Annotated in this window: 58 protein-coding genes, 5 tRNA genes, 1 pseudogene, 1 riboswitch and 1 other annotated feature (2 of these 66 running past the window's edge); of the genes and pseudogenes, 28 read left to right on the top strand and 36 right to left on the bottom strand. The window is 48.3% G+C overall.

The features are described from left to right. From wecB to wzzB, 7 genes are all read left to right on the top strand, one after another. Positions 1-528, top strand: partial view of a non-hydrolyzing UDP-N-acetylglucosamine 2-epimerase gene (gene wecB, locus C7B16_RS04965; protein ID WP_107179424.1) — the end only. 558 nt of this gene lie to the left of the window's left edge; 528 of the gene's 1,086 nt are visible here — the last part of the coding sequence; the start codon falls outside the window, past its left edge; the stop codon is at positions 526-528. A gap of 52 nt (positions 529-580) precedes the next feature. Continuing rightward, positions 581-1,660 carry a glycosyltransferase family 4 protein gene (locus C7B16_RS04960; RefSeq protein WP_143192587.1) on the top strand — a complete coding sequence of 360 codons (1,080 nt, stop codon included), beginning with the start codon at positions 581-583 and terminating at the stop codon, positions 1,658-1,660. Between the two features lie 36 nt (positions 1,661-1,696). After that, positions 1,697-2,518, top strand: coding sequence for a glycosyltransferase family 2 protein (locus tag C7B16_RS04955; RefSeq protein ID WP_165394697.1), 822 nt, complete (start codon positions 1,697-1,699; stop codon positions 2,516-2,518). Between the two features lie 37 nt (positions 2,519-2,555). After that, positions 2,556-3,611, top strand: coding sequence for a DUF1972 domain-containing protein (locus C7B16_RS04950; protein WP_072795346.1), 1,056 nt, complete (start codon positions 2,556-2,558; stop codon positions 3,609-3,611). 139 nt (positions 3,612-3,750) lie between these two features. Beyond that, entirely contained in the window at positions 3,751-5,157 is a 1,407-nt protein-coding gene (gene gndA / locus C7B16_RS04945; protein WP_072795348.1) for an NADP-dependent phosphogluconate dehydrogenase, read from the top strand. 248 nt (positions 5,158-5,405) lie between these two features. Next, complete coding sequence (gene ugd / locus C7B16_RS04940) at positions 5,406-6,572, top strand: UDP-glucose 6-dehydrogenase (protein WP_000704841.1); 1,167 nt, start codon at positions 5,406-5,408, stop codon at positions 6,570-6,572. 145 nt (positions 6,573-6,717) lie between these two features. Then, the gene (wzzB, locus tag C7B16_RS04935; protein ID WP_061090531.1) at positions 6,718-7,695 is read left to right on the top strand and encodes an LPS O-antigen chain length determinant protein WzzB; all 978 of its coding nucleotides are present in this window, start codon (positions 6,718-6,720) and stop codon (positions 7,693-7,695) included. Between the two features lie 182 nt (positions 7,696-7,877). Here wzzB and hisIE read toward each other — a convergent pair whose 3' ends face one another. The 9 genes from hisIE to hisL form a co-directional block, all read right to left on the bottom strand. Further along, positions 7,878-8,489 (bottom strand): bifunctional phosphoribosyl-AMP cyclohydrolase/phosphoribosyl-ATP diphosphatase HisIE, encoded by a 612-nt coding sequence (gene hisIE, locus C7B16_RS04925; RefSeq protein WP_000954922.1) that lies wholly within the window; start codon positions 8,487-8,489, stop codon positions 7,878-7,880. After that, positions 8,483-9,259 carry an imidazole glycerol phosphate synthase subunit HisF gene (gene hisF, locus C7B16_RS04920; RefSeq protein WP_000880156.1) on the bottom strand — a complete coding sequence of 259 codons (777 nt, stop codon included), beginning with the start codon at positions 9,257-9,259 and terminating at the stop codon, positions 8,483-8,485. The genes hisIE and hisF overlap by 7 nt, the downstream gene beginning before the upstream one ends. Next, entirely contained in the window at positions 9,241-9,978 is a 738-nt protein-coding gene (gene hisA / locus C7B16_RS04915) for a 1-(5-phosphoribosyl)-5-[(5-phosphoribosylamino)methylideneamino]imidazole-4-carboxamide isomerase (protein WP_001516612.1), read from the bottom strand. Before hisA ends, hisF begins: the two co-directional genes overlap by 19 nt. After that, on the bottom strand, positions 9,978-10,568 hold the full coding sequence (hisH, locus tag C7B16_RS04910) for an imidazole glycerol phosphate synthase subunit HisH (RefSeq protein WP_001103550.1): 591 nt from the start codon (positions 10,566-10,568) through the stop codon (positions 9,978-9,980). The genes hisA and hisH overlap by 1 nt, the downstream gene beginning before the upstream one ends. After that, a complete protein-coding gene (gene hisB / locus C7B16_RS04905; RefSeq protein ID WP_001516610.1) occupies positions 10,568-11,635 on the bottom strand; it encodes a bifunctional histidinol-phosphatase/imidazoleglycerol-phosphate dehydratase HisB in 1,068 nt (355 codons plus the stop codon). Before hisB ends, hisH begins: the two co-directional genes overlap by 1 nt. Continuing rightward, the gene (gene hisC / locus C7B16_RS04900; protein ID WP_107179422.1) at positions 11,635-12,705 is read right to left on the bottom strand and encodes a histidinol-phosphate transaminase; all 1,071 of its coding nucleotides are present in this window, start codon (positions 12,703-12,705) and stop codon (positions 11,635-11,637) included. The genes hisB and hisC overlap by 1 nt, the downstream gene beginning before the upstream one ends. Beyond that, positions 12,702-14,006, bottom strand: a complete 1,305-nt coding sequence (gene hisD, locus C7B16_RS04895; RefSeq protein WP_000009579.1) for a histidinol dehydrogenase — start codon at positions 14,004-14,006, stop codon at positions 12,702-12,704. The genes hisC and hisD overlap by 4 nt, the downstream gene beginning before the upstream one ends. A 5-nt stretch (positions 14,007-14,011) precedes the next feature. After that, a complete protein-coding gene (hisG, locus tag C7B16_RS04890; protein WP_000131781.1) occupies positions 14,012-14,911 on the bottom strand; it encodes an ATP phosphoribosyltransferase in 900 nt (299 codons plus the stop codon). 46 nt (positions 14,912-14,957) lie between these two features. After that, positions 14,958-15,081: a sequence feature (His leader region), on the bottom strand. Next, positions 15,057-15,107 carry a his operon leader peptide gene (gene hisL, locus C7B16_RS04880; protein WP_001364200.1) on the bottom strand — a complete coding sequence of 17 codons (51 nt, stop codon included), beginning with the start codon at positions 15,105-15,107 and terminating at the stop codon, positions 15,057-15,059. It overlaps the preceding feature by 25 nt. Before the next feature lie 425 nt (positions 15,108-15,532). Between hisL and C7B16_RS04875 the strand changes: the two genes are divergently transcribed. The 4 genes from C7B16_RS04875 to plaP all read left to right on the top strand — a co-directional run bounded on the left by C7B16_RS04875 (position 15,533) and on the right by plaP (position 18,958). Continuing rightward, positions 15,533-16,357 carry an SDR family oxidoreductase gene (locus tag C7B16_RS04875; protein WP_107179421.1) on the top strand — a complete coding sequence of 275 codons (825 nt, stop codon included), beginning with the start codon at positions 15,533-15,535 and terminating at the stop codon, positions 16,355-16,357. Between the two features lie 46 nt (positions 16,358-16,403). Continuing rightward, entirely contained in the window at positions 16,404-17,333 is a 930-nt protein-coding gene (locus tag C7B16_RS04870) for a LysR substrate-binding domain-containing protein (RefSeq protein WP_107179420.1), read from the top strand. 214 nt (positions 17,334-17,547) lie between these two features. Then, positions 17,548-17,610 (top strand): membrane protein YoeI, encoded by a 63-nt coding sequence (yoeI, locus tag C7B16_RS04865; RefSeq protein WP_097433929.1) that lies wholly within the window; start codon positions 17,548-17,550, stop codon positions 17,608-17,610. Continuing rightward, positions 17,600-18,958: a putrescine/proton symporter PlaP gene (gene plaP, locus C7B16_RS04860; RefSeq protein ID WP_000019197.1), complete on the top strand. Its 1,359-nt coding sequence runs from the start codon at positions 17,600-17,602 to the stop codon at positions 18,956-18,958. Before yoeI ends, plaP begins: the two co-directional genes overlap by 11 nt. 74 nt (positions 18,959-19,032) lie before the next feature. On the opposite strand, the gene sbcB is transcribed toward plaP, so the two are convergent. Then, complete coding sequence (sbcB, locus tag C7B16_RS04855) at positions 19,033-20,460, bottom strand: exodeoxyribonuclease I (protein ID WP_001516606.1); 1,428 nt, start codon at positions 20,458-20,460, stop codon at positions 19,033-19,035. A 208-nt stretch (positions 20,461-20,668) separates the two neighbouring features. Here sbcB and dacD point away from each other — a divergent pair, with 208 nt between their 5' ends. The 4 genes from dacD (at position 20,669) to C7B16_RS04835 (ending at position 24,192) form a co-directional block, all read left to right on the top strand. Beyond that, a complete protein-coding gene (dacD, locus tag C7B16_RS04850) occupies positions 20,669-21,835 on the top strand; it encodes a serine-type D-Ala-D-Ala carboxypeptidase DacD (RefSeq protein WP_001516605.1) in 1,167 nt (388 codons plus the stop codon). 118 nt (positions 21,836-21,953) lie between these two features. Further along, the gene (gene sbmC / locus C7B16_RS04845; RefSeq protein WP_001105399.1) at positions 21,954-22,427 is read left to right on the top strand and encodes a DNA gyrase inhibitor SbmC; all 474 of its coding nucleotides are present in this window, start codon (positions 21,954-21,956) and stop codon (positions 22,425-22,427) included. 208 nt (positions 22,428-22,635) lie between these two features. After that, a complete protein-coding gene (locus tag C7B16_RS04840; protein WP_107179419.1) occupies positions 22,636-23,694 on the top strand; it encodes an FUSC family protein in 1,059 nt (352 codons plus the stop codon). A gap of 168 nt (positions 23,695-23,862) precedes the next feature. Beyond that, complete coding sequence (locus C7B16_RS04835) at positions 23,863-24,192, top strand: DUF496 family protein (protein WP_000450409.1); 330 nt, start codon at positions 23,863-23,865, stop codon at positions 24,190-24,192. A gap of 108 nt (positions 24,193-24,300) precedes the next feature. On the opposite strand, the gene C7B16_RS04830 is transcribed toward C7B16_RS04835, so the two are convergent. The 19 genes from C7B16_RS04830 to pduA are packed head-to-tail and all read right to left on the bottom strand — an operon-like array spanning position 24,301 to position 38,832. Next, the gene (locus tag C7B16_RS04830) at positions 24,301-24,744 is read right to left on the bottom strand and encodes a EutP/PduV family microcompartment system protein (protein WP_085449036.1); all 444 of its coding nucleotides are present in this window, start codon (positions 24,742-24,744) and stop codon (positions 24,301-24,303) included. A 4-nt stretch (positions 24,745-24,748) separates the two neighbouring features. Next, a complete protein-coding gene (gene pduU / locus C7B16_RS04825) occupies positions 24,749-25,099 on the bottom strand; it encodes a propanediol utilization microcompartment protein PduU (RefSeq protein ID WP_000107121.1) in 351 nt (116 codons plus the stop codon). Then, positions 25,099-25,653 carry a propanediol utilization microcompartment protein PduT gene (gene pduT / locus C7B16_RS04820; RefSeq protein ID WP_107179418.1) on the bottom strand — a complete coding sequence of 185 codons (555 nt, stop codon included), beginning with the start codon at positions 25,651-25,653 and terminating at the stop codon, positions 25,099-25,101. The genes pduU and pduT overlap by 1 nt, the downstream gene beginning before the upstream one ends. A 2-nt stretch (positions 25,654-25,655) precedes the next feature. Further along, positions 25,656-26,999 (bottom strand): 4Fe-4S dicluster domain-containing protein, encoded by a 1,344-nt coding sequence (locus C7B16_RS04815; protein ID WP_107179417.1) that lies wholly within the window; start codon positions 26,997-26,999, stop codon positions 25,656-25,658. Continuing rightward, positions 26,996-28,108 carry a 1-propanol dehydrogenase PduQ gene (locus C7B16_RS04810; protein WP_105224927.1) on the bottom strand — a complete coding sequence of 371 codons (1,113 nt, stop codon included), beginning with the start codon at positions 28,106-28,108 and terminating at the stop codon, positions 26,996-26,998. Before C7B16_RS04810 ends, C7B16_RS04815 begins: the two co-directional genes overlap by 4 nt. Before the next feature lie 10 nt (positions 28,109-28,118). Continuing rightward, a complete protein-coding gene (gene pduP / locus C7B16_RS04805) occupies positions 28,119-29,504 on the bottom strand; it encodes a CoA-acylating propionaldehyde dehydrogenase PduP (protein WP_107179416.1) in 1,386 nt (461 codons plus the stop codon). Next, positions 29,501-30,508 (bottom strand): two-domain cob(I)yrinic acid a,c-diamide adenosyltransferase PduO, encoded by a 1,008-nt coding sequence (gene pduO / locus C7B16_RS04800; RefSeq protein ID WP_107179415.1) that lies wholly within the window; start codon positions 30,506-30,508, stop codon positions 29,501-29,503. Before pduO ends, pduP begins: the two co-directional genes overlap by 4 nt. 11 nt (positions 30,509-30,519) lie before the next feature. Continuing rightward, positions 30,520-30,795 (bottom strand): EutN/CcmL family microcompartment protein, encoded by a 276-nt coding sequence (locus C7B16_RS04795; RefSeq protein ID WP_000549830.1) that lies wholly within the window; start codon positions 30,793-30,795, stop codon positions 30,520-30,522. 3 nt (positions 30,796-30,798) lie between these two features. After that, the gene (gene pduM, locus C7B16_RS04790; protein ID WP_016248860.1) at positions 30,799-31,290 is read right to left on the bottom strand and encodes a microcompartment protein PduM; all 492 of its coding nucleotides are present in this window, start codon (positions 31,288-31,290) and stop codon (positions 30,799-30,801) included. After that, positions 31,287-31,919: a phosphate propanoyltransferase gene (locus C7B16_RS04785; protein WP_000361033.1), complete on the bottom strand. Its 633-nt coding sequence runs from the start codon at positions 31,917-31,919 to the stop codon at positions 31,287-31,289. The genes pduM and C7B16_RS04785 overlap by 4 nt, the downstream gene beginning before the upstream one ends. A gap of 2 nt (positions 31,920-31,921) precedes the next feature. Continuing rightward, positions 31,922-32,344, bottom strand: coding sequence for a BMC domain-containing protein (locus tag C7B16_RS04780; RefSeq protein WP_016262093.1), 423 nt, complete (start codon positions 32,342-32,344; stop codon positions 31,922-31,924). A 23-nt stretch (positions 32,345-32,367) separates the two neighbouring features. Beyond that, the gene (pduJ, locus tag C7B16_RS04775) at positions 32,368-32,643 is read right to left on the bottom strand and encodes a propanediol utilization microcompartment protein PduJ (RefSeq protein ID WP_001057752.1); all 276 of its coding nucleotides are present in this window, start codon (positions 32,641-32,643) and stop codon (positions 32,368-32,370) included. A 19-nt stretch (positions 32,644-32,662) separates the two neighbouring features. Then, complete coding sequence (locus C7B16_RS04770; RefSeq protein ID WP_000444065.1) at positions 32,663-33,013, bottom strand: glycerol dehydratase reactivase beta/small subunit family protein; 351 nt, start codon at positions 33,011-33,013, stop codon at positions 32,663-32,665. After that, entirely contained in the window at positions 33,003-34,835 is a 1,833-nt protein-coding gene (locus tag C7B16_RS04765; RefSeq protein ID WP_016262092.1) for a diol dehydratase reactivase subunit alpha, read from the bottom strand. Before C7B16_RS04765 ends, C7B16_RS04770 begins: the two co-directional genes overlap by 11 nt. Positions 34,836-34,844: 9 nt before the next feature. Next, positions 34,845-35,363 (bottom strand): propanediol dehydratase small subunit PduE, encoded by a 519-nt coding sequence (gene pduE / locus C7B16_RS04760; RefSeq protein ID WP_001090590.1) that lies wholly within the window; start codon positions 35,361-35,363, stop codon positions 34,845-34,847. A 14-nt stretch (positions 35,364-35,377) separates the two neighbouring features. Continuing rightward, a complete protein-coding gene (locus C7B16_RS04755) occupies positions 35,378-36,046 on the bottom strand; it encodes a propanediol/glycerol family dehydratase medium subunit (RefSeq protein WP_000405038.1) in 669 nt (222 codons plus the stop codon). A gap of 9 nt (positions 36,047-36,055) precedes the next feature. Then, positions 36,056-37,720 (bottom strand): propanediol dehydratase large subunit PduC, encoded by a 1,665-nt coding sequence (gene pduC / locus C7B16_RS04750; protein WP_001256922.1) that lies wholly within the window; start codon positions 37,718-37,720, stop codon positions 36,056-36,058. 18 nt (positions 37,721-37,738) lie between these two features. Then, positions 37,739-38,551: a propanediol utilization microcompartment protein PduB gene (gene pduB / locus C7B16_RS04745; RefSeq protein ID WP_000097486.1), complete on the bottom strand. Its 813-nt coding sequence runs from the start codon at positions 38,549-38,551 to the stop codon at positions 37,739-37,741. Next, the gene (gene pduA, locus C7B16_RS04740; protein ID WP_001183614.1) at positions 38,548-38,832 is read right to left on the bottom strand and encodes a propanediol utilization microcompartment protein PduA; all 285 of its coding nucleotides are present in this window, start codon (positions 38,830-38,832) and stop codon (positions 38,548-38,550) included. Before pduA ends, pduB begins: the two co-directional genes overlap by 4 nt. A 512-nt stretch (positions 38,833-39,344) precedes the next feature. On the opposite strand from pduA, the gene pduF reads away from it, so the two are divergent. From pduF to ldtA, 7 genes and pseudogenes are all read left to right on the top strand, one after another. Further along, positions 39,345-40,154 carry a propanediol diffusion facilitator PduF gene (gene pduF / locus C7B16_RS04735; protein ID WP_001516591.1) on the top strand — a complete coding sequence of 270 codons (810 nt, stop codon included), beginning with the start codon at positions 39,345-39,347 and terminating at the stop codon, positions 40,152-40,154. 202 nt (positions 40,155-40,356) lie between these two features. Next, positions 40,357-41,271: pseudogene (gene pocR / locus C7B16_RS04730) on the top strand (transcriptional regulator PocR). Positions 41,272-41,359: 88 nt separating this feature from the next. Continuing rightward, a riboswitch (cobalamin riboswitch) is annotated at positions 41,360-41,535 on the top strand. Between the two features lie 217 nt (positions 41,536-41,752). Then, a complete protein-coding gene (locus tag C7B16_RS04725) occupies positions 41,753-42,187 on the top strand; it encodes a hypothetical protein (protein WP_000855623.1) in 435 nt (144 codons plus the stop codon). Between the two features lie 133 nt (positions 42,188-42,320). Beyond that, positions 42,321-42,866 carry a bifunctional adenosylcobinamide kinase/adenosylcobinamide-phosphate guanylyltransferase gene (cobU, locus tag C7B16_RS04720; RefSeq protein WP_000973182.1) on the top strand — a complete coding sequence of 182 codons (546 nt, stop codon included), beginning with the start codon at positions 42,321-42,323 and terminating at the stop codon, positions 42,864-42,866. Then, positions 42,863-43,606: an adenosylcobinamide-GDP ribazoletransferase gene (gene cobS, locus C7B16_RS04715; RefSeq protein ID WP_001516588.1), complete on the top strand. Its 744-nt coding sequence runs from the start codon at positions 42,863-42,865 to the stop codon at positions 43,604-43,606. The genes cobU and cobS overlap by 4 nt, the downstream gene beginning before the upstream one ends. A gap of 24 nt (positions 43,607-43,630) precedes the next feature. Continuing rightward, on the top strand, positions 43,631-44,710 hold the full coding sequence (gene cobT / locus C7B16_RS04710) for a nicotinate-nucleotide--dimethylbenzimidazole phosphoribosyltransferase (RefSeq protein WP_001194240.1): 1,080 nt from the start codon (positions 43,631-43,633) through the stop codon (positions 44,708-44,710). A 61-nt stretch (positions 44,711-44,771) separates the two neighbouring features. Continuing rightward, complete coding sequence (ldtA, locus tag C7B16_RS04705; RefSeq protein WP_000986354.1) at positions 44,772-45,707, top strand: L,D-transpeptidase; 936 nt, start codon at positions 44,772-44,774, stop codon at positions 45,705-45,707. 56 nt (positions 45,708-45,763) lie between these two features. Here the strand turns inward: ldtA and C7B16_RS04700 are convergent. Beyond that, positions 45,764-45,839: transfer RNA gene (locus C7B16_RS04700), tRNA-Asn, on the bottom strand. A gap of 323 nt (positions 45,840-46,162) precedes the next feature. Between C7B16_RS04700 and nac the strand changes: the two genes are divergently transcribed. After that, positions 46,163-47,080 carry a nitrogen assimilation transcriptional regulator NAC gene (nac, locus tag C7B16_RS04695; protein ID WP_107179414.1) on the top strand — a complete coding sequence of 306 codons (918 nt, stop codon included), beginning with the start codon at positions 46,163-46,165 and terminating at the stop codon, positions 47,078-47,080. A gap of 100 nt (positions 47,081-47,180) precedes the next feature. Beyond that, positions 47,181-48,131, top strand: coding sequence for an HTH-type transcriptional regulator Cbl (gene cbl, locus C7B16_RS04690; RefSeq protein ID WP_001010989.1), 951 nt, complete (start codon positions 47,181-47,183; stop codon positions 48,129-48,131). A 37-nt stretch (positions 48,132-48,168) separates the two neighbouring features. On the opposite strand, the gene C7B16_RS04685 is transcribed toward cbl, so the two are convergent. Beyond that, positions 48,169-48,244 (bottom strand) — tRNA-Asn (locus C7B16_RS04685). A 160-nt stretch (positions 48,245-48,404) separates the two neighbouring features. Here C7B16_RS04685 and yeeO point away from each other — a divergent pair. Both yeeO and C7B16_RS04670 read left to right on the top strand, forming a co-directional pair. After that, complete coding sequence (gene yeeO / locus C7B16_RS04675) at positions 48,405-49,880, top strand: toxic metabolite efflux MATE transporter YeeO (protein ID WP_077627720.1); 1,476 nt, start codon at positions 48,405-48,407, stop codon at positions 49,878-49,880. Positions 49,881-49,980: 100 nt separating this feature from the next. After that, a tRNA-Asn gene (locus C7B16_RS04670) sits at positions 49,981-50,056 on the top strand. A 92-nt stretch (positions 50,057-50,148) separates the two neighbouring features. Here the strand turns inward: C7B16_RS04670 and amn are convergent. The 3 genes from amn to C7B16_RS04655 all read right to left on the bottom strand — a co-directional run bounded on the left by amn (position 50,149) and on the right by C7B16_RS04655 (position 53,459). After that, positions 50,149-51,603: an AMP nucleosidase gene (gene amn / locus C7B16_RS04665; protein ID WP_001060212.1), complete on the bottom strand. Its 1,455-nt coding sequence runs from the start codon at positions 51,601-51,603 to the stop codon at positions 50,149-50,151. A 101-nt stretch (positions 51,604-51,704) separates the two neighbouring features. Further along, a complete protein-coding gene (shiA, locus tag C7B16_RS04660) occupies positions 51,705-53,021 on the bottom strand; it encodes a shikimate transporter (RefSeq protein ID WP_000378543.1) in 1,317 nt (438 codons plus the stop codon). Positions 53,022-53,369: 348 nt separating this feature from the next. Then, positions 53,370-53,459: transfer RNA gene (locus tag C7B16_RS04655), tRNA-Ser, on the bottom strand. A 93-nt stretch (positions 53,460-53,552) separates the two neighbouring features. Between C7B16_RS04655 and mtfA the strand changes: the two genes are divergently transcribed. Both mtfA and C7B16_RS04645 read left to right on the top strand, forming a co-directional pair. Beyond that, the gene (gene mtfA / locus C7B16_RS04650) at positions 53,553-54,350 is read left to right on the top strand and encodes a DgsA anti-repressor MtfA (RefSeq protein WP_001516583.1); all 798 of its coding nucleotides are present in this window, start codon (positions 53,553-53,555) and stop codon (positions 54,348-54,350) included. Positions 54,351-54,450: 100 nt separating this feature from the next. After that, positions 54,451-54,526: transfer RNA gene (locus tag C7B16_RS04645), tRNA-Asn, on the top strand. Positions 54,527-54,618: 92 nt separating this feature from the next. On the opposite strand, the gene C7B16_RS04640 is transcribed toward C7B16_RS04645, so the two are convergent. Further along, complete coding sequence (locus tag C7B16_RS04640; protein WP_107179413.1) at positions 54,619-55,677, bottom strand: glycosyltransferase family 9 protein; 1,059 nt, start codon at positions 55,675-55,677, stop codon at positions 54,619-54,621. 304 nt (positions 55,678-55,981) lie between these two features. Continuing rightward, positions 55,982-56,460 carry the 3' portion of a glyoxalase III HchA gene (gene hchA / locus C7B16_RS04635; RefSeq protein WP_000218188.1) on the bottom strand. 373 nt of this gene lie beyond the right edge of the window, so the window shows 479 of its 852 coding nt (coding positions 374-852); its start codon lies off the right edge, out of view — the gene reads right to left on this strand; the stop codon is at positions 55,982-55,984.

Raw genomic sequence — 56,460 nt, 5'->3', positions numbered from 1 at the left:
TACAAAAAATTTGCACAGAAACCAAGCAATTTAGACTTAGCTGATGATTTTATCCTGTGCACAATCCATCGAGCGGAAAATACTGATGTGTCAGAGCGTTTAGTATCAATTATTGATGCATTAACAGAGATCGCAATGACTAGGCAAGTTGTGTTACCTTTACATCCGCGAACGAAGAAAGTCATCTTAAGCCAAAACATTGATATTTCCAAACTGACTATTATTGAGCCTGTAGGATATCTCAATATGGTCTGGTTGATAAGCAATTGTGCTATTGTAATGACTGATAGCGGTGGACTTCAGAAGGAAGCTTTTTTCTTTTCTAAACCCTGTCTCACGTTACGTGATGAAACTGAATGGGTAGAACTTGTTGAAAATGGTTTTAATATTCTTGTTGGAGCTAATAAGCAGTCAATTCTTAATGCATATACAAACTGTGTAAATATTAATACTGATTACCTTGGGGGTGATTTGTATGGTAATGGCAAAGCTAGTAAGAAAATAGTTAATGAGCTGCTGAATATTTAGAAGCTTCTATGCTAATCTGTACTCGATATTTTATCGTTTGAATTATACAAATATGAAAATTGCATACTTAATTAGACACGATATTACTCGTAACGACGGAGTAACGAAAAAAATCCTAGGGCAAATTGATCATTGGAAAAATCTTGGACATGAAGTTCAAGTTTATGCGTATCTTCCTCGAATAGGTGATTCAATTTTACCAGCAAAACAATACGTTATGGGAGGTGTCATAAAAAGTAGAATCTTTCTGGATAAAAAATTATTGATGGATATTGATAGTTTTTGTCCAAATATGATCTATTTTCGTTATGATACGTGGAGTAGGAGTCTTTCTAAACTATTATCAAGTTATCCTTCAATAGTTGAACTTAATACTTTGGATTTGTCTGAGTTTTTTGAATTAATAAAACTTGAAAAAAATATCAAATCAATTTTAAGATATTGTGCATATCGCATGCTACGTAGTTTGGTACTGCGGAAAGTTGTGGGTATAGTCTCGGTAACAAATGAAATAAATAGAGACAAAAGTAATGCACAATATAATAAGCCTTCGATAGCTATACCTAACGGGATTGATTTAAGTACATATAATAGCATAAAACAAAACGCACGAGATAATTCTCGGATTGGCTTGTTTTTTATTGGAACTCCGGGACAGCCTTGGCATGGAGTTGATTATATTGAACAACTTGCTAGTAAAATGAAAGCATTAGATTTTCATATTGTCGGGATTGATGGTATCAATCATGAAAATGTATATTATCATGGTTATCTTGATGCTGATAAATATAAAAAAATATTAAAAAAATGTGATATATGCATCGGAAGTTTAGGCTTGCATCGTATCAACATGAAAGAGGCATGCCCATTGAAAGTCCGAGAATATCTAGCATATGGATATCCGATAATTCTTGGTTATCATGATACTGCTTTCGTCAATGAAAAAAATAATCCTAATTTTGCATATTATTTAAATACAAAAGATGGGATCTCACAGATAATGATTGACGGACTTCAGGATTTTATCATTAGGAACAAGGATGTCATTGTTACATCAAACGACGTTGCATATATTGATACCAAAGTTCTTGAAGCGAGAAGAATCTCTTTTTTCAAAAGAGTTATTAATTAGACACGCTGGGAATTAAAATTTATGGATAAGTGTCCTTTGATTGATATTTTACTGCCTGTATTTAATGGCAGTAAATATCTAAGGCAACAGTTGGATTCACTGCTAAATCAATCATATAAAAATATACGTGTAATAATCAGAGATGATCTTTCTTCTGATGATTCACGTAATCTTATAAAGAACTATGCGGAAAATACAGATGGTAAAATTGTCTATATTGATTCAGATAAAAACCTTGGTTCCTCACTGAGTTTTCATGAGCTCCTGAAGCAGTCTACAGCAGATTATGTCATGTTTTGCGATCAAGATGATGTTTGGCTACCTAATAAAGTTCATGATTCTTTCACTGCAATTACAAATGCTAATCTTTTTTGCAACAATATTCGCTGTGTTTTCACTGATCTTGTAATTGTTGATGAAGCATTAAATGAATTGCATAGATCTATGCGTGGTGCTCTTAAATTTAAGGCAGTCTCTGACGATTACAGAAACTATTTATGTCAGAGTCAGATTACAGGATGCACTATGATTTTGAATCGCCCTGCTGTTGAGTTACTTAAAAAATTCCCCCCACCAAATCGTCATATTATACATGATCATTGGTATTCGGTAATTGTCTCTATTTACGGAGAAGTTAGATATCTTGATAAGCCAACAATTCTATACCGACAGCATTTTAATAATCAAGTTGGTTTTAAAAATATAAATTTAAATTATTTTATACAAAAGATAAAGGCAATATTTAAAATATATCACTATGACATGGGGATTAATTATGCTTTACCAAAAGAATACCAGATTGGCACTATGCAATGGTTTATAAGGAAAGTCAGATTGAATTTAGAACGTATCAATTGAATACATGTGATTATAATAAATAAACGGATTGGTTAGAATGAAAAAAATTTCCGTGATAGGAATTGTTGGATTACCTGCGGCATATGGTGGGTTTGAAACTTTAGTTGAAAATTTGACCAAAAACGCATCTAGTGACATTCATTACGAGGTTTTTTGTTCATCAAGACAACATTCTTCAAAACTTAAAAAGTATAATGGTGCTGTATTGCGTTATGTTCCGTTGAAGGCAAATGGCATTCAAAGTATATTCTATGATATTTTTTCAGTTTTCCGATCCCTTACGAGTAAACCTGATGTTATATTAGTGCTTGGTGTTTCGGGGGCAGTTGTTTTACCCATTGTGAAACTTTTCTCTCGTGCAAAAATTATTACAAATATTGATGGGTTGGAATGGAAGCGGGACAAATGGAGAAAATTAGCAAGATGTTTTCTCAAGTTCTCAGAATTTCTGGCTGTGAAATATTCAGATGTGGTTATTACCGATAACCAAGCTATATCTGATTACGTGTTGGAAGAATATGGAAATACTAGCTCTGTGATTGCTTACGGTGGTGATCATTCGTTAATAACTTCTGCTGTTAATCTGCCGAAATATAGTGCTCCATTTTATTTGACCATTTGTAGAATTGAACCTGAGAATAATATACATATTATACTGGAAGCTTTTTCTCAGACAAACCATAACTTAAAGTTGATAGGTAATTGGCACTCAAGTATATACGGTAAAGAATTATTTGAAAAATACTCGCGATTTTCAAATATAGAATTGATTCATCCAATTTACGAGCTTGAGAAATTATATGTTTTACGGGAGACATGCTGTGGTTATATACATGGACACTCTGCTGGGGGAACTAACCCTTCACTTGTTGAGGCAATGCATTTTTCCAAACCAGTTTATGCTTATGATTGTATCTTTAATCGATTTACAACAGAAAATGGTGCATTTTATTTCTGTAATAGCCAACAACTTATCCGACTGCTAAATGATGATTCGTTGAATACATGTAAAAATGCACAGTTAATGAAGCAAATAGCGATGAGCAGGTACACATGGAAAACGATTACAAGTCAATATGAGGAACTGTATTAGCTTTAGTATTATGACGTTTTTATTTGAAATAAACTTACACTTCAAGAATCACACTTTCGTTATCAGTGATTGACCTATTTAGGTTAACATTTTCAGAAATAGCAGCCGCACACGCGGTAACCCCTGACAGGAGTAAACAATGTCAAAGCAACAGATCGGCGTAGTCGGTATGGCAGTGATGGGACGCAACCTTGCGCTCAACATCGAAAGCCGTGGTTATACCGTCTCTATTTTCAACCGTTCCCGTGAGAAAACGGAAGAAGTGATTGCCGAAAATCCAGGCAAGAAACTGGTTCCTTACTATACGGTGAAAGAGTTTGTTGAATCTCTGGAAACGCCTCGTCGCATCCTGTTAATGGTGAAAGCAGGTGCAGGCACGGATGCTGCTATTGATTCTCTCAAGCCATACCTCGATAAAGGTGACATCATCATTGATGGTGGTAATACCTTCTTCCAGGACACCATTCGTCGTAACCGTGAGCTTTCTGCCGAAGGTTTTAACTTCATCGGTACCGGTGTTTCCGGCGGTGAAGAGGGGGCGCTGAAAGGGCCTTCCATCATGCCTGGTGGGCAGAAAGAAGCCTATGAACTGGTTGCGCCGATCCTGACCAAAATCGCCGCCGTTGCTGAAGATGGCGAACCGTGCGTTACATATATTGGTGCCGATGGCGCGGGTCACTATGTGAAGATGGTTCACAACGGTATTGAATACGGTGATATGCAACTGATTGCTGAAGCCTATTCTCTCCTTAAAGGCGGCCTGAATCTCTCTAACGAAGAACTGGCACAGACCTTTACCGAGTGGAATAACGGTGAACTGAGCAGCTACCTGATCGACATCACCAAAGACATCTTCACTAAAAAAGATGAAGACGGTAACTACCTGGTTGATGTGATTTTGGATGAAGCAGCTAACAAAGGTACCGGTAAATGGACCAGCCAGAGCGCGCTGGATCTCGGCGAACCGCTGTCGCTGATTACCGAGTCTGTGTTTGCACGTTATATCTCTTCTCTGAAAGAGCAGCGTGTTGCCGCATCTAAAGTTCTCTCTGGCCCGCAAGCGCAGCCAGCTGGCGACAAAGGTCAGTTCATCGAGAAAGTTCGTCGTGCGCTGTATCTGGGTAAAATCGTTTCTTACGCTCAGGGTTTCTCTCAGCTGCGTGCGGCGTCTGAAGAGTACAACTGGGATCTGAATTACGGCGAAATCGCGAAGATTTTCCGTGCTGGCTGCATCATCCGTGCGCAGTTCCTGCAGAAAATCACCGATGCTTATGCCGAAAATCCGCAGATCGCTAACCTGCTGCTGGCTCCGTACTTCAAGCAAATTGCCGATGACTACCAGCAGGCGCTGCGTGATGTCGTTGCTTATGCAGTACAGAACGGTATCCCGGTTCCGACCTTCGCTGCTGCGGTTGCCTATTACGATAGCTACCGTGCCGCTGTTCTGCCTGCGAACCTGATCCAGGCACAGCGTGACTATTTCGGTGCGCATACTTATAAGCGCATTGATAAAGAAGGTGTGTTCCATACTGAATGGCTGGATTAATCTGATTTAACCAACAATAAAATTGAGGCCCGGCGTATATTGCACCGGGCTTTTTTTTGCCAATTATCTTATAGACTAAATTTCACTGCTTAATATTAACTTAATAAATATCAGCTATTCTTATAAAGAAAATCTGAATTGTTTTTCGTTGCGTTGACCAGTCATCATCGTAGCGTTAAAACTTTTAACTCTTATCAGGATGCTAAAAACATCATGATTCACAGTTAAGTTAATTCTGAGAGCATGAAATGAAAATCACCATTTCCGGTACTGGCTATGTAGGCTTGTCAAACGGGCTTCTAATCGCACAAAATCATGAGGTTGTGGCATTAGATATTTTACCGTCACGCGTTGCTATGCTGAATGATAAGATATCTCCTATTGTTGATAAAGAAATTCAGCAATTTTTGCAATCAGACAAAATACGTTTTAATGCCACATTAGATAAAAAAGAAGCCTACCGGAATGCTGATTACGTAATCATCGCAACCCCGACTGATTATGATCCTAAAACCAATTATTTCAATACATCTAGCGTAGAATCTGTCATTAAAGATGTTACAGAAATAAACCCTTATGCAGTAATGGTTATCAAGTCCACGGTTCCGGTAGGTTTTACGGTCACGATGCAAAAAAAATTCAATACTGAGAACATCATTTTCTCCCCAGAATTCCTCCGGGAAGGTAAAGCCCTTTACGATAATCTCCATCCGTCTCGTATTGTCATCGGTGAGCGTTCAGAACGTGCAGAACGTTTTGCTGCGTTATTACAGGAAGGGGCCATTAAGCAAAATATCCCGACTCTGTTTACCGACTCCACTGAAGCAGAAGCGATTAAACTTTTCGCTAATACCTACCTGGCAATGCGTGTGGCGTACTTTAACGAGCTGGATAGCTATGCAGAAAGTTTAGGTCTGAATACGCGTCAGATTATCGAAGGCGTTTGTCTCGACCCGCGCATAGGTAATCACTATAACAATCCGTCATTTGGTTATGGTGGTTATTGTCTGCCGAAAGATACTAAACAGTTACTGGCGAACTACCAGTCTGTGCCGAATAACCTGATCTCGGCAATTGTTGATGCTAACCGCACGCGTAAAGATTTTATTGCTGATGCTATCTTGTCGCGTAAACCTAAAGTAGTAGGAATATATCGTCTGATTATGAAGAGCGGTTCAGATAACTTCCGCGCGTCTTCCATTCAGGGGATTATGAAGCGTATCAAGGCGAAAGGTGTGGAGGTGATCATTTATGAGCCGGTGATGAAAGAAGACTCATTCTTCAACTCTCGCCTGGAACGTGATCTCGCCACCTTCAAACAACAAGCCGACGTTATTATTTCCAACCGAATGGCAGAAGAGCTTAAGGATGTGGCAGACAAGGTCTACACCCGCGATTTGTTTGGCAGCGACTAACCTTCTGTAATCAGGGCGATTTTCGCCCTGATTGTCTTTTGTTATCCACGTAATAATTCATTATTTTTATCACTTATCCTATAGCATTCATGAAGATTATCGCTACACTATGCGAACCTGAAATTTTCCGTCAGTTAGGGTAATGATGAGAGTTGAAAATAATAATATTCCTGGGCAAAACCATGACCCGGAACAGATTGATTTGATTGATTTACTGGTGCAGTTGTGGCGTGGCAAGATGACTATCATCATCTCTGTCATTGTAGCGATTGCCCTGGCAATAGGGTATCTGGCCGTTGCCAAAGAAAAATGGACTTCCACTGCTATCGTTACTCAACCTGATGTGGGACAAATCGCGGGTTATAACAATGCCATGAATGTGATTTATGGTACGGCTGCGCCGAAAGTGTCTGATATCCAGGCGACGTTAGTTGGTCGTTTCAGTACGACATTTTCTGCATTAGCAGAAACGCTGGATAATCAGGAAGAACCCGAAAAACTGACTATCGAACCTTCTGTTAAAAACCAGCCATTACCCCTGGTTGTTTCTTATGTCGGGCAAACGCCTGAAGGTGCGCAGAAACAGCTAGCTCAATATATTCAGCAAGTTGATGAACAGGTGAATGAAGAGCTGGAAAAAGACCTGAAAGACAACATCGCACTCCGTGTGAAAAACTTGCAGGATTCTTTGAAGACGCAGGAAGTGGTGGCACAGGAGCAGAAAGATCTGCGTATCCGTCAGATTCAGGAAGCGTTGCAGTATGCGAATCAGGCGCAGGTCGCAAAGCCGCAGATTCAACAGACGCAGGACGTGACGCAAGATACGATGTTCCTGTTGGGGAGCGAAGCGCTGGAGTCGATGATTAAGCACGAGGCGACCCGTCCGCTGGTTTTCTCGCCTGGTTACTATCAGACTCGTCAAAACCTGCTGGATATTGAAAGTCTGAAGGCTGATGATCTTGATATTCATGCTTATCGCTATGTTATGAAACCCACACTGCCAGTGCGTCGCGATAGCCCGAAAAAGGCAATTACCTTGATTCTGGCTGTGCTGCTGGGCGGTATGGTTGGCGCGGGGATTGTGCTGGGGCGTAATGCGCTGCGTAATTACAACGCGAAGTAATCTTTTCGGTTTTAAACAAAATGGGCAGGGTGGTGACACCTTGCCCATTTTTTTGCCGAATGTGATGCTGGCGCATCTTATCCAGCCTGCGTGTGCAGAGAGAATGTGTAGGCACGATAAGCTTGCGCATCGGGCAATGGCTCCGGATGCGACAACAATATCGCATCCGCTTACCCCGTAACTCACTGATGCCGTTTGCGCAGGTTTTCAATCACCGTCGTTAAATCCAGATCCTGATCCTGCAACAACACCAGCAGGTGATACATCAAGTCAGACGCCTCGTTAGTCAGCTCAAAGCGGTCATGTACTGTCGCGGCCAGTGCGGTTTCCACGCCTTCTTCTCCTACTTTCTGCGCGATGCGTTTGGTGCCACTGGCATACAGTTTGGCGGTGTAGGAGGTTTCCGGATCGGCAGATTTGCGTTCAGCGAGCAGTTGTTCAAGCTGGTAGAGAAACAACCACTGGTGAGCGGTATCGCCAAAACAACTGCTGGTGCCTTTGTGGCAGGTTGGGCCGATGGGATTCGCCAGCACCAGCAGGGTGTCGTTGTCGCAGTCCGGTGCAATGCTGACTACGTTGAGGAAGTTCCCCGACGTTTCACCTTTAGTCCACAGTCGCTGTTTGGTGCGTGAGAAAAAAGTGACTTTGCCGCTTTCGATGGTTTTATCCAGCGCTTGTGGGTTCATGTAGCCCAGCATTAACACTTCGCCAGATACCGCGTGTTGCACAATCACCGGCATCAGTCCGTCGGTTTTTTCCCAGTCCAGTTCGCGGCGTTGTTGTTCTGTTAACATATCCTGATCTCCACGCCCTGTGTTGCCAGGTACGCTTTTAATTCACCAATATTGATTATTTGTTTGTGGAATACGGAAGCTGCCAGCGCGCCGTCAACGTCGGCATCGCGGAAGGCTTCAAGGAAGTGTTCCATAGTGCCTGCGCCACCGGAGGCAATCAGCGGGACGTGGCAAACTTCACGCACTTTTTTCAGTTGTTCGAGGTCGTAACCGTTACGCACGCCGTCCTGATTCATCATGTTGAGGACGATTTCTCCGGCACCGCGTTTTTGCACTTCCTGTACCCAGTCGAGCGTTTCCCACTGTGTAACGCGGGTACGGCTTTCATCGCCGGTATATTGATTAACGTGATATTTGCCGGTTTCGGCGTCGTACCAGGTATCAATACCGACCACAATACACTGCACGCCAAAACGATCTGCCAGACGGGTGATCAATGTCGGATCGGCCAGTGCAGGGGAGTTGATGGAGATTTTATCCGCACCAAAGGAAAGAATTTTCGCGGCGTCATCCAGCGACTTAATCCCACCCGCCACGCAGAACGGAATATCGATCACTTCCGCGACGCGAGATACCCAGCTTTTATCTACCACGCGGCCATCGCTGGAAGCGGTGATATCGTAGAACACCAGTTCGTCTGCACCTTCTTCGGCGTAGCGTTTTGCCAGCGGCACAATATCGCCAATGATTTCATGGTTGCGAAACTGTACGCCTTTCACCACCTGACCATCACGAACGTCAAGACACGGAATTATGCGTTTTGCCAGCATGCGATGGCCTCCTTCACGGTGAATTTACCTTCCAGTAATGCCCGGCCAACTATTACGCCGCGCACGCCAGTGCCACGCAGAGCCGCGACATCTTCAATGTTGCCAATACCGCCGGAGGACTGAAACGCCACCTGTGGATATCTGGCGCACACTTCTTCATATAAAGAGACGTTAGAACCTGCCAGCGTGCCGTCGCGCGAGATATCGGTACACAGCACATGTTTCAGGCCGACGGGCAGATAGGTTTCCACCAGTTGTTCCAGCGAAACGCCCGAGTTCTCTTGCCAGCCGCTGACCGCCACCTGTTTGTTGCCTTGCTCGTCAATACGGACATCCAGCGCCAGCACTAACGCATCGGCACCAAAACGTTCAAACCAGCCTTTCACCATTTCTGGTGACTTCACCGCGGTGGAGCCAACCACCACGCGCGCAACGCCTGCTTCCAGTAACGCCGCCACGTCTTCTTCGCTACGCACGCCGCCGCCAACCTGCACCGGAACGTTAACGCCCGCGACCAGGGTTTTAATCAGCGGGATTTGACGTTTAGCCGGATCTTTTGCCCCGGTCAGATCCACCAGGTGCAGCACTTCAGCACCTTGGGCGGCGTAATCCTGTAAGCGCGGCAGCGGGTCGTTGCCATAATCACGCTGCTTGCCGTAATCGCCCTGATGGAGACGCACCACGGTGCCGTCGATTAAATCTAATGCCGGAATAATCATCACATCTCCAGGAAGTTTTTCAGCAACTTAGCGCCAGCGGCACCGGAGCGTTCCGGGTGGAACTGCACGCCATAGAAGTTATCTTTTTGTACCGCCGCGGTGAACGGTTCGCCGTAGTTGCACTGGGCGATGGTCCACGGATTGACCGGCATGGCGTAGCTGTGAACAAAGTAAAAGTACGCGCCGTCTTCAATCCCCTGAAACAGGCGGTTGCCAGCCTGTGGGTAAACGCGGTTCCAGCCCATATGCGGCAATGGCAGACCAAAGTCGGTCATTTTCGGTACATCTTCGTCGATGATGCCCAGCAAATCGATGCCGTTGCTCTCTTCGCTGCGTCGCCCCAGCAGTTGCATTCCTAAACAGATGCCCAGCACCGGTTGAGTACAGGCTTTGATGAGATCAAACAGTTCGCGCTCACGTACCTGGTCCATCGCCGCTTGCGCGGTGCCAACGCCGGGTAAAAACAGTTTATCGGCCAGCAACACGACGTCCGGGTCACGGCTGACCTTTGGTTCATAGCCGTGACGCGCAATGGCAGACTTCACCGAGTTCAGGTTGGCGCAGCCGGTATCAAGGATCACCACGTTCATTACAGCACTCCTTTCGACGAGGGCAGGGTGTCGCCTTCCACGCGGATGGCCTGGCGCAGGGTGCGACCAAAGGCTTTGAACAGACTCTCCACACGGTGGTGATCGTTTTTACCTTTGGTTTTCAGGTGCAGGGTCACTCCCATGGTGTAAGAGAGTGAACGGAAGAAGTGTTCGATCATTTCGGTGCTGAGATCGCCCACGCGCTGGTAGGTAAACTCAGCTTTATATTCCAGGTGCGGGCGACCAGAGATATCCAGCGCGCAGCGTGCGAGGCATTCATCCATCGGCAAGACAAAACCAAACCGGCAGATGCCGCGTTTGTCGCCAAGGGCAATTTTTAACGCTTCGCCCAGCGCCAGTCCGGTATCTTCGACGGTGTGGTGATCGTCAATATAGAGATCGCCTTTAACGTTGATTTCCATACGGAAACCGCCGTGGGTGGCAATCTGATCCAGCATGTGATCAAAGAAACCAACACCAGTGTTAATCTTGCTGCCACCTTCGCGATCCAGCCATACCTGAACGTCAATCTGTGTCTCTTTAGTGTTGCGCACTACGTGGGCATAACGATCGCGTTTAGTGAGTTGCTCACCAATCATCGGCCAGTTCAGGGTTTCGCGGTTGTAGCGTAAACCATTAATACCCATGTTTTCAGCAAGTTGAATATCGGTCGCACGATCGCCAATCACGTAACTGCTGGCGCGATCCATCGCCTGCTCAGCGAGATAACGCTCCACCAGTTTTACCTTCGGCTTGCGGCAGTCACATTCATCGTCGGGCAGGTGCGGGCAAATCAGCACTTCATCAAACTGCACGCCTTGCGAGGTAAAGATCTGCATCATCAGATTGTGCGGGCCATCGAAATCCGCCTGCGGGAAACGTTGTGTTCCAAGACCATCCTGGTTGGTGATCATCACCAGCTTATAGCCTGCTTTTTGCAGCTTCAGCAGTTCCGGGATCACGCCCGGTTCAAAGGCGAGTTTGTCAAAACGGTCCACCTGAAAATCACTCGGCGGCTCGCTAATCAGGGTTCCATCGCGATCGATAAAAAGATACTTCTGACTCATCAAACTTGCTCCGCACGTAAGGCGTCAATGACGCGCTGGCTTTCTTCACGGGTTCCGACGGTAATTCGCAGGCAGCCGCTTAAAGAGGGTTGTTTATTCTGATCACGTAAGATAATGCCCTGATCCCACAAAGATTTAAACACTGCGCTGGAGGCTTTAAAGCGTGCCAGAATGTAGTTGGTTTCGGAGTCGAAAACCTGCTCCACGCAGGGGATCTCTTTCAGTGCGGCAATCAGGTATTCGCGTTCTGCAATAATTTGCGCCACTCGTTCGCGCATGGCGACGATCCCTTGCGGGCTTAACGCCTGGGACGCAATGTCGGCAACCGGCGTTGAGAGTGGGTAGGGGGCGATCACTTTCATCAGCAGGTTGATGACTTCTTCGTTTGCCAGCGTAAACCCACAACGGAGACCCGCCAGAGCAAAAGCTTTCGAAAGGGTGCGCAAAATAGCCAGGTGCGGATATTCCGCCAGCCAGCCCGCCAGCGATGCCTGCGGGCAAAACTCAATATAGGCTTCATCGGCAACCACAATGGCTTTTCCGCGGGTTAACTCCAGCAGAGTGCGAAAATCTTGCGGATTGATCAGTTGCCCGGTCGGGTTGTTAGGGCTGCAAACATAAACCACTTTCACGCCGTCCAGCTTGTCGGAAATCCCCTGCAAGTCCAGTTGCCAGTTTTCCAGCGTCGGCACCGTGCGACACTCGACGCCAATGGTTTCGGCGCTGACGCTATACATGCCGTACGTTGGCGGGCAATAGAGGATGGCATCTTTACCCGGTTCACAAAAGGCGCGAATCAGTAGTTCAATGCCTTCGTCTGCGCCGCGGCTGACCAGCACTTGTTCCGGTTTTACGCCAGCATATTGCGCGTAATTTTCAATAACCGCTTTTGGCTGACATTCCGGATAGCGGTTGAGCGTTTGCTGAGTGAGCTGAAACTCCACGGCTGTAGGATATTCGTTGGCGTTCAGCCAGACATCGCCGTTACCGCCCAGTCGGCGCGCTGACTGATATGGTGTCAGGTTGCGGACGTTTTCACGCGCTAAATCGGTAATAGTCACGGTGCTCATGCTTGCTCCTTAAGGGCGTTGACACGTAAAGTCACGGCATTTTTGTGGGCTGTCAGGCGTTCGGCGGTAGCCAGCGTTTCAATGGTCGAAGCCAACGCAGAGAAACCCTCTTTCGACAATTCCTGCACGGTCATGCGCTTCTGGAAATCCGCCAGTCCGAGGCTGGAACAGGTGGCGGTGTAACCGTAAGTCGGTAGAACGTGGTTGGTGCCGGAGGCGTAGTCACCTGCCGATTCCGGTGACCAGTCACCAAGAAATACCGAACCGGCGCTGGTGATGCTATCGACCAGTTCGCGGGCGTTGCGGGTTTGAATAATCAGGTGTTCCGGGCCGTACTGATTGGAGATTGTCACGCACTGCGCTAAATCGTTGGTCACAATCAGGCGGCTGGTGAGCAGTGCCTGGCGTGCAGTTTCAGCACGCGGTAACTCTGCAAGTTGACGTTCTACAGCTTCGGCAACGCGGCGTGCCATATCGGCGTCGGGCGTCAGTAAGATCACCTGTGAATCCGGGCCGTGCTCAGCCTGAGAGAGCAAATCTGAAGCTACGAAGTCCGGCGTTGCGCCGCTATCGGCAATCACCAGCACTTCCGACGGGCCTGCGGGCATATCGATTGCTGCACCGTCCAGACGCTGGCTCACCTGACGTTTCGCTTCAGTCACAAAGGCGTTACCCGGTCCGAAAATTTTGTCCACTTTCGGCACGGATTCAGTACCAAAGGCCAGCGCGGCAATGGCCTGTGCGCCGCCGACGTTAAATACATCCTGCACGCCGCACAGTTGCGCCGCGTAGAGGATCTCATCGGCAATCGGCGGCGGTGAGCACAGCACCACTTTATTACAACCTGCAATACGTGCTGGAGTCGCCAGCATTAATACGGTTGAGAAGAGTGGGGCAGAGCCGCCAGGAATATACAAACCCACTGAGGCTACCGGGCGGGTGACCTGCTGGCAACGTACGCCTGGCTGGGTTTCGACATCTACCGTCGGCAGTTTTTGCGCATTGTGGAAGGTTTCAATGTTCTTTACTGCTACCGCCATCGCCTGTTTCAGGTCGTCGCTCAGGCGTTCGCAGGCTGCGGCGATTTCTTCAGCAGACACTTTCAGCGCGGTAACCTTGGTTTTATCAAACTTCGCGCTGTATTCCCGTAAGGCGTCATCGCCGCGTGCTTTCACGTTATCTAAAATTTCACGGACGATACGGGTGATGCTTTCAGAGGCGGAGATCGCCGGGCGCATTAACAGTTGGCGTTGTTGCTCCGCAGTACAGTTATTCCAGTCAATGATTGTGTTAAAGCTCATGGCTATTACTCCATCATCTTCTCAATTGGCAGAACCAGAATCGAACTCGCGCCCAGTTCCTTCAGTTTTTCCATCGTTTCCCAGAACAGGGTTTCGCTACTCACCATGTGCATGGCGACGCGTTGTTGATCACCCGCCAGCGGCAGAATGGTTGGTCGTTCGGCACCTGGCAGCAGGGCGATGACATCATCCAGACGCTCGGTTGGTGCATGCATCATGATGTATTTCGATTCACGCGCCTGAATTACGCCCTGAATACGGGTCAGTAGCTTGTCGATTAGTTGCTGTTTGGATTCTTCCATTTCACCATCGCGCTGGATCAGGCAGGCTTTCGAGCGGTAGATAACTTCCACTTCGCGCAGGCCGTTGGCTTCCAGGGTGGCACCGGTGGAAACCAGATCGCAAATCGCATCCGCCAGTCCGGCGCGCGGGGCAACTTCGACAGAACCGTTCAATAAGCAGGATTTGAAAGAGATACCTTTCTGGTCGAGATAACGCTTGAGCAAGTGAGGATAAGAGGTGGCGATACGTTTACCGTTTAAGGAGAGCGGGCCGTCCCAGGCTTCATCAACGGGCGTTGCCAGTGAAAGGCGACAGCCACCGAAATCAAGACGGCGCAGGGTAAAGTAGCGCGGATCTTCACCCTGGGCGCGGCGGTTGAGCAACTCTTCTTCCAGTACGTTCTCACCGATGATCCCGAGGTCTACCACGCCATCCATTACCAGACCGGGAATGTCGTCGTCACGCACGCGCAGAATATCAATCGGCATGTTTTCTGCCATCGCGATCAGGCGCTGGGTGTGAAGATTAATTTTAATGCCGCAGCGCGCCAGCAATTCGCGTGAATCATCACTTAAACGGCCGGATTTTTGCATAGCTATGCGTAAACGAGTGTTGTCTGTCATTTTCTTATTCCTCTTTTAACCTGTCTGAATCGTTATCAACCGCGCAATAAAAAAGCCCCCGGAAGGTGATCTTCCGGGGGCTTTCTCATGCGTTCATGCACCACTGGAAGATCTGAATGTCTTCCAGCACACATCGCCTGAAAGACTAGTCAGGATGATGGTGATGATGGTGGTGTTTAAATTGAACGCGTGTCATAAAAATCTCTGTGAATGTTTATTCAACTGATGCCTTTTAACCTAAACCACTTTCACGATAGAAAGCAAGGGCTTTTTTATATATTTTGCGGTGATAGATTTGTTTAATGAATGAGCAGGGAAAGAAGGGCGTTAAGAGTGACTACGTTAAAAAAAGTAATCGTGAAAACATGTTTTAAAACCCTCAAGAACATTGTGTTCTGTAACTAAAGTGGCCTTTGTTCATGCCGGATGCGGCGTGAACGCCTTATCAGGCCTACAAATGTTGCCTAAATTCAATATATTGGTGTTTTTGTAGGCCTGATAAGCGGAGCGCATCAGGCAATTGTACATTTGCTAACAGATTCGATTCATTCATAGAATGAATTGTCAGTTTTGATACGCTGGCGTAGCCTTATAGATCTAAGGTGTATCAGGAGAAAACGGATGAAAAAGGTCGCAATTGTCGGGTTAGGGTGGTTAGGTATGCCGCTGGCGATGTCACTTTCAGCGCGGGGCTGGCAAGTCACCGGGAGTAAAACCACACAAGATGGCGTCGAAGCGGCCCGAATGAGTGGGATTGATAGCTATACGCTTCGCATGGATCCCGAGTTAGTTTGCGATTCTGACGATCTGGATGCCCTGATGGATGCTGATGCGTTGGTCATTACGCTTCCGGCGCGACGCAGCGGTCCTGGCGACGAGTTCTATTTGCAGGCAGTGCAAGAGCTGGTAGACAGCGCGCTGGCTCACCATATTCCCCGCATTATTTTCACCAGTTCAACCTCTGTCTATGGCGATACGCAAGGCATAGTAAAAGAAACCACACCACGCAATCCCGTGACCAACAGTGGACGAGTGTTAAAAGAACTCGAAGACTGGCTGCACAATTTACCTGGTACTTTGGTCGATATTTTGCGTCTTGCTGGCCTGGTGGGGCCGGGGCGTCATCCAGGGCGCTTCTTTGCCGGAAAAACTGCGCCAGACGGTGAACATGGTGTCAATTTAGTTCACCTGGAAGATGTTATTGGCGCTATCACTCTGTTGTTACAGGCACCTAAAGGCGGACACATCTATAATATATGTGCGCCAGCTCACCCTGCGCGTAATGTTTTCTATCCGCAGATGGCCCGTTTACTGGGGCTGGAACCTCCGCAGTTCAGAAACAGCCTGGACAGCGGCAAAGGTAAAATTATTGATGGCAGCCGGATCTGTAATGAATTGGGATTTGAATACCAGTATCCCGATCCACTGGTAATGCCGCTGGAGTAAAGCATCACGCCAGCAGAATGCCGCATACACCGCAAGGGGGGCGTGTATGAAACCACTGCTGGATGTGTTGATGATCCTCGATGCCTTAGAAAAAGAGGGCAGTTTTGCGGCGGCGTCAGCCAAACTGTACAAGACGCCGTCTGCGCTGAGTTACACCGTTCATAAGCTGGAAAGTGATCTTAATATTCAATTGCTTGATCGCAGCGGTCACCGCGCTAAATTCACCCGCACCGGAAAAATGTTATTAGAGAAAGGGCGGGAAATTCTTCACACTGTTCATGAGCTGGAAAAACAGGCAATAAAACTTCACGAAGGCTGGGAGAACGAGCTGATTATCGGGGTTGATGACACCTTTCCTTTTTCTCTGCTTGCGCCACTTATTGAACTCTTTTATCAACATCACAGTGTAACGCGGTTGAAATTTATCAATGGCGTGCTCGGTGGTTCCTGGGAGGCGCTGACCCAGAGCCGGGCAGATATTATTGTCGGCGCTATGCACGAGCCGCCATCTTCCAGCGAATTTGGTTTTTCTCGTCTGGGTGATCTGGAGCAAGTGTTCGTTGTGGCACCCCATCATCCGTTAGCGCTGGAAGAAGAACCGTTAAATCGACGAATCATTAAACGATATCGGGCGATAGTCGTCGGTGACACTGCGCAGGCAGCCGCGTCTACAGCTTCACAAATACTTGATGAACAAGAAGCCATTACCGTATTTGATTTTAAAACCAAGCTGGAGCTGCAAATCAGTGGTCTTGGTTGTGGTTATTTACCCCGTTATCTGGCGCAACGCTTTCTTGATAGTGGTGCGTTAATCGAGAAGAAAGTGGTCGCGCAAACCCTCTTTGAACCTGTCTGGATTGGCTGGAACGAACAAACCGCAGGGCTTGCCAGTGCGTGGTGGCGAGACGAGATTTTAGCAAATAGTGCTATCGCCGGTGTTTATGCAAAATCTGGTGACGGAAAATCAGCCATTTAAATAAAAAATCATCTGTCAAGCCCCTCATTCTCTTGTCATTTACCCCCCATTTAGGCACAATGCGCCGCTGTCAAAAAATGACTAAAAACCGACGTTTTATCCGCGTCGGTTATTTTTTGCTTCAAACCAATCATTCATACCAAGAGGCCGGGCTTCGTACCGGATAGATATTTACTAAAAATCGACAGTTGTTGTCGCTGAGGAATCCAAAAAAATGGGGCAATTTTTTGCTTACGCGACGGTTATCACCGTAAAGGAGAATAACCATGTCGCATAACGTTACTCCAAACACCTCTCGCGTGGAATTGCGTAAAACGCTTACGTTAGTTCCGGTTGTAATGATGGGTCTTGCCTATATGCAGCCGATGACGCTGTTTGATACTTTTGGTATCGTTTCAGGCCTCACGGATGGTCATGTGCCGACAGCCTATGCGTTCGCATTGATTGCGATCCTGTTCACGGCTCTGAGCTACGGGAAGTTGGTTCGCCGCTATCCTTCTGCTGGCTCTGCGTACACTTACGCCCAGAAATCTATTAGCCCGACCGTTGGCTTTATGGTGGGTTGGTCTTCTCTGCTCGACTATCTGTTCGCGCCGATGATCAACATCCTGTTGGCGAAAATCTATTTTGAAGCTCTGGTGCCTTCCATCCCATCGTGGATGTTTGTGGTGGCGCTGGTGGCCTTTATGACTGCCTTTAACCTGCGTAGCCTGAAATCCGTAGCGAACTTCAACACCGTCATTGTGGTGTTGCAGGTTGTGCTGATCGCGGTGATTCTGGGCATGGTGGTCTACGGCGTATTTGAAGGTGAAGGCGCTGGTACGCTGGCGAGCACCCGTCCGTTCTGGTCTGGCGATGCGCATGTCATCCCGATGATTACCGGTGCGACGATCCTGTGCTTCTCCTTTACCGGTTTTGACGGCATCAGCAACCTGTCGGAAGAAACCAAAGATGCAGAGCGCGTGATCCCGCGTGCGATTTTCCTGACCGCGCTGATCGGCGGTATGATCTTCATCTTTGCGACTTACTTCCTGCAACTGTACTTCCCGGATATCTCTCGCTTTAAAGATCCGGATGCGTCACAGCCTGAAATCATGCTGTATGTTGCGGGTAAAGCATTCCAGGTTGGCGCGCTGATCTTCTCCACCATTACCGTACTGGCGTCTGGTATGGCGGCGCACGCAGGCGTAGCGCGTCTGATGTACGTGATGGGGCGTGACGGCGTGTTCCCGAAAAGTTTCTTCGGTTATGTACACCCGAAATGGCGTACTCCGGCGATGAACATCATCCTGGTTGGTGCGATTGCTCTGCTGGCAATCAACTTTGACCTGGTAATGGCAACGGCGCTGATTAACTTTGGTGCGCTGGTGGCGTTCACCTTCGTTAACCTGTCGGTTATCTCGCAGTTCTGGATCCGTGAGAAGCGTAACAAGACGCTGAAAGATCACTTCCAGTATCTGTTCCTGCCGATGTGTGGTGCGCTGACCGTTGGTGCGCTGTGGGTTAACCTGGAAGAAAGCTCGATGGTTCTGGGGCTGATCTGGGCGGCTATCGGTCTGATTTACCTGGCTTGCGTAACTAAGAGCTTCCGCAACCCGGTTCCGCAGTACGAAGACGTTGCATAATTTTATAAAACCGGATGGTGTCATCATCCGGTAAGTCTCAAAAAGCCGGAGTTTAACGCTCCGGCTTTTTTGTATCAGACGATCTCTTCCGCGTACTGCCAAAGCGCCTTTAACAGTGCCACTTTCTCTTTATCATCGGCATATTGCTGCGCCAGCATCTGCAGTTCATCAGCATAGCCTTGCAAAAACTCTGGAGTGAAGACCTGACGGCGATGCTCCAGCCAGCGTTGCTGTTCGGCGTAATCTAACGTGCCGGGGAAGTTACGCGCCCGATAATTGAACAACAGCTTCTCTATGCGTTTATCGACAAAGGTGATATCCAGTGCCGGTAAGTTACGTGGCTCGGTTTCCAGCACAATTTTCATTGCCGCGCGATCGGCGTCACTGAAAAAGCCATTATAAAGCTGGGCATCCACGTTATCTGAAGGCATAAACGGTTCGGCTTCAGCAAATATTGCCACCACTTTTTCGCGCACTTGCGGGTTTTCACGCAAAATTTTCAGGTTATCAAGGCAATGCTGACGATTAATTCCCAGACGGTCGGCATCCTCCGGGCGAAGTGTATTCGCCTGTGCCAGCACCGGACATTTATTAATATGCACCAGCTTAACCGGGACTGCGGCGTTATTGCCCAGATCGGCTTTTGCGGTATACAGACGCTCGCGCAGCATGTCGCTATCCAGTTCCAGTAATGGCGAAATATCTCCAGCTAAATCCACCATAATCACGGCATTGCGATTTTCAGGATGCCACGCCAGCGGCGCAACCCAACTGGTATTGCCGCGCCACGCACCAAACATGCCGGAAACGTGCACCAGTGGTTTCATCTGTGGCACATCAATCAATGCCATCAGTTTGTGCTTATTACGATGGGTAAAGAGATAATCAAACAGGCGTGGCTGACGCGTTTTCACCAGCTTCGCCATCGCGATAGTGGCGTATACATCGGCCATCGCATCGTGGGCGTTGCTATGCTCTATACCATTCGCTTTGGTTAAATGTTCAAGACGAAAACTCGGTAGACCGTCATCATTTTCAGGCCAGTTGATCCCCTCCGGACGTAGGGCATAACAGGCACGCATGACGTCCAGCAGATCCCAGCGAGAGTTATCATGCTGCCAGCTCCAGGCATAGGGATCGTAGAAATTACGATAAAAAACATTGCGCGTGACTTCGTCGTCGAAACGCACATTGTTGTAACCAAGAATGCAGGTTTTCGGTACGGTAAAAAGCGAGTGGATGCGGGCGGCAAAGGCGGCTTCGTTTTCTCCTTTCGCCCGTGCTTCCTGCGGTGTGATGCCGGTGATTAACACCGCCCCTGGTTGAGGTAAATAATCATCAGCAGGTTTGCAGTAAAAGACTTCTGGTTCGCCAATGATATTGAATTCGCTATCGGTGCGAATGGCGGCAAACTGCGCAGGGCGATCTAACGCGGGGTGCGTGCCAAAGGTTTCGTAATCGTGAAACAAAAAGGTAGATTGTTGCTTACCGTCATTCATCATTAGGTTAAATCCGTTATTTCTGCTGTATGCCAGAGTACCAAATATCACAACGCTAATCAGCTTTAGAGCGACAATTTGGCAGCGTGTGGAAACAGATAATGTCAGATTAAAATGAGATAAATGTCACATTTTCTTGCACTTTATTCCAGCCAGTTCATCAGGATTTCCGTAAAAAGAACAGCTATTTGAAACTCCTGAGGATTTGCTGTTGAAACGCCGTCTTGTTATTGCTGCTTCTTTGTTCGTTTTTAATTTATCGTCTGCTTTTGCAGCAGAAAATATTCCTTTTTCACCCCAGCCTCCAGAAATTCATGCGGGGTCATGGGTATTGATGGATTACACAACCGGACAGATCCTCACGGCGGGTAATGAGCATCAACAACGTAATCCTGCCAGCCTGACTAAGCTGATGACTGGCTATGTCGTTGATCGTGCTATCGATAGTCATCGCATTACACCAGACGATATTGTCACTGTGGGGCGTGATGCGTGGGCAAAAGATAACCCGGTATTTGTCGGTTCTTCACTGATGTTTTTGAAAGAGGGGGATCGCGTATCGGTACGTGATTTAAGCCGTGGATTAATTGTCGACTCCGGCAATGATGCTTGTGTTGCGCTGGCTGATTATATTGCTGGTGGGCAACGGCAGTTTGTTGAAATGATGAACAATTACGCCGAGAAGTTGCATCTAAAGGATACGCATTTTGAAACGGTACATGGTCTGGATGCGCCGGGTCAGCATAGTTCAGCCTACGATTTAGCCGTACTTTCGCGCGCCATCATTCATGGTGAACCTGAGTTTTATCATATGTACAGTGAGAAAAGCCTCACCTGGAACGGCATCACCCAGCAAAACCGTAACGGCTTATTATGGGATAAAACCATGAATGTCGATGGCCTGAAAACCGGACATACTTCCGGGGCCGGGTTTAATCTCATTGCTTCGGCTGTGGATGGTCAGCGTCGACTCATTGCGGTGGTGATGGGGGCTGAAAGCGCAAAAGGTCGTGAAGAAGAGGCGAGAAAGCTACTGCGTTGGGGACAACAGAACTTTACTACGGTGCAAATTTTACATCGTGGGAAAAAGATTGGCACAGAACGCATCTGGTATGGCGATAAAGAAAAGATTGCGCTTGGAACCGAACAAGAGTTCTGGATGGTGCTGCCAAAAGCGGAGATTCCGAATATCAAAGCAAAATACACCCTTAATGATAAAGAACTGACCGCGCCAATTAATGCCCATCAGCAGGTTGGGGAAATTGAACTTTACGATCGGGATAAACAGGTGGCGCACTGGCCGCTGGTCACCCTGGAATCCGTCAGTGAAGGCGGCATGTTTTCCCGGTTGAGCGATTATTTCCACCATAAGGCCTGACCTTTCTTTTGCAGCAGACTGGCAGGAGTGCGAGTCTGCTCGCATAATCAACACTCATTCCTTGTGGTTTTTATATTGCAAATGTACTGTACATAAAGCCAGTATTAATGGAGGCATCATGAACTACGAGATTAAACAGGAAGATAAACGTACCGTTGCAGGTTTCCATCTCGTTGGCCCGTGGGAACAGACGGTAAAGCAAGGTTTTGAGCAGTTGATGATGTGGGTAGACGACAAAAATATCGTGCCAAAGGAGTGGGTAGCGGTCTATTACGATAATCCAGACGAAACACCCGCCGAAAAGTTACGTTGTGACACCGTCGTCTCGGTGGCAGATGACTTCACGCTCCCCGAAAACAGTGAGGGCGTCATCCTGACGGAAATTTCTGGAGGTCAGTATGCGGTGGCGGTTGCACGCGTAGTGGGTGATGACTTTGCTAAACCCTGGTATCAGTTCTTTAATACTCTCTTGCAGGACAGCGCTTACGAAATGTTGCCAAAGCCCTGCTTTGAGGTTTATCTGAACAATGGTGCGGAAGAGGGGTATTGGGATATCGAAATGTATGTTGCGGTGCAGCCTAAACAGCGCTGATAAGTGGCACTGGATCAGAGGATAACCCGATTGCTACGCTGTTTTTCGTTATGTAAAAGAGTAAGATTCGTCTGCAGTTTTCTGACAACCAAACCGGGAACGTCTGCTATTCCCGGTTTGCCGGACAGATTTGTTACATAGCGTTATCGTTCCCGGACTGCCAGATTGCATTATGACCGTTTTTTCTCTTATTCCACGGAGTGCCCGCGTGCGTGCCGATAAGTCCTTAAGCCCGTTTGAAATTCGAGTGTACCGCCATTACCGCATTGTGCATGGTACGCGAGTTGCGCTGGCGTTCTTGCTCACCTTTCTCATCATTTGCTTGTTTACCATCCCGGAAAGCACCTGGCCGCTGGTCACTATGGTGGTGATCATGGGGCCAATTTCGTTCTGGGGCAACGTTGTCCCTCGCGCCTTTGAACGTATTGGCGGTACTGTGTTGGGTTCGATATTAGGTCTTATCGCTCTGCAACTGGAGTTAATCTCTTTACCGTTGATGTTAGTCTGGTGTGCTGCAGCCATGTTCCTTTGCGGTTGGCTGGCGCTGGGTAAGAAGCCATATCAAGGTTTATTGATTGGTGTGACGCTGGCAATTGTTGTTGGCTCGCCAACCGGTGAAATTGATACTGCATTATGGCGAAGCGGCGATGTGATCCTCGGCTCTTTACTGGCAATGTTGTTTACCGGCATCTGGCCGCAACGTGCTTTTATCCACTGGCGCATTCAACTGGCGAAAAGTCTCACTGAATATAATCGCGTCTATCAGTCAGCGTTCTCACCGAACTTACTCGAACGTCCACGTCTGGAAAAACATCTGCAAAAACTCCTGACCGATGCCGTGAAAATGCGTGGGTTGATTGCGCCCGCCAGCAAAGAAACCCGTATCCCAAAATCGATATATGAAGGGATCCAGACAATTAACCGTAATCTGGTTTGTATGCTGGAACTGCAAATCAATGCTTACTGGGCCACGCGCCCCAGCCATTTCGTGTTATTGAACGCGCAAAAACTGCGCGATACACAGCACATGATGCAGCAAATCGTGTTGAGCCTTGTTCATGCCCTGTACGAAGGTAATCCGCAGCCGGTTTTTGCTAATACGGAAAAATTGAACGATGCTGTGGAAGAGCTGCGTCAGTTGCTCGATAACCACCATGATCTCAAGGTCGTTGAGACCCCGATTTATGGCTATGTGTGGCTTAACATGGAAACGGCGCATCAACTGGAGTTGTTGTCAAATCTGATTTGCCGGGCCTTGCGCAAATAATTCCCGATCTTCAGAATCATCTTGCTGCTTCGATTCAGCAAAGATAAAGGGTATGATAGTGAAAAGGGATAAAAGCATTGTCATCTGCGGCAGCTATGAGTAATGTTGGCCCTAACGAATAGCGGCTGCTTAAACGAATCCGACTCTCACATTATCAGGGGTATAAAAATGGAAACTACCAAGCCTTCATTCCAGGACGTACTGGAATTTGTTCGCCTGTTCCGTCGTAAGAACAAACTGCAACGTGAAATCCAGGACGTTGAGAAAAAGATCCGTGACAACCAGAAACGCGTTCTGCTGCTGGACAACCTGAGCGATTACATCAAACCGGGTATGAGCGTCGAAGCAATTCAGGGCATCATCGCCAGCATGAAAGGCGACTATGAAGATCGCGTTGATGATTACATCATCAAAAATGCTGAGCTTTCCAAAGAACGCCGCGATATCTCCAAAAAGCTGAAAGCTATGGGTGAAATGAAAAACGGCGAAGCGAAGTAATTTCTGCTTTATTCAATGAGGGTTGCCCGGCAACCCTCATTGTTCATGATTCCTTTCTCTGTGTCACAAGTCATCATTCCCATCTGATAACATATTGAAATGTCGAAATTAACGACAACCTTCTTCTGTATGTAACAAGGTAAAAAGTTCTGCAACCCCGATGTTATTTATCGCGCTGGTTACTAATACGTTGCGTGCCCCAGCTTCCCGTAACCAGCATTTCACCAAAGATATTTGTTCTACGCTGGCTAAATCCGCTTTGGTTACTACCCCAATGACCGGGCGATTCATCGATGTAGTAAAGCCTGGCGAAAAAGGGGACCACGGTGCGTTCGCATTAAGTACCAGTGCGATAATGTCCGCTTCGCAGGCACAGACCAGCAGTGCGCTGTAAAGGCTGCGGTTTTCGAGGTATTCCCCGGGTGTGTCAATGGTGGCCGGTGACCAGACGATTGCCTGCGTCTTCTGATACTGAATATTCTCTCCGCGCAGGCATTGTGTGAGTGACGTTTTTCCGCACTGACTGGGGCCGATGAGCATCATCCGTTGCATAGTGTCAGGTCCGTGTAATGGAACAGGCGGTAAAGTGCATCATTTCGCCCAGCGTGCGTGTAACCTGGCTAAGTGCATATTCGATAGCAGAAACATCGCCAGTCAGAACTACCGCGCCGGTAAAACGATCAAGAAAACCAATCTCTACAGCGCCTGATTTTGTGGCGATATCACACGCGATGATAGATGCTTCACTGGGGGTAATCGTCAGAATGCCAATGGCAGAAACGGTGTCTGGTAAACCTAATTTCTTAAACAGATCCTTTCCGGGATTCGCAATCACATGCGCCAGTGTGACCTGTTTACCGGGAACATATTCCTGAATCATCCGTTCAGTCGTGTGTTGAGTTGACATTATCCCTCCACCATCTGATGCCACATGGCTTCATGCGGACGGGCAATCACCGAACGATAGACCAACAAACCTTTTTCCCCCGCGCGCTCGCTGGCGACAGAGACCGCGTTATTAACATCAGAAATATCGCCTGCCACTACCATGTAGCATTTACCGCCAATACCGAAGGCCATATGCACCCGCACGAGCGTGACGTTTGCCGCTTTCACTGCACAATCGGCAGCGTCAATGCAGGCTGCTACACTCCAGGTTTCTACTACACCGACAGCCCGTCGCTGGTCAACATGGTTCAGACCGCTGATTGCAGACAGGATAGTGGGATGAATATTAGGAAGAACCAGACTGTCGACCAGCATTTCACCAGCAAGGGCCGTGCCATTATCGATGGCCTGTTGCACCGCACCGACATCGCCACCGAGCATCAGCAGAAATTTACCGGGGCATAGCGTTTTGCTGACCAGTAACTCAACGTTGGCGCTTTTCAGCATGGCATCGCCGGTTTCCATCCCTTTCGCGATACTGCTAAGTTCTACAATACCTACCGCTTTTGACATGGTTAACCTCTCACAACCGTAATCGCGTTTTCTGTCACATCACTGATCTTGCCATCAATACTGGCATGAATGGGGGCACCTAATGTGCCGTGTGGAATTTGGCCTACACATTGCCCACGAACGACACGATCGCCTTTTTGGACACACGCAATTGCGCTGGCTCCGATGTGCTGGCGTAACAATAGCGTCACTTTTTCGGGCTGTGGCACGTGTTCAGACCATGGCGCATCCTGATACCACGGTGCTAAGCCCAGTCTGGTTACCAGCCGTTTTACGGGAATCAGTCGATAATTTGCCATGACATCCGCAGGGTTTAAGGTGCCTTCGTAGCGGAGATTTTTAGCGCGTAATTCCTGCTTAAGCAGGCGATTTATGCGCATTGGTGAAATATCTACCGGGCAGGCGACGCTGGCACAGACGTTGCACTCCGAACAGGTGAGTGCTGTCAGTAACAGTTGCGGTGTAGCGAGCTGTTGGTAGTTAACCGCACGTACTAACAAATGTGGTGACAGTTCGTGACCGATTAAATGACGTGGACAGAGATCGGTACATAAGCGGCATTGTTCACAAACGGTTTTCGCGACGGCAAGTACGTTGCGATCATCCTGCATTCGACGTTGGATCAGTGAATGAGAGTTGGGTAAGACCAGCAAGCCGCCGGTGGTTTTGCTGACTGGCGTATCGAGCGATGGGATCAAACTCCCCATCATCGGCCCGCCATTGATAAAACCGGGATTATCTACCGTAGCGCCTCCCGCCAGCGCCAGTACCTCGCGTAAAGACATTCCGATGGGAACGGTCACTGTTACTGGTTTAGCAACTGCACCATTAACGGTTAACGTGCGGCGCGTTACCGGATACTGTTGCTCAACGGCTCTGGCAATATTCAGCACGGTCTGGACGTTATTCACCACCACGCCGACGCTAACGGGCAACGCGGCGGGTGGAACGCGACGACCTGTTGCCATCCAGATGGTCAGCACCTCATCCCCAGCGGGATAAACGTCGGGCAAAATATGCAGGCGGATATCCGTTGGAAGTAATGGTGTAAGTGCTTTTATTGCGGGTTGATACTTCTCTTTCAGCGCGATGATTCCGCTAGCAGCCCCGGTGGCTTTCATCGCATAGTGAACACCGCGCAGCAGGCGGCTGGCTTGTTGTGCCATTAACTGCTGGTCCACTTTCAACATTGGTTCGCATTCCGCGGCATTTACCAGGAAAGTGTCAACACACGCCTGCAGCTTGATATGTGTTGGAAAGCCTGCGCCGCCAGCACCCACAACCCCGGCTGCCTGAACTCGCTCACGGATCGTCTGACTGTCACAGGACGTTAACTCGACGTTCATAACAACTCCTCAAGCAGTTCCTCAATAGCGGAGGCATCAGCCGCTCGTGGGTTGGTACGCAATGTTGCATCCGCCAGCGCTGCCTGAACCATATCTGGAAGACGTGCTGACCATTCTGCTTTTTTTTCTTTCAGTGCATTAGCGAGAGTCGGTATTGCACAGGCTTTTTTAAGCTGTTCAATATGTTGAATGAGTGCATTCAGGCTGGCGGTGTCATTGGCGTTATCAGGGCATAAATGACACGTTTTTGCCAGCCGGACGTAGCGTTTGGCGGCGCGCGGATCGCCAGCATTAAAGCGGATAACCGCCGTGAGCAGGAGAGCATTCGCCAGGCCGTGTGGCAGATGAAACTGCCCGCCGAGTTGATGGGCAATTGCATGATTTAAACCAAGCCCAGCCTGGCTAAAGGCCATTCCGGCAAGCGTCGAGGCATTATGCATTTTGCCGCGAGTAGCAAGACAATTGCCTTTATTCACTGCTGTAGGCAGGTAGTGAAAAACAATTTGCACGGCTTTTTCGACCAGAGCATCCGAGAAATCACTGGCGCGTGGAGAAACATAGGCTTCTAGCGCATGGGTTAAAACATCCATTCCGGTATTGGCAGTTATCGCGGGAGGCACGCTGACGACCAGCGAGGGATCGAGGACTGCAATATCCGGATAAAGTGCATTATCGAAAAGGGGATATTTAATCCCTTTCTCTGGATCACTGATGACACAGGCGCTGGTCACTTCTGAGCCGGTGCCGCTGGTGGTGGGAATGGCTACGCAGGTGTCAATCTCAATAGCACACTGGCGACTAAACCAGACAATCGCTTTTGCGGCGTCCAGCGCAGAGCCGCCGCCAAAACCGATAACCACATCCGGGCGTAAAGTCTGCATTTGTGCAATGCCTTTTACCACGGTCTGGATAGTTGGGTCGGGTGTTATTTCGCTAAAAATACTGAGGCGGTTGCTGTCAGGCAGCGCCTGGCGCAACGTGTCAATCAGTGGTGAGCGAGCCAGAAAGGCGTCGCAAATAATCCAGATGTGCTTATTGGTGAAACGGCTAAGCACTTTAAGACTTCCTGGTCCGCTGTATAAACGCGTCTGCAGTGAAAAAGTATTCATTTCCGTTTCTCTAGCGAATGGAAAAACCAGTGGTCAACACGCAGCGTCGTGAGCGGGCAAAAGTCCGTGCTGACGTTGTCCCCTCTCCGGTCGGTGTAGCAATGGTGAAGGTCGTAAATCCTTCACCGCCGACGCCAATGCCTGCCCAGGAGGGGCCGTTTTTGACAAAGATGGAGGTTTGCATAACGCGCGCGGCAAGGTTGAGCCGAGAGACATTCTGCGAGTGCATAATTGCCGTGTGGTGCAAGCTGTCTTCCACTTTCAGCGCCAGGGGGAGGGCGCTATCAAAATCATTAACTTTTACAATGGGCAACATTGGCATCAATTGTTCGCAGGTAACCCAGCTATCATCGGCGTCGACAATAGCAATTAGTAATCGAGGGGCTTTCTGCGGTAAAGGAATTCCCGCTGCTTCCAGCATGGCTGAAGGACTTTTACCCACCAGCTTTTTGTTGGCAACATTGCCAGGAAGGCAAATAGCACGCAATTGGTCAGTTTGTTCCCGGTTAAGAAGAAAAGCGCCAAAACTTTGCATCTGTTGGATTAGGTAATCTGCTACTGATTCAACGACTATCAGGCTTTTTTCAGCGATACACGGCAGGTTGTAATCGAATGAAGCGCCGTTGATGATGTCTTCGGCGGCTTTCACAATATCCGCCGTTTCATCGACGATGCAGGGCGGGTTACCCGCACCGGCACCAATCACTTTCTTGCCACTTTTCATTCCCATCGCGACGATACCTGGACCGCCAGTAATTGCCAGAACGACGATTTTAGGGTGCGTCATCATCTGTTCGGTGGCGGCAAAGGTTGGTTCAGACACGGTAACGATAAGGTTATGAATGCCACTACAGCGAAACGCGATGTCTTCGATTATGGCGATCAGTTTCAGCGATACTTTTTTGGCTCCCGGGTGAGGACTGAAATAGACACTATTGCCTGCAGCCAACATGCTGATGCTGTTGTTAATGATGGTTTCCGTTGGATTGGTACTTGGCGTGACTGAGCCAATAACCCCAAACGGAGAGTATTCAAATAAAACCATGCCACCATCACCGGTTAGCGCAGTGGTGGTTAAGTCTTCAATTCCAGGTGTGTTATCGAGAGCCGCTTTGTTTTTTAGATACTTATCTTCTTTATTTCCCATCCCCGTTTCGATAGCGCTCTCTTCTGCCAGTTCGGTAAGGCGGGGGGATAATTCTTCGCGAATGGCGTTGATAATGGCACTGCGGGTTTTAAGTGGGCACTGTTGAAAGCGCAAAAAGGCCTGGTGTGCAGCGCAGACGGCGTCATCGACAGTCTGGAAAATACCATTTCTTTGCGTTTGTGACGCAGTGGGCATCATTTGTTCGCGCAGGATATTGCGGATAATCGTTTCTAATTCAGTGGTATTCATAGGTTTGCTCCTGCGTTAATTGCTGCCATTGCGGTTTGTGCAATATCCATGTCTTGTTCAACGCTACCGCCGCTGATACCAAGCCCTCCAAGCAATATTCCGTCACGCCAGAGGGGGAAACCGCCACCAAAAGTGACAACTTTGCCTTGCATATGGCTTTCGAGTCCATAAAGCGGCGCTCCGGGTTGCACGGCGTCAGCAAGCTTGTGTGTTGCCGTTTTCATCGCCACGGCGGTCCAGGCTTTTTTCGGTGCCAGTTCACTGCTAACCAGCAGCGCATCAGGCATCCGCCAGGTAACGCTTTCCGTACCGTTGGCATCAACGATGCTAATGACTACGGGAATATGCAGTTCATCTGCGCGCATTGCCGCGCTACGAATGAGCTGATGAAGATCCTGAAAAGTGAGCGGCATCGTGCGTTCCTTCAATGCTGGAGGGTGGTTAGCTTCGTGATAACGTTTTGTTATTTCCTGAATCATCAGGTTCTGATGAGCAACATTGTCTTCCACGCGGGCGAGGGCATACAGGTAATCGGAAAGCCGGTTGATGTAGTGCAGTAAAACATGGCGAACGGTGGCTTCCGTTGTCAGTTCAACCAGACGTCTTTCGGCCCTGCGAGCCACTGTGCGGGCGAAATGCATGCGGCTTGCGGCTTCACAACGACCAGGTAGAATGAAGCTGCGAACTGGAGGAACCGCGTTCATTGCACTGTCGATCGCTTTTTCCAGCGCGGCGATTTCTTCCGTACTGATGTAACGTTGCTGCGCTGATGGCTGTTCGCTTTCACTGGCGAGCTCGGCACTAAACCAGAATATCTGTTGCTGAATGGCTTCCAGTAAGATGCGATGACTTTCGATGGTGGTGGCGCAATAACACAGACTGAGTGTCGCGTTCAGTTCATCCAGCGTGCCATAGGCTTCGACACGTAGATGAGTTTTGCTGACACGTTGCCCGGTAAATAGGGACGTATTTCCTGAATCGCCTGTTCTGGTATAAATCGCCATCTTTCAACTCCTTAGCGCGAAAGCGTATCGACAATGCCAACCACTGCCAGGTCGATGGCTTCGTTAGGTCCGGAAAACACATGTCTGGCGCTGGAACCGCTGCTGAGGAGTACCAACTCACCGACGCCAGCACCGACTGAATCAACGGCAACTTCGTCACCGGTTAATGGCGTGAGAGGCAGTTCACCGTCAGCGCTGACCCGGCGAACCAACAGCAGTTTTTTCCCGACCAGAGAAGGTGATTTTTGCGTGGATACCACCGCGCCAGTGACTCGAGCCAGATGCATGGGTTACTCCTGCCTGATTAACTGAATGTTTCGGGTAATTGCCGCTTCACGCGCAAGAGCGGTCACACAACATTTCCGTTGCAGCACCAGTATTCCCGTGCATAACTGCGCTATGTCGACATAACTTAAAAGTCGACCACGATGAAGGTAGACCGGTTGCCCTTGTTCGTCGCACCAGGTTAACGGTAGACGGGCGAGTGACTTTAATTTGATGGCGTTCAGAAAATGATGCTGCAACGACAATTGAATGTGCATTCCCCAGGCTAACGCCTCGTGAATGTGGCTTGCTGCACGATCTGACGTTTCGTTTTCCGCGAGTTGTCGCAACAACGGCAGATCGACATATTGAATTTGTAACGATGCATACTGATGAACTATCTCGTGAACGCTGGCTTCTCGCAGTTGCGAAACAGTTAGCGCGAGTGTTTTTCCCGCACGCTGTTTCAGGCGAAAAATCACTTCGTCAACAATGTGTTGCATCAGCACGTTATTCATGGCACCGACACCAGCGTAGCAAAAACGTCAGGATTATCAGCGCCTGCGGCGTTGGCTTCGTCGGTATCAATATGCATTTCAAGACGCATATCCGGTGAGACGCGAACGGCAACGTTATCGAATATCAGTCGTCGCTCATCCCCTTCAATGGCGACCGCCACCTTATCACCATGTGTAACGCCATAAATCAGGGCATCAAGCGGAGACATATGAATATGCCGTTGCGCGACAATAACGCCAGAAGCGATTTCCAGCTCTGCAAAAGGGCTTATCAGACGAATTCCCGGTGTGTCGCTGAGATCGCCAGACATGCGTAGCGGAGCGGCGATCCCTAACGTTCTGGCGTCAGTCCGGGAAATCTCCACCTGACTTGAGTTACGTAATGGCCCCAACAAGCGAACGTTGTGTAATTTGCCTTTTGGTCCCACCAGCGTAACAACCTGTTCAGCAGCGAACTGACCAGGTTGTAATAACGACTTTTTCTCGCTGATCGGTTGTTCAGGAAAAAGGCGCACATAATCCGCCGTTGAAAGATGAATGTGACGACTGGAGACGCCCAGAGGGATAGGGCGCTCGCGCATCTCATCCAGGACCAGGCTAACAGCCTCCTGCAAGGTTTGTTTATCCATTACTACACCCCTCGCTTATCGGAATGCAGGCAAAGTGAACGGGGTTCACCTTTTTGCCGTTGGCACGCCGGGTCAAGACACAAATTACAACTGATAATTTCTGCGGCGACTGTTGTTGCAGGTGTTTCGCTTGCTTCGACTGTCGCATCCAATGCTTCTGTTGTGCGGGGCAGTATTCCTTCTCCAGGTCGGGCAATCACTTTGTGCGCGACAAGACCATTTCGCTGTCTGGCGAAACTGACGCCTGTTGCGATCGCTGCATTAATCGAGGAGACGTCACCGATAATTTTGATGAGAGTCCAACCCGAACCATTGGTCTTCTCAAGGCCAACCAGCGTGATGGACGCGGCCTTAGCCATAGCGTCCGCGCAACTGATGGCGAGTGCCAGACCACTGACTTCAAGTAATCCCAGTGATTGCTTCACGCTGTGCTCCTTAGCGAATGGGGTTATGCAGATTTAGGTAAAATGGCCTCAACATCGCTGTGCGGTCGTGGAATGACATGGCAGGATTTCACTTCACCAACGGCGCTTGCTGCTGCGCTCCCCGCATCAACGGCGGCTTTTACTGCGCCGACATCGCCGCGGACCATCACCGTAATCAGACCCGAACCAATCTTTTCATAGCCAACCAGTTGCACGTTGGCGGATTTAACCATGGCATCCGCGGCTTCAATTGCGCCAACTAACCCTTTTGTTTCAACCAGTCCTAGTGCGTTATTCATACAGCATTTCTCCTGTGGATTATGGGTGGTATTCCCTGAAGGGAATGCCTTTGACCAGGCGGGCGGCGTTATTGCCGATACTACGCCGGGCATAGTTATCTTGTTGATACATCAGCGTAAACAACGGTGCTGATGCCGGTAAATTTTTGTAATGTACAATTAGTTTTTCCCGGTCGCAGGCTATGCCAACCAACAGGGGGGACTGACGAGCGGCCTGCCAGGCGCTATCGATCACCTCACCTGACGGGATTTGTTGAATGCTAAAGGGGATCCCCTCTTCTTCAATACCGAAAAGCACCTCATCCCATGCGTTGGTGTAAGCACCGATTACCATGACGACAATGGCGGGGGCTCGTCCTTTACTTTCCATAAGCCGACTCCTTGCGCCAGGCGATAAGTAGCCCGGTAGCTACCGCATTGCGCGGTCCTTCGTTGCCACGGATATTCCCCCGCCCGGCGACCAGTCGATAATGCGCCAACGCATCGGTGACTAACTGTGGTACTTCAAAATCCAGCGAAGAGCCGCCCACCAGCACGACGAATGGAATGTTGCGAATATTTCCACCTGGGCTTACCTGACGTAACGCACGCAGAGCGTTTGTTACGAAGACGCGCTCTTTCGCACTGCGACGAACGGCACGCACTTTTTCCAGTGTTAAATCGCCGGGAATCGGCACCAGCTCGTCGGGTTTCACCACACAAACGCGGGCAAAGACATGAGGGGATAGCGGAGTAGGGAAGAACTGAACGCTGCCGTCTTCATGGCGTAAATGGAACAGGCTTTCTACTTTTGCCAACGGGTGCTTTTTGATTTCTTCAGCCAGATAACGATCATTTAAGCCCAGTTCCCGGGCGATAATCATCGTCACCATGTCGCCTGCTCCTGCAAGGTGAGTGGCAATCATTTCCCCTTTCTGATTGATGATGGAGGCATCGGTAGAACCGGCGCCTAAGTCCAGAATTGCCAGAGGGCGCGTTGTCCCCGGGGTAGTTAATGCTCCCTGAATTGCGGCTTCTGCTTCTGCGCCTCCGACCTGAACATCAATATGCAGTTTTTGCTTAATTTCACTGGCGATCATCGCCATTTGCAGGCGGTCTGATTTCACCATTGAGGCGATACCCACTGCCTGTTCCAGTGAAAATTCTCCAGCCAGACCACCGGTTACGCTGACCGGAACAGACGTATCTATCGCCAGCAAATCCTGAATAAAAATTTCGTGGCTGGGTTTATTGGTCAGCACCGCCATGGTCTGGCGAACATGTTCCAGCATTCCGCCGATGTTGGTGCCCGGTTCGCCCGTCACGTTCTCCAGTTTTGGGCACTCACCGACCGCTTTCATAATGGCGTCGGCACCTGCGGCAACATCGACCCGCATTGTGCGCCCGGCAGAAAGCAGCTCAATGTTTCCGGCGGGTATCGAACGAGCTTTAACGTCACCAGACGGTGTTTTCACTACTACTGCTGAACGGTTGCCGATAAGCGCTCGTGCCACAGGAACAATGTTTTGAGTCTCTTCAGCATTGAGGGCAAAAACAGTGGCAATCCCATACGGGTTAGACAGGGTTTCGATAACTTTCCCGGGAACGGCAACTTCAATCGCGGCCAGCATACCGAGTGGAATACGCTCGATATAGAGGACTTCATCAACAATGGGTAAAGGGATTTCCAGTCGGTTACTGACCAGCACGCCATCATCGCGTTGCAGAATTACGCCAGTCAGTTGATATCCGGCACGCACGGAGGCGTTTATCATGGTCGCGATATCGGCAAAATCAAATGCCGATGACACGACCAGGATGTATGGTGCTTCCGCCGGGCGTGTTAACAACTCTTGCGGAGTGATGGTGAGTCCCACTCCCAGACCTACTCCGCCTGGCGTTTTCGGGTTGTGGCCGATCATGGTTGATTCGGTGATGATGGTTTCCGTAATGGTTTCCATCGCTACATCCCCAATGACCGGAGTTGCTTCGTTGATACGAATAAGCGAAATATCGCTGACAGTGATACCGACTTTTTTCGTTGCCTGTGCGAGCGCCTCCTGAATACCATGTACGTTACGCAACGTACCTTTGATTCCGGTGGTTTCTGCCAGAGCGCTGCTCACGAACGACAATTCTCCAGACGCACTGAGCGTTGCCAGCGCAACCTCTGTCGATGAATTGCCGATATCAATGCCTGCTATATAGCGCATAGTTCGTCCTTAATCGTCGCCTTTCAGTTTTTTACGCTCGACATAGAGTTCTGCGGCTTCACGGACAAATGCAGCGCAAATTTGGGCTTGATAACGCTGTTCAAGATCGTCGGCAATGGCAATGAGTTCTTGCTTAGTCGAACGATAAGGGCGCAACGCATTGTAGATTTCAAGGATGCGATCATCCGGCACTGAGGTAAGTTCGGCAGCACGTTCAAAATTCACCGCCAGGCGATCACGACCAGCATCTCTGGCAATCTCGGCCTGAATACGCAATGTTTCAGGGGTTATGCGCATATCCTGGGCGGTAACTTTATCGCTGAGTACATTTTCCAGAGTGAAATCGTCGAGCGTTTTATTGGTTGCCGTTTTGACCCATTCTGGGTGTTTATTTGCCAGCGGGTAATCAGTCACTTTGGCGCTCAGTGTTGATGAGTGGGGGGCCGCAGAAACAGGAGTTGTATCCTGTAGACTATTCATACGGTTCAACACGTCCCTGACCATCGACTCAATTGCATCGGTATTCATGAAGGTTTCCTTTGTTAAAACGTCACGCGCAGTTCTTGCGGCTTTTTGCCAGTGACCACGTACCTGGTCTCTTTGATATGCAAAATGGCAGATTTGGCCTGGTATTTCGGCCGCGCCATCTGATCGTTGAGGGTCGGAACGGGTTGTGGAGACTCACGCTTCGCATAACGCGCGGCGTTTTTGCCAATCTGGCGATAGGTTTCCAGCGTCAACAATGGCGCTTGTGGGAACAGCTCCAGGTTAGACAGGGGAGGAAGCCCTTGCTGGTGGATAACTGTGGTGCCTTTCGACTGGATACCAATAGCAATGCCTGAACCACTAAGACGATCGCCTTCGACCGCTACGAATGCGACATCAGACGATTTAAAGCAGCGAATCACTCGGGCTTTAATGCCTTCTTCTTCGATACCGGCAATCACTTCGCGCAAAATGTTTTTATGCGGAATGCCGATAATATTGACGGTCTGCGCCAGGCCAAAAGCCGGGCCTACAGCAATAATGACTTCATCTTGCTGAACACCTTGTTGGGCTTCACCAATTTCGGTCAAAAATTTTCCGCCATCCGGCGCGGAAGTGGCAGTTGCGGCGACAGGTGCACGAAATGAAACGGACTTGTCGCTGGTTTGCATTTCTGCCAGCACGTCTTCGATGATCTGACGAAGTAATTTCTCGTTAATTTCCATTTCTCACCCTTAGTCAATTTCGTTGGGATCAAGTGCACCGGGAATATTTTTGATCTCTTCCCAGCGTTCCCCTTGCAGGCGATAACCCGTAGCCGGTCCGGCGTAATCATTGACGTCATTGACCGCAGAGAGTACTTGTCCGTCATCGACGATAATGGCTGAGGTATGGAGATAATCGCCGGTCAGTTTCGCTTTTTGCATGTTGAGCATGTCCTGCGCGACATCGGTAAAACCGCCTTGCGCCAGGGCTTTCACCACTTCCAGACTGTTACGGTTTTTATTGATAATTTCCTGGGCAAACTTTATGTCTTCTACGATGTTGCGCTCTGGCATATCTTTCGAACCGTGGGCATAGGTCGCTGCTTCGACTTCTTCATCGGTAATGGGCGGTAATCCCATACCTGCAAAGACAGCCTGTAAAGCGCGTGCGGCTTTATTGCGGATGGCGATAACATCTTCTTCGCGCACCGGTCGCAGGCCGCCATCAACCTTCAGGTCACGTTGAAGGACGTTATAATCATCGAAGTCTTCGGCATCTTCGTTTGAGCCGGCAAACATGTTGTCGTAGTTTGGTACTGCGGAAAAACCGGAAGAGATAAAGTCGGTGCCCGGCAGAAACTGCATCAGGAAACGTGCGGTACGGCGCATATCTGAGTGGGTAAAGGTCTGGTCATTACTGGAGGCGCATTCCAGATCCAGCGATGAGCAAATTAAGTTTTCCGCCAGTACTGCACGGATGCCTGACGGCACAGCCGATGGCACGCCGATGCAGCTTACGGAACCGTTTTGCAGACCCTGAACACCCGCGGCTTTGGTGATGTAAATGCAACGTGCCTCAAGATAAAGCATTGATTTTCCTTCCGCATAGCCCATCTGCACTTCAGAACCGGAGCCGGAAGTAAAACGCATTTTTAAGCCGCGAGAAGCATAAGATGATGCGAGAAACCCTTTTGACCACGGTGTATCGTCGCCGTCGGTGAAAACGGGTTCCGTACCGTAGACAGAAATCGTTTCGGCGTAGCAGGTGTGGCCTAACATACCGAGTTTCAGTTCAGTGGCTTCTTCCAGTGAACACTGGGTTAAGACGCCAGGGCGTCCCACCTGCGAACCTACCAACAGGGCGATAGCATTGAAAGGTGCATAACGAGCAACGGCAACGGTGGTTTCCTGTTCGTCAAACCCGCGCCATGCTCCCTCGGCCGCGTCGGCAGCAATTTGCACCGGGTTATCTTTGACGTTGGTGACGTGAGCCTGTTGCGATGGTGTGCGACGGGCGCGCATTTTCTGCATCGCCATCATCATTTCTACCACGTTCATTTGTGAAACAACTTCGACGATTTTGGCGGGCGTCATTGCTGTGGTCAGGGGAACAATATCGCTACGTTTGACATTTGGATCGCACAACATATTGGCAAGTTTGACCGAGCTCATCGCGATGACTTCTTCGGCACGCGCGAGATTGATACCGTAGCGGGCGATAAAGTGGTCGATCAAGTCAAACTGGCTGGCGGGTTTTCCATCCAGCTCGGTGACGATGCCGTTAACAATTTTTATTGATGGTTTCGGGTCGTTCGGGCTTTCCATCGCAATGAAGCCTTCTTCAATCCACTCTTTAACGAAACCATCCTGGTTAACCGGGCGTTTTTCCAGTGCTTCAAATCTTTTCGATCTCATGAATCTGCCTCATGGAATTCAGATGTAGGAAGGGCGATCGTTTTTCGGTGTATCACCGAGAGTCGAAAGCACGGTTTTACCGATTTCGCGAGCGGAGATGACCGCCTGTCGGACAGCGCCGGAGTCACCCGAGATAATCAGAATGACTTCATTACTGAAGCTGGTGCCATGAGCTGGGGAGCTGTATGCCACGACATCCACATTGGCGGATTTCAGCGCAGTATCGGCCATCAGAACACCAACAGCAGCCGGAGCGCCGACAATGACGCCACAAGCGCGGCCCAGTGGTGCGCCAAACGCTTTTTCCAGTGCATAGCTGGCGCGAGCGGTATATTGCAGTTCAAGATGTCCGGCTTCATTGGCGTAGACGTCGCCAAAGGTTCGGTCGAGTTCTTTCAGTGCAACTTCAATACCGCGTTTCACGTCGGAAACATCGTTGCCACCTAAGAGGATTAATGAGCCGTGTCCGGCACCACCTTTGGTATCGCGAGGAAGTTCAATGCTAATAACTTCAGTGTTCGTGGCTTTTACTGCTTCATCCGCGGCCATAATGTGTGGCCCCGCACCAATACGCGCGCCCAGAATGCCAATGGAGCGATAGCGTTTTTCGAGTTTCATCGCGTCCAATAGGGCGCTATCAACATTCGCAATGACCAGACCTACAGTGTCGCCAATAGCGGTGCCAACAAATTCCGTTAACGTGCAGCTTTTTTCTGCCATAGCCGTCTCTCGTGTTTGATGAGTGGTTTTCGGGAGAACCTCATGCTCTGGCGTCGCTACGCGAGCGATGACCTGCGCCATGATCTGTTCGACCAGTTCATTGCTGCTCATGGGTTAATTCCCTTTGGTAAGATTTTTTCGACATCAGTATGTGGGCGGGGAATTACGTGTACGGCTTTCACTTCACCGACGTTACGTGCGGCGGCGGCACCTGCGTCTGTTGCCGCTTTTACCGCCCCGACATCACCACGAACGATGACGGTCACCAGCCCGGAACCTATTTTTTCGTAGCCAACCAGCAATACATTTGCCGATTTAACCATGGCATCTGCGGCCTCTATGGCGGCAGTTAAGCCTTTGGTTTCAACCATTCCTAACGCTTCTTGTTGCATAAAGACCTCGCCTGGATTTTTTGACGATATGACTATAAAAAAAAGCGAGAAAAAAGAATGGCTGACTTAATCATCCGATGAGCAAAATTAATAGAGGGTAAATATTATAAAATTGCCTTAATTATCTATATGTTATTAATTTACTGGTCGTTTTCTGGTTTTTTTAATGTGAATTAATTGCATTGGTCGGTAGATTTAATTTGCACTAATGCTTTGTCGGGTTGGGCTTTGCGGAAGTGAATTGTGATATTTGTTTAAGTTTTATTATATAAGGATGGCAATTTTTTATTGTGGAAATCTGGCAGAGTTGGCGAGCTCAATAGCGATTGTATCTAAGTTGAATACTTTTTGAATGACAATAATTTGCTATATCAACACGATTTTTCAGCGTGCCGGTCATGCATGTTGGCAATATTTTCCCCGGCGCAATTTTTATAGTTGCGCTCGATATACACGACAATCAGTGCACGATTAACTGATAAAGAAACAAACTCCGTAAAGAAGGTGTCACTATGAATGATTCACTCAAGGCGCAATGCGTTGCCGAGTTTTTGGGCACCGGACTGTTCCTCTTTTTTGGCATTGGTTGTTTATGCGCCCTAAAACTTGCCGGGGCAAGTCTGGGTCTGTGGGAAATTTGTATCATTTGGGGGTTAGGTATTTCACTTGCTGTTTACCTTACGGCAGGCATTTCTGGCGCCCATCTGAACCCGGCGGTTACCATTGCTCTGTGGTTGTTTGCTGCTTTTCCTGCCCGTAAAGTGTTGCCATATTGTGTGGCACAATTGGCGGGGGCCTTTGGTGGAGCCGTTCTGGCGTATTTTTTATACAACAGCTTGTTTACCGATTTTGAATCCACTCACAATATAGTTCGTGGTAGCGCTGAAAGTTTGCAACTCGCCAGTATCTTTAGCACTTATCCGGCTGCCGCGTTAAATGTATGGCAGGCGGCGTTGGTTGAAGTGGTCATTACGTCCATGTTGATGGGGTTGATTATGGCGTTAACCGATGACGGCAATGGCGTACCAAAAGGACCTCTTGCTCCTTTACTTATTGGCATTCTGGTTGCTGTTATTGGTGCATCTACTGGACCATTAACCGGTTTTGCCATGAATCCAGCGCGTGATTTCGGGCCAAAAATTTTCACCTGGCTTGCTGGTTGGGGGGAAATAGCGATGACCGGTGGGCGTAATATTCCTTATTTCATCGTCCCCATTATTGCTCCGATCATTGGGGCATGTGTTGGCGCAGCAATTTATCGTTTTCTCATTGCAAAAAACTTACCTGTCAATAGTGTTACGCCTAAAGACATCATCGAATAGTGAAATAACATAGCGGTTATAAACGTTTATTTTTTTACTGTTTGTGATCTGCTTTCAGAACTTATTAAAAAGTCTCCCGCCTCACGGAGGCTTTTGTTATTGTCCTTTGTGCTTCTCGTCAGTAAATCATTAGGGATGATGTGAAGATTAAATGTAAAACAATTGTTTTACTATAACAATAAATTAACTGGGAGGTTTTATCATGATTTCTGCGGCGACACTTAATTCAGAACTCATTAATAAAATCGCGCAGGATTTTGCGCAGGCGACCAGCCTTGCGGTTGTCGTGGTTAATATCCACGGTGATGAAATTTCCGAGCTGTTTAACTTCACCTCATTTTGTCAGATGATGCGGCGACATCCTCAGCTTAGCACACGCTGCCGCATGAGCGATCGTTGTGGGGGGCTGGAAGCCTCTAAATCCGATCAACCTTGTATTTATCGTTGCCATGCAGGATTAACCGATTTTTCTATCCCTCTGGTGATTGCCGGGCATTTAGTCGGCTTTGTATTGTGTGGACAAGTCCGCCTGCGTAATGATGATGTCGATTTAGTCGATATTCTGAATGTCGATGATTGTTGGCAGGCAGATCCCGAGTTACTTAATGAATTTCGCAAAGTCCCGGAGATGGATTACTAGCGAGTTATGGCTTCTGCTGATCTGTTGAAGTTAATTGTGGAAAACTGCCTCAAAAAACAACTCAATTTTGTTGTTATTAAAGAGAATAAACTTTATTCGGATCCGCTACGTCAGACTCGCACGCCTAATCCCCACGATAACAAAATGAAAAAAGCATTACGCTATATTGATGCGCATTTATCAGACGATTTGCGCCTGGAAGATGTTGCCTCCCATGTTTATCTCAGCCCTTATTACTTCAGTAAATTGTTCAAGAAATATCATGGGATTGGTTTTAATGCGTGGGTAAACCAACAACGGATGGCCAGCGCCCGCGAGTTGCTGTGCCATAGTGACTGGAGCATCGCCAGCATTGCGCGTAATTTAGGCTTTTCGCAAACCAGTTATTTTTGCAAAGTTTTTCGTCAGACGTATCAGGTAACACCGCAGGTATATCGTCAGCAAATTAGCGAAAATACAGCAGCGGAAACAGCATAAATTGAATGTAAAAAATGAGGGATGACTAAATAGATTCCGACAGTAATAATTAACGTTATTTACGTGTTATGGGAAAAGTGAAATCAGCTCATAACATACGCTGACAGGTTTGGCACATTTGTGCCTGGGAAGTGGGTGTAAATCCCTCGCAGCCCCCGCTGCTGTAATGCTGACAACCCCGAAAATACCACTGATCGCGAGATTGGGAAGGGTGGGGGAGGATGACGCTAAGCCAGAAGACCAGCCTGCCAGTCAATACCAACAACTTCGGTGGGAAGTGGGTTGCCCGGAAGCGTCTGCTTGAGCACTGACGCGTCTTTATACCCCTACCACCCTGAAAGGATCAGGGGATGGCGGCATCATTTAGTTTATTCATCGTAGTGCCGACAGGCATCAGGGCTGCACTCAAGGCGCAGCAATCTTTTTTTATGGTATATCAACCTGACCGTCATTGCAGGAAACCAAGCGGAGGACGGAGGGTATGAAAACGATGAAACCCGAATCGATAGCACTTTTTTGCCTCTCCACTGGCGATATTGAATTGGCTAAACATCTGGCTGAAATGTTGCCAATGACCTGTTTTGTTGGTGAGGACTGGCAGCAAGGTTTTCTGCCTTTTAACGGAGGGCCAGTACAATCGTTGTCAGATGCATATAGCGATTATTCAGTGCTGTTATTGATTGCTGAAAACGGGGCATCCATACCAGAAAGCTTTTCTCATCCTGATGGTGCGACGGTAATCTTAATTGCAGAGCACAATGCCCGTTTGTTGGCCGGTCCGACCGGTGGAGCAGTAGCATTAATCCATTATCTGAATGAGACGTGTCGATGGAGAGAATCTGTTGCTAATGACGCATTTTGTCGGGCGTTTTCACAGGGAAATCAGACTATCTCACAATGCCGTCCTCATTCGTAATGAATTGAGAATACTGGATTTTTATTTTTATTACGCGCAGTATTAATCGAGGGAGTGTTATTACGGTCAGCACGGTGGTGTATCCATTGTTCTGGTCAATGAATACCATCATACAATTGAATCAGGAGTCCGTATGATGATTTTAGTGACGGGTGGAGCACGGAGCGGGAAAAGCCGGCACGCTGAGGCGCTTATTGGGAATTCTCCACAGGTTCTGTATATCGCCACTTCGCAAATCCTTGACGATGAGATGGCGGCACGAATTGAGCATCATCGACAAGGCCGCCCGGTGCACTGGCGTACAGTGGAACGCTGGCAACAGCTTGATGAGTTAATTAATGCGGACATTAATCCGCAACACGCCGTGTTGCTGGAATGCATTACGACAATGGTGACTAATCTGTTGTTTGAATATGGCGGCGATAAAGACCCTGACGAATGGGACTATATGGCGCTGGAGCTGGCGATTAATGACGAGATTCAGTCGTTGATTGCCGCCTGTCTATGTTGCCCTGCAAAAGTCGTAGTAGTCACCAATGAAGTGGGAATGGGGATTGTGCCGGAGAATCGCCTGGCGCGACATTTTCGTGATATTGCCGGGCGAGTGAATCAGCAACTGGCCGCTGCGGCAGATGAAGTATGGCTGGTGGTTTCGGGTATTGGAGTAAAAATCAAATGAGTAAATTATTTTGGGCGATGCTCTCTTTTATTACGCGTCTGCCTGTACCGCATCGTTGGTCCCAGGGGCTGGATTTTGAGCATTATTCTCGCGGTATTATTACTTTTCCTTTAATTGGTTTATTACTTGGTGCTATTAGCGGACTGGTCTTCATGGTGTTGCAGGCATGGTGTGGTGTGCCGCTGGCGGCATTGTTTAGTGTGCTGGTTCTGGCGCTGATGACCGGAGGATTCCACCTGGATGGGCTTGCAGATACCTGTGATGGCGTATTTTCTGCTCGTAGCCGCGATCGCATGTTGGAAATCATGCGTGATAGTCGTTTAGGAACCCACGGCGGTCTGGCACTGATTTTTGTTGTGCTGGCAAAGATTCTGGTGTTAAGCGAGCTGGCATTACGTGGTGAGCCGATCCTTGCATCTCTGGCAGCAGCGTGTGCGGTCAGCCGCGGAGCCGCTGCGTTATTAATGTATCGTCATCGTTATGCCAGGGAAGAAGGGCTTGGCAATGTGTTTATTGGTAAAATCGATGGACGACAAACCTGTGTCACCCTCGGTTTAGCCGTTATTTTTGCAGCCGTATTATTGCCAGGTATGCACGGTGTTGCTGCTATGGTGGTGACGATGGTGGTGATTTTCATCCTCGGTCAGCTTCTCAAACGTACTCTGGGTGGGCAGACCGGCGATACGCTGGGAGCGGCCATTGAACTTGGTGAGCTGGTTTTCCTGCTGGCGCTGCTGTAAGACAGATAACCCAGGAGAAGTGACATGCAAACACTCGTCGATTTACTGAATACAATCCCTGCTATCGATTCTGCCGCTATGTCGCGCGTACAACGGTATATTGACGGGTTACTAAAACCCGTCGGTAGTCTGGGAAGACTGGAGTCGCTTGCCATACAACTGGCGGGAATGCCGGGGCTGAATGGCACACCTCATGTGGGCAAAAAAGCAGTACTGGTCATGTGTGCCGATCACGGCGTCTGGGATGAGGGGGTCGCTATTTCCCCGAAAGCGGTGACAGCCATTCAGGCTGAAAATATGACACGCGGAACAACAGGCGTGTGTGTGCTGGCAGCACAAGCGGGTGCTAAAGTTCATGTGATTGATGTGGGGATAGATACTGCAGAGCCAATCCCCGGACTTATCAACATGCGTGTCGCCCGAGGTAGTGGCAACATCGCCTCAGGCCCGGCAATGAGCCGCTGCCAGGCTGAAGAGTTGCTTCTGGAAACCATCCGTTATACGCGTGAACTGGCGAAAAATGGCGTAACGCTGTTTGGTGTGGGCGAACTGGGGATGGCAAACACGACTCCGGCAGCGGCGATAGTTAGCGCTATGACGGGACATGATCCTGAAGTTGTGGTGGGTATTGGTGCAAACCTGCCAACAGATAAACTGGCTAATAAAGTGAATGTTGTCCGTCGGGCAATTACGTTGAATCAACCGAATCCACTGGATGGTGTTGATGTACTGGCAAAAGTCGGTGGGTTTGATTTGGTCGGAATGGCTGGCGTGATGTTAGGTGCCGCCTCCTGTGGTTTACCTGTATTGCTGGATGGATTTCTATCTTATGCCGCCGCGCTTGCGGCCTGCCAGATGTCACCCGCTATTAAACCTTATCTTATTCCTTCTCACTTATCGGCAGAAAAAGGGGCGCGTATTGCGCTGGCGCATTTGGGAATGGAGCCTTATCTCAATATGGAAATGCGCTTAGGTGAGGGGAGTGGCGCGGCACTGGCGATGCCCATCGTTGAAGCAGCTTGTGCGATATACAGCAGCATGGGCGAACTTGCTGCCAGTAATATTGTTCTACCCGGAAATACAACTTCTGGATTGAACAGCTAAAAACGGAAAGCCTGACAAAAGCTATACTTATTGGATAACTTTCGCGACTTAGGAAAGGGATATGATGCGTCGTGTAAATATTCTTTGTTCATTTGTTCTGCTTTTTGCCAGCCATCATAGTCTGGCGGTAACTTATCCACTACCTCCAGAGGGTAGCCGTTTAGTGGGGCAGTCTCTTACGGTTACGGTTCCCGATCGCAATATCCAGCCGCTTGAAACTTTTGCTGCGCAGTACGGGCAAGGGCTGAGTAATATGTTGGAAGCGAATCCAGGCGTTGACGTTTTCTTGCCGAAGTCTGGCTCGCAACTCACCATTCCGCAGCAACTGATTTTGCCCGACACTATACGTAAAGGGATAGTCGTTAACGTTGCTGAGATGCGTCTTTATTACTATCCGCCAGACAGTAACACTGTAGAAGTTTTTCCTATCGGGATCGGTCAGGCCGGGCGTGAAACCCCGCGTAACTGGGTGACTGCCGTTGAACGAAAACAAGAAGCGCCAACCTGGACGCCAACTCCCAACACTCGCCGCGAATATGCGAAACGTGGGGAGAGTCTGCCCGCGTTTGTCCCTGCCGGACCCGATAATCCTATGGGGTTGTACGCTATTTATATCGGCAGGTTATATGCCATCCACGGTACTAATGCCAATTTTGGTATTGGCCTACGGGTGAGTCAGGGCTGTATTCGTCTGCGTAATGACGATATCAAGTATCTGTTTGATAATGTTCCGGTAGGCACGCGTGTGCAAATTATTGATCAGCCTGTGAAATACACAACGGAACCGGATGGTTCAAAGTGGCTGGAAGTTCATGAACCGCTGTCGCGCAATCGAGCAGAATATGAGTCTGACAGAAAAGTGCCATTGCCGGTAACGCCTTCTTTGCGGGCGTTTATCAACGGGCAAGAAGTTGATGTAAACCGTGCAAATGCTGCGTTGCAACGTCGCTCGGGAATGCCTGTGCAAATTAATCCTGGCGCAAGGCAGAGGTTTTAAAATAACTGCCGAGTGAATAGCAAAAAGCCCGCATTAAAAGCGGGCTTTTCAAAATTTGGCTCCTCTGACTGGACTCGAACCAGTGACATACGGATTAACAGTCCGCCGTTCTACCGACTGAACTACAGAGGAATCGTGAGAACGGGGCGAATATTAATGGCGAGGCCTGGGGATGTCAAAGGGGGAAATGCATTTTTTTGTTCGTTTGCTGCCAATTTCAACAAAGCGATGAACTTTCAATCTTTTTAATCATGTTCCATCGTGGTGCATATCACCCTTTCATGGGGCATGGGACATTTGTTCTGTAAAAAAGAGCAAGGGCAAAACAATCATAATCTCTTATTTGACAGGCTATTAGCTTTAGTACCAGCGGAAAAATGAAACTGGCAAGTATCTTGCAATCTGGTTGCAGTAATGTCGGCACTTGGGCTGACTTTTAAAAAACCGGAGGCACCATGAACTTTAGACGCCTGAAATACTTCGTAAAAATTGTAGATATTGGTAGCCTGACCCGGGCTGCTGAAGTATTGCATATAGCACAGCCTGCGCTCAGTCAGCAGGTTGCTACGCTGGAAGGAGAGCTGAATCAACAACTTTTGATTCGCACAAAACGAGGCGTTACACCGACAGACGCCGGAAAAATTCTCTACACCCATGCGCGGGCAATTTTACGTCAGTGTGAACAGGCCCAACTGGCGGTACATAACGTAGGACAGACATTATCGGGTCAAGTTTCGATTGGCTTTGCGCCTGGGATCGCCGCGTCATCTATCACCATGCCCTTATTACAGGCGGTTCGAGCCGAATTTCCAGAGGTGGTTATCTATCTACATGAAAATAGTGGTGCTGTTCTTAATGATAAACTTATTAATCGTCAGCTTGATATGGCGGTGATTTACGAGCATTCCCCTGTGTCAGGCGTATCCAGCCAGGCCTTGTTAAAAGAAGATCTGTTTCTTGTCGGTACTCAGGATTGTCCTGGGCAAAGCGTTGATGTTAATGCTATAGCGCAAATGAACCTCTTCCTTCCCGGCGATTACAGTGCAGTAAGACTTCGTGTCGATGAGGCTTTTTCCCTACGGCGACTCACAGCTAAAGTTATCGGTGAAATTGAGTCTATCGCCACACTTACCGCCGCGATTGCCAGCGGTATGGGCGTTGCAGTATTGCCGGAATCGGCCGCGCGTTCGTTATGTGACGCTGTTAACGGTTGGATGTCACGTATTACCACACCTTCAATGAGTCTCTCATTGTCATTAAATTTACCCGCCAGATCGAATTTATCGCCACAGGCGCAGGCAGTGAAAGAGCTTCTGTTGTCAGTGATTAGTAATCCAGCTATGGAAAAAAGACAATGGCAATTGGTGAGCTAAACGTTATATCCGAATGGAATAAGATGCAGGTTTTTATTATTTGTTATGCCGGGCATTAGACTCTAACAATAGTGGATGTCTGATATGCCCGGAGTTTACCGTGAATTTCCAACAGCTAAAGATAATCCGCGAGGCTGCCCGTCAGGATTACAATCTGACAGAGGTCGCGAATATGCTCTTTACCTCACAGTCTGGTGTCAGCCGTCATATTCGAGAGCTGGAGGATGAACTTGGTATAGAAATATTCATTCGTCGGGGCAAACGGCTTCTTGGCATGACTGAACCGGGCAAAGCGTTACTGGTTATTGCAGAACGTATTCTGAATGAAGCCAGTAATGTTCGTCGGCTTGCCGAGCTGTTTACCAACGATACGTCTGGCGTACTCACTATCGCAACGACGCATACTCAGGCTCGCTACAGCTTGCCGGATGTCATTAAAGTCTTTCGCGAACTTTTCCCGGAAGTGCGACTCGAGCTTATCCAGGGAACGCCACAGGAAATTGCCACATTGCTACAAAATGGCGGCGCTGATATTGGCATAGCCAGTGAGCGTTTGAGCAATGACCTCCAACTCGTCGCCTTCCCCTGGTTTCGTTGGCATCATAGTTTGCTTGTTCCTGTTAATCATCCTTTAACAAAAATTACGCCATTAACGCTGGAATCAATAGCGAAGTGGCCGTTGATCACTTACCGGCAGGGGATTACAGGCCGCTCGCGTATTGATGATGCATTTACCCGCAAAGGTTTGCTGGCAGATATTGTATTGAGCGCCCAGGATTCTGATGTCATCAAAACCTACGTCGCCCTTGGGCTGGGAATCGGATTAGTAGCCGAACAATCCAGCGGTGAACAAGAGGAAGAGAATTTAATTCGTCTGGATACTCGCCATCTTTTCGATGCCAATACTGTCTGGTTGGGGCTGAAACGAGGGCAACTGCAGCGTAACTACGTCTGGCACTTTCTGGAACTGTGTAACGCTGGATTGTCGGTTGAGGATATTAAGCGGCAGGTGATGGAAAATAGTGAAGAGGTAATTGATTATCAGATATAACAAAAAGCCCGCTATCAAAGCGGGCTTTTCAGAAATTTGGCTCCTCTGACTGGACTCGAACCAGTGACATACGGATTAACAGTCCGCCGTTCTACCGACTGAACTACAGAGGAATCGCTGTTGGGGCACATCTTAACGGCGAAAAATATTTTGTCAAACCCGATTTTTAAAAAACCTAACTGTTTGCCGTTTCTATCAACAGTTTGTTGCATTTGCAGACAATTTGACAGCGAAAATCTTTGCAGCTTTGCTGATTCTCCCTCATTATTTGAAATGTGGTTTCACTTTCTGCAATTAGGGTCGGCTTTGAATATCTCCTCTGCTTTACGCCACACTCGCTGGCACGCAAAACGCAAGAGTTACAAAGTGTTGTTCTGGCGTGAGATAACTCCGCTTGCTGTTCCTATCTTTATGGAGAATGCCTGTGTTCTGTTGATGGGCGTCCTGAGCACTTTTCTGGTCAGTTGGCTGGGAAAAGATGCGATGGCGGGCGTAGGGTTGGCTGATAGCTTCAATATGGTCATTATGGCCTTTTTTGCCGCTATCGATCTTGGTACTACTGTCGTTGTGGCATTTAGTCTCGGTAAACGTGATCGACGGCGAGCCAGAGTAGCGACACGGCAATCATTGGTAATCATGACGTTGTTTGCCGTGCTGTTGGCTGTTCTTATTCATCATTTTGGCGAGCACATTATCGAATTTGTTGCAGGTGATGCCTCGACGGAAGTGAAAGCACTGGCGCTGACTTACCTGGAGCTAACGGTAATCAGTTATCCTGCTGCGGCTATCACCTTGATTGGCAGTGGGGCACTTCGCGGTGCAGGGAATACGAAAATACCGCTGCTTATAAACGGCAGCCTGAATATTCTTAATATTATTATTAGCGGTATATTAATTTACGGTCTTTTTTCCTGGCAGGGATTGGGTTTTGTCGGGGCTGGGCTGGGATTAACTATTTCCCGTTATATTGGCGCAATTGCAATTTTGTGGGTACTGGCGATTGGTTTTAACCCTGCGCTACGGATCTCGTTAAAGAGCTATTTTAAGCCTTTGAATTTCAGCATTATCTGGGAAGTAATGGGGATCGGTATTCCTGCGAGCGTTGAATCTGTATTATTTACCAGTGGCCGGTTATTAACACAAATGTTTGTCGCCGGGATGGGAACCAGCGTTATTGCCGGGAACTTTATCGCTTTTTCGATCGCGGCTCTTATCAATTTACCAGGAAGTGCACTCGGTTCAGCCTCCACAATAATCACCGGTCGAAGACTGGGGGTAGGGCAGATAGCGCAAGCAGAAATTCAGTTGCGGCATGTTTTCTGGCTGTCCACTATTGGACTAACGGCAATAGCCTGGTTGACTGCCCCTTTTGCCGGAGTTATGGCGTCGTTTTATACCCAGGATCCACAAGTTAAACATGTCGTTGTGATTCTGATTTGGCTAAACGCTTTGTTTATGCCTATTTGGTCCGCCTCATGGGTGTTACCTGCTGGTTTTAAAGGTGCTCGTGATGCACGCTACGCCATGTGGGTTTCTATGCTGAGCATGTGGGGATGCCGCGTGGTTGTGGGTTATGCGCTGGGAATTATGCTTGACTGGGGCGTGGTTGGCGTCTGGATGGGGATGTTTGCCGACTGGGCCGTGCGTGCCGTGCTGTTTTACTGGCGGATGGTGACCGGGCGTTGGCTATGGAAATATCCTCGCGCTGAACATAAAAAGTGTGAAAAAAAGCCAGTTGTGTCGGAATAAACGGCAAAACGCAGAATATTTCAGCAAACGCTTTCAAAATTAAAAAACAGGCTTTGACATTGTGGATGGGCATAGTTAATATTCGCCCCGTTCTCACGATTCCTCTGTAGTTCAGTCGGTAGAACGGCGGACTGTTAATCCGTATGTCACTGGTTCGAGTCCAGTCAGAGGAGCCAAATTCTGAAAAGCCCGCTTTGATAGCGGGCTTTTTGCTTTGCTACTTATCAAATCCTTCACATTTTTTCCTGACGCAAAGGATCTGAACTCATTACCGGAACGGCGGCTCATTAAAGGTTCGCAGTTTACGCGAATGCAGTCGATCGCCTTCCGCGCGCAGCAAATCTATCGCCCGAATGCCAATTTGCAGGTGCTCGGAAATAGCGCCTTCGTAAAAACGGTTAGCCTGGCCGGGAAGTTTAATCTCACCATGCAACGGCTTATCTGAAACACACAGTAGCGTCCCGTATGGCACGCGGAAACGATATCCTTGTGCTGCAATGGTTGCACTTTCCATATCAATCGCCACGGCCCGGCTTAAGTTAAAACGCAGTGCAGAAGCCGAGTAGCGCAGCTCCCAGTTTCTGTCATCTGTGGTTACCACAGTGCCAGTACGTAACCGCTGTTTAACTTCCTCACCCGGTCTACCGCTGACCAGCTTGGTCGCGTCATAAAGCGCACGTTGCACTTCAGCAATGCTGGGAATAGGAATATCGGGCGGCAGAACCGCATCGAGAACGTGGTCATCGCGTAAATAAGCATGCGCAAGTACATAATCACCAATAGACTGGCTTTCACGTAATCCACCGCAGTGACCAATCATTAACCAGACATCCGGACGTAGCACCGCCAGATGATCACAGATGGTTTTTGCATTTGACGGCCCCACGCCAATATTCACCAGAGTGATGCCCTGACCATCAATAGTGATTAAATGCCAGGCGGGCATCTGGTGTTTTTTCCATGCGAGGTCGGAAATTGCTTCTTCAGGTGCTTCTGTTTCGGCAGTGATCCAGTTCCCGCCAGCGCAAGAAAGTGCAATATAAGGGCTTTCAGGATCAAGGATCTGGCTGCATCCCCAACGAACGAATTCATCCACATAACGTGTGTAGTTGGTAAACAAGACGAACGGCTGAAAATGTTCGACAGGTGTGCCGGTATAATGGCGTAACCGCGCGAGGGAAAAATCTACCCGGCGTGCATCAAAATGCGATAACGGAGAAAATTCCGCCGGATGATAAATGCCGTCTGCAGTTTCATCGCCAATTTGTGCCAGCTCTGTTGTCGGGAAATAACGCGTTAGCCCGGCGCTCATTGAGCGATCAAGCGTTAACTCGGAGCCATCAATGACATAGGGGTAGGGGATTTCATGCTGTGACGGTTGCACGGAGATATGCGCGCCATAATCCTGATACAACAAAGTAAGTTGTTCATTGAGATACGAACGAAAGAGAGCAGGGCGTGTGATGGTGGTGGTATAGCTGCCAGCGTGAGTAAAGCGACCGAAAGCGCGTGTTTTGGGGGGATTGGTTGTGCTGCCGTCCCAGGTCACGGTCAGTGATGGATAGACAAAAAGACCTTGTTTGCGGGCGTTTTCATCAGGCAATTCGCCACTTTTAATATATTTGCCAATGGCATTGCGTAAAGCGACTACAGATTGCTCATACAGCGCGTCGAGTTTATCCAGTGCCTGAGCTGGGGTCAGACCGGAGCCCTTATTATTCATGTGTGTCTCCTGTTCCATACAATTACCGCGTTTCCGATAGTATGTCACAGGAATGTGAAACAAAAGTGGAAGGCGAAGATCGAATGATCTTCGCCAGACCCTCAGGCGCGTTGATTGTCTTTCATCAACAAAGCAGTTATTGCGGAAATCAGGCATCCTGCCAGCAAATAAATGGCGACGCTATGCCAGTCTCCAGCAAAATAAGTAATGAGAGCTGCAGCAATAAAAGGTGTAAATCCACCCCCTACCACACTGGCAACCTGGTATCCGACCCCCGCGCCGCTGTAGCGATAACTGGCACCAAACATCTCGGTGAACATCGGTTGTTGCACACAAACCACCATGTCATGCGCAATGTTCGCCAGCATAATGGAGAAGAAAACAATCCAGAAAATGGACTGTGCCTCAAGCGCCATAAAGAAAGGAAACGCGCTTAACGCTCCAATTAACGCGCCAGTGATATACACCCTACGGCGGCCAAAACGGTCGGCAAGCCAGGCAAAACAGGGAATTGTCAGACAGCTTAACCCACCCACCAGCAAACCAATATTAAGGAACAATTCGCGCGGTAACCCCATATTCTGGGTTGAATAGTTAAGTGCAAAGGCGGTAACGATATACATTGTCAGCAACTCGCACAGGCGTAGTGCAATAATCTTCAGGAAAGCGCCGGGATGTCGTAACAGGGCTTCGATAACCGGGATACGCTTTTGCGCGGTCACTTGATTATGTTGCTGTTGTTCAAATTCAGCGGACTCCTCCATGCCATTACGCACCCACAATGCGCCCAGCACCAGTATGATGCTAAACAGGAAAGGGATGCGCCAGCCCCAGCTCAAAAACTGCTCATCAGTAGTCATCATGCTGATCAGTGAAACCAGTCCGGTTGAAAGTAGTAACCCTACACCGTAACCAACTTGTACGCCGCTGCTGTAAAAGGCTTTTTTATTTTTCGGCGCGCTTTCAACAGACAGCAATGCAGCGCCTCCCCACTCTCCGCCGACGGCAAAACCCTGAATGGCACGCAGCGTCACCAATAAAATCGGTGCCCACCAGCCAATAGTCGAAAACGAAGGGAGAATACCAATCAAAGCTGTTGCGATGCCCATCATCCAGACGGTCAGCATTAACATGCGTTTACGTCCCAGACGGTCGCCAAAATGGCCGAAAATGACACCTCCGAGCGGACGGAAAAGGAAACCGACCCCAAAAGTAGCAAATGCGGCGAGCGTTCCCATTGCCGGGCTTATTTGCGGGAAAAACTCGCGATTAAACACCAGTGCGGCGGTAATGCCATAGAGTAAAAAATCGTACCAGTCGACGACGGCACCGGCGAAACTGCCTAACGCAGCTCGTCGGGCGCGACTTAACGAAAGCGTGCCTTCATCGGGACGCGTGGAGATGAGCGTGGAGTCCATAATGTTCCTATTTGTACTGTCTTTTTATAATTAGTATGGAAAAGGTAACTCACATTGCCGTCGAACTATAAACGAACCTTATGAGACTACCGCGACAGAGAGCATCTGCAAATGTTTTTATGTCAGAAAATGACTATGGGGGACGGGTAGGGGCATCACTGTAATGTGCGGAAACGAAACAGAATTGTGGGTTCAGGCGCGTATTAGAAATTCAAAAACAGCGAGAAAAATGTGATTGCTAAAGTAGTGCAGGTTACTTACAGGCGTTATTTTTCGCGGATGAATTTTTCGAATTTTCTCAATGGGATTTGTGTCACTGACATGGGGCGGACTAGCTGTTTGAATGATTGGCGGAGAGAGGGGGATTTGAACCCCCGGTAGAGTTGCCCCTACTCCGGTTTTCGAGACCGGTCCGTTCAGCCGCTCCGGCATCTCTCCGTTCAGATTGTTGCCATGATGCCAGGAAATTTGGCATTTTAACAGTCTCTGTCCGTGCAATTTTGTTCAAGTGACGAGTTTGCGAGCAAAACGATGATTAAGTGGCCCTGGAAAGTACAAGAAACCGCCCATGATGATGCAATTCCGTGGAAGGAAGCTTTGGCGATACCTCTTTTGACATGTTTGACTGAGCAAGAGCAAAACAAATTAGTCACTCTGGCTGAACGTTTTTTGCAACAAAAACGGCTGGTTCCTTTACAAGGCGTTGAACTTGATGCATTGAAAAGTGGTCGCATTGCCTTGCTGTTTTGCTTACCTGTTATGGAACTGGGACTGGAATGGCTGGATGGATTTCATGAAGTGTTAATTTACCCGGCACCATTTGTGGTAGACGATGAATGGGAAGACGATATAGGGCTGGTTCATAATCAACGTATTGTTCAGTCAGGTCAAAGCTGGCAGCAAGGTCCCATCGTGCTGAATTGGCTCGATATACAGGATTCTTTCGATGCCTCGGGATTTAATCTGATTATCCATGAAGTTGCACATAAACTGGACACCCGAAATGGCGATCGCGCCAGTGGCGTCCCCTTTATTTCTTTACGCGAAGTCGCGGGCTGGGAACACGATCTTCACGCTGCGATGGATAACATTCAGGAAGAAATTGAGTTAGTGGGGGAGAATGCCTCCAGCATCGATGCTTATGCTGCCAGTGATCCTGCCGAATGTTTTGCCGTGCTTTCCGAATACTTTTTTAGTGCTCCGGAGCTTTTTGCGCCTCGCTTCCCCTCGCTGTGGCAACGTTTCTGCCAATTTTATCAGCAGGATCCACTGCAAAGACTGCGAAATGCTAATGAAAGGGACGCATATTCAGCACCAGATGTTCATTAAATATCAATTTTGTTGCTTAATTAACCGATTGAAATGGCTTGTGAATTTTAGTGTTGACACTCGCTGCACCACTCAGTAATATTCGCCTCGTTCTCACGATTCCTCTGTAGTTCAGTCGGTAGAACGGCGGACTGTTAATCCGTATGTCACTGGTTCGAGTCCAGTCAGAGGAGCCAAATTCAAAAAAGCCTGCTTTAAGCAGGCTTTTTGCTATTTAGCGCCAAATCATAACAGACATATCTAAAATCTCTTAAATCTGATAATTACATCAGGATTGAATTTTTACGATAATTCTTTTCACCGTGTTTCTGAATTCATCCAGATTGATGCGATCAATCTCTTTCCCTACTACAATTGTCTCTGAAATATCCGCCATTGCAGGCCAGCGTGTTTTATAATCGGCATACACGGCGATGACAGGAACATGATAAGCACTTGTCATATGCAAAATAGAGGTATCTGGCGTTATCGCGAGAAATGCATTTTTTATGACGGCAGCAGAACGTGCTATTGAAGGAGCCAACGATAAATGATAGACATTGTCAAAATACTGGGTTAGCTCTACTGCTTTTTCAGTACCATTGGGTCCATGAACAATGACAATTGGCATATTTGTTTCATTTTTAATCATAGCTATTAGCTTTTGAGCTATTGTTTCTGAAAAGGTTCTTTCCTGGGCACTGCCATCAAGATTAAGAGCGATGTAAGAACCCAATGGATCCAGTTCATAATGTACCTCGTCTATTACCTCTTCGTGGATCGGTAATTCAAATAAAGGGGGGACGGGTGGGAAACCTGCTTCTCGCATCATGAAAGCCCATGTCATTGGTACTGGCGCTCGAAGAGACTGATCCATTGTTGATGCCGATTTACATAATGGGGAATAACATGTCATCGTTAAACCCACAACTTGTAAATTCGTTTTCGCCTTTAAATGACTTATGAATAGCATTGTTTTCAAGTTTTTCTTGCGCATCGCTTCAATACAGAGATCTGGTGTACCGTGTTGCTCTCTTATACTTTTCGCCAGTTTTTTTATTTCATTTAAGCTGGCATAGTCCTGCATTGTCATACTGACTAATGTTAATTTGGTGTATTTAAGATGAAGCGCATCAAAAACAGATTTATTAATTGTAGATGTGACAATTAATAAATGTTTTATTTTATGTGATTCCAGCGATCTAATTATTGGGTAAATAGCCATTGCATCACCAATTTGATCTGGAATGTGAATGACTGCAAATTTAGTATTTGCAATATCAATATCTTCACATGAATAATCATAATAGCTAAATGCAATGCGTCTAAAAATTGACGTTAACGACATATCTAACCTCGCTTCCCTACTGGTTAAAACGTGATGGAGTTTATCAGAGATAGTCGTTTTCTAAAATCGATAAATAACGTAATGCCACATAACATGTCCTTATATTTTATGTGTTAATGATTTGCTTGAATTATACTTGTTATTTCAACAAAGGATTGTATTGCATTCTTCAATGCATGAAGCTGATGCAAAAATGGAGGTAAGACAAGAGATAAGGCGTCAACAACTGGTGGTGAACATCTCTCGTTTATTCAGTGGGGGAGATAAACCCCCACTTTTTTATTATACCGTAAGTGATGTCCGGTTAACCCACGTATGCCGCCAGCATTTCCTGTGCAGCAAGTTTGCCCAGCGCATTCGCTGCAAAAGGGCTGTCTCCGGTGAGAAGTTTACGATCCTTATGTACCCGGCCAGTAATGTCATCATTGATGATGTTCATTCCCATTTTCTTCAGTTCTTCACCGAAGTACCAGGTCAGATGACCCGGCATATAGCCAATATCTGGTGTTTGTTTGTCTGCTGCATCCGGGAATGCGCAAATTGAATAACCGTTTAGTGGGTTATCACCGTGGCGGAGCGACAGAAACGCAGCCGGGCCGTGACAAAGAGAGATAACAAAGCGGTCGTTTTCAATTGCCCATTGCAGAGCGGTAGCAACTTCTTTGCTTTCAGGTAAGCCAATAAGAGCACCATGACCACCTGGGACAAAGATTGCTGCGTACTCGCTGTCTGCGTTGAGGCTGGCGACAACATCCGCTAATTTCTTCGGATTGCGGAACAGAG

This window comes from Escherichia sp. 20412-1 (assembly GCF_003027595.1).
Lineage (GTDB): Bacteria > Pseudomonadota > Gammaproteobacteria > Enterobacterales > Enterobacteriaceae > Escherichia > Escherichia marmotae.
This window is presented reverse-complemented; position numbering and strand designations above follow the sequence as displayed.

Bases quoted from the DNA above. Each gene is read 5' to 3' on its own strand.
- C7B16_RS04960 (WP_143192587.1), top strand. From the start codon at position 581: ATGAAAATTGCATACTTAATTAGACACGATATTACTCGTAACGACGGA.
- C7B16_RS04950 (WP_072795346.1), top strand. From the start codon at position 2,556: ATGAAAAAAATTTCCGTGATAGGAATTGTTGGATTACCTGCGGCATAT.
- gndA (WP_072795348.1), top strand. From the start codon at position 3,751: ATGTCAAAGCAACAGATCGGCGTAGTCGGTATGGCAGTGATGGGACGC.
- ugd (WP_000704841.1), top strand. From the start codon at position 5,406: ATGAAAATCACCATTTCCGGTACTGGCTATGTAGGCTTGTCAAACGGG.
- wzzB (WP_061090531.1), top strand. From the start codon at position 6,718: ATGAGAGTTGAAAATAATAATATTCCTGGGCAAAACCATGACCCGGAA.
- hisIE (WP_000954922.1), bottom strand. From the start codon at position 8,489: ATGTTAACAGAACAACAACGCCGCGAACTGGACTGGGAAAAAACCGAC.
- hisF (WP_000880156.1), bottom strand. From the start codon at position 9,259: ATGCTGGCAAAACGCATAATTCCGTGTCTTGACGTTCGTGATGGTCAG.
- hisA (WP_001516612.1), bottom strand. From the start codon at position 9,978: ATGATTATTCCGGCATTAGATTTAATCGACGGCACCGTGGTGCGTCTC.
- hisH (WP_001103550.1), bottom strand. From the start codon at position 10,568: ATGAACGTGGTGATCCTTGATACCGGCTGCGCCAACCTGAACTCGGTG.
- hisB (WP_001516610.1), bottom strand. From the start codon at position 11,635: ATGAGTCAGAAGTATCTTTTTATCGATCGCGATGGAACCCTGATTAGC.
- hisC (WP_107179422.1), bottom strand. From the start codon at position 12,705: ATGAGCACCGTGACTATTACCGATTTAGCGCGTGAAAACGTCCGCAAC.
- hisD (WP_000009579.1), bottom strand. From the start codon at position 14,006: ATGAGCTTTAACACAATCATTGACTGGAATAACTGTACTGCGGAGCAA.
- hisG (WP_000131781.1), bottom strand. From the start codon at position 14,911: ATGACAGACAACACTCGTTTACGCATAGCTATGCAAAAATCCGGCCGT.
- C7B16_RS04875 (WP_107179421.1), top strand. From the start codon at position 15,533: ATGAAAAAGGTCGCAATTGTCGGGTTAGGGTGGTTAGGTATGCCGCTG.
- C7B16_RS04870 (WP_107179420.1), top strand. From the start codon at position 16,404: ATGAAACCACTGCTGGATGTGTTGATGATCCTCGATGCCTTAGAAAAA.
- plaP (WP_000019197.1), top strand. From the start codon at position 17,600: ATGTCGCATAACGTTACTCCAAACACCTCTCGCGTGGAATTGCGTAAA.
- sbcB (WP_001516606.1), bottom strand. From the start codon at position 20,460: ATGATGAATGACGGTAAGCAACAATCTACCTTTTTGTTTCACGATTAC.
- sbmC (WP_001105399.1), top strand. From the start codon at position 21,954: ATGAACTACGAGATTAAACAGGAAGATAAACGTACCGTTGCAGGTTTC.
- C7B16_RS04835 (WP_000450409.1), top strand. From the start codon at position 23,863: ATGGAAACTACCAAGCCTTCATTCCAGGACGTACTGGAATTTGTTCGC.
- C7B16_RS04830 (WP_085449036.1), bottom strand. From the start codon at position 24,744: ATGCAACGGATGATGCTCATCGGCCCCAGTCAGTGCGGAAAAACGTCA.
- pduU (WP_000107121.1), bottom strand. From the start codon at position 25,099: ATGTCAACTCAACACACGACTGAACGGATGATTCAGGAATATGTTCCC.
- pduT (WP_107179418.1), bottom strand. From the start codon at position 25,653: ATGTCAAAAGCGGTAGGTATTGTAGAACTTAGCAGTATCGCGAAAGGG.
- C7B16_RS04815 (WP_107179417.1), bottom strand. From the start codon at position 26,999: ATGAACGTCGAGTTAACGTCCTGTGACAGTCAGACGATCCGTGAGCGA.
- C7B16_RS04810 (WP_105224927.1), bottom strand. From the start codon at position 28,108: ATGAATACTTTTTCACTGCAGACGCGTTTATACAGCGGACCAGGAAGT.
- pduP (WP_107179416.1), bottom strand. From the start codon at position 29,504: ATGAATACCACTGAATTAGAAACGATTATCCGCAATATCCTGCGCGAA.
- pduO (WP_107179415.1), bottom strand. From the start codon at position 30,508: ATGGCGATTTATACCAGAACAGGCGATTCAGGAAATACGTCCCTATTT.
- C7B16_RS04795 (WP_000549830.1), bottom strand. From the start codon at position 30,795: ATGCATCTGGCTCGAGTCACTGGCGCGGTGGTATCCACGCAAAAATCA.
- pduM (WP_016248860.1), bottom strand. From the start codon at position 31,290: ATGAATAACGTGCTGATGCAACACATTGTTGACGAAGTGATTTTTCGC.
- C7B16_RS04785 (WP_000361033.1), bottom strand. From the start codon at position 31,919: ATGGATAAACAAACCTTGCAGGAGGCTGTTAGCCTGGTCCTGGATGAG.
- pduJ (WP_001057752.1), bottom strand. From the start codon at position 32,643: ATGAATAACGCACTAGGACTGGTTGAAACAAAAGGGTTAGTTGGCGCA.
- C7B16_RS04770 (WP_000444065.1), bottom strand. From the start codon at position 33,013: ATGGAAAGTAAAGGACGAGCCCCCGCCATTGTCGTCATGGTAATCGGT.
- C7B16_RS04765 (WP_016262092.1), bottom strand. From the start codon at position 34,835: ATGCGCTATATAGCAGGCATTGATATCGGCAATTCATCGACAGAGGTT.
- pduE (WP_001090590.1), bottom strand. From the start codon at position 35,363: ATGAATACCGATGCAATTGAGTCGATGGTCAGGGACGTGTTGAACCGT.
- C7B16_RS04755 (WP_000405038.1), bottom strand. From the start codon at position 36,046: ATGGAAATTAACGAGAAATTACTTCGTCAGATCATCGAAGACGTGCTG.
- pduC (WP_001256922.1), bottom strand. From the start codon at position 37,720: ATGAGATCGAAAAGATTTGAAGCACTGGAAAAACGCCCGGTTAACCAG.
- pduB (WP_000097486.1), bottom strand. From the start codon at position 38,551: ATGAGCAGCAATGAACTGGTCGAACAGATCATGGCGCAGGTCATCGCT.
- pduA (WP_001183614.1), bottom strand. From the start codon at position 38,832: ATGCAACAAGAAGCGTTAGGAATGGTTGAAACCAAAGGCTTAACTGCC.
- pduF (WP_001516591.1), top strand. From the start codon at position 39,345: ATGAATGATTCACTCAAGGCGCAATGCGTTGCCGAGTTTTTGGGCACC.
- C7B16_RS04725 (WP_000855623.1), top strand. From the start codon at position 41,753: ATGAAAACGATGAAACCCGAATCGATAGCACTTTTTTGCCTCTCCACT.
- cobU (WP_000973182.1), top strand. From the start codon at position 42,321: ATGATGATTTTAGTGACGGGTGGAGCACGGAGCGGGAAAAGCCGGCAC.
- cobS (WP_001516588.1), top strand. From the start codon at position 42,863: ATGAGTAAATTATTTTGGGCGATGCTCTCTTTTATTACGCGTCTGCCT.
- cobT (WP_001194240.1), top strand. From the start codon at position 43,631: ATGCAAACACTCGTCGATTTACTGAATACAATCCCTGCTATCGATTCT.
- ldtA (WP_000986354.1), top strand. From the start codon at position 44,772: ATGATGCGTCGTGTAAATATTCTTTGTTCATTTGTTCTGCTTTTTGCC.
- nac (WP_107179414.1), top strand. From the start codon at position 46,163: ATGAACTTTAGACGCCTGAAATACTTCGTAAAAATTGTAGATATTGGT.
- yeeO (WP_077627720.1), top strand. From the start codon at position 48,405: ATGTGGTTTCACTTTCTGCAATTAGGGTCGGCTTTGAATATCTCCTCT.
- amn (WP_001060212.1), bottom strand. From the start codon at position 51,603: ATGAATAATAAGGGCTCCGGTCTGACCCCAGCTCAGGCACTGGATAAA.
- shiA (WP_000378543.1), bottom strand. From the start codon at position 53,021: ATGGACTCCACGCTCATCTCCACGCGTCCCGATGAAGGCACGCTTTCG.
- mtfA (WP_001516583.1), top strand. From the start codon at position 53,553: ATGATTAAGTGGCCCTGGAAAGTACAAGAAACCGCCCATGATGATGCA.
- C7B16_RS04640 (WP_107179413.1), bottom strand. From the start codon at position 55,677: ATGTCGTTAACGTCAATTTTTAGACGCATTGCATTTAGCTATTATGAT.